24 protein-coding genes (1 of these 24 only partly in view) are annotated in these 44,852 nt (G+C 45.2%); 16 read left to right on the top strand and 8 right to left on the bottom strand.

From position 1 onward, the window contains the following. The 5 genes from ACSLGF_RS12375 to ACSLGF_RS12355 form a co-directional block, all read left to right on the top strand. Nucleotides 1–1,657, top strand: a 1,657-nt coding sequence (locus ACSLGF_RS12375) for a condensation domain-containing protein (protein ID WP_456005848.1), incomplete at its 5' end; no start/stop codon positions are given. A 45-nt stretch (nt 1,658–1,702) separates the two neighbouring features. Continuing rightward, nucleotides 1,703–5,536: a non-ribosomal peptide synthetase gene (locus ACSLGF_RS12370; protein WP_456005845.1), complete on the top strand. Its 3,834-nt coding sequence runs from the start codon at nt 1,703–1,705 to the stop codon at nt 5,534–5,536. 63 nt (nt 5,537–5,599) lie between these two features. After that, complete coding sequence (locus ACSLGF_RS12365) at nt 5,600–15,733, top strand: amino acid adenylation domain-containing protein (protein ID WP_456005842.1); 10,134 nt, start codon at nt 5,600–5,602, stop codon at nt 15,731–15,733. 13 nt (nt 15,734–15,746) lie between these two features. Then, nucleotides 15,747–23,945 (top strand): amino acid adenylation domain-containing protein, encoded by an 8,199-nt coding sequence (locus ACSLGF_RS12360; RefSeq protein WP_456005839.1) that lies wholly within the window; start codon nt 15,747–15,749, stop codon nt 23,943–23,945. 6 nt (nt 23,946–23,951) lie between these two features. Further along, nucleotides 23,952–24,692 (top strand): thioesterase II family protein, encoded by a 741-nt coding sequence (locus ACSLGF_RS12355; protein WP_099726081.1) that lies wholly within the window; start codon nt 23,952–23,954, stop codon nt 24,690–24,692. A 36-nt stretch (nt 24,693–24,728) separates the two neighbouring features. Here ACSLGF_RS12355 and ACSLGF_RS12350 read toward each other — a convergent pair whose 3' ends face one another. After that, complete coding sequence (locus ACSLGF_RS12350; RefSeq protein WP_456005837.1) at nt 24,729–25,670, bottom strand: DMT family transporter; 942 nt, start codon at nt 25,668–25,670, stop codon at nt 24,729–24,731. Nucleotides 25,671–25,773: 103 nt separating this feature from the next. Here ACSLGF_RS12350 and ACSLGF_RS12345 point away from each other — a divergent pair, with 103 nt between their 5' ends. Next, on the top strand, nt 25,774–27,111 hold the full coding sequence (locus ACSLGF_RS12345; RefSeq protein WP_456005834.1) for an aminotransferase-like domain-containing protein: 1,338 nt from the start codon (nt 25,774–25,776) through the stop codon (nt 27,109–27,111). On the opposite strand, the gene ACSLGF_RS12340 is transcribed toward ACSLGF_RS12345, so the two are convergent. The 5 genes from ACSLGF_RS12340 to tcyA form a co-directional block, all read right to left on the bottom strand. After that, entirely contained in the window at nt 27,108–27,800 is a 693-nt protein-coding gene (locus ACSLGF_RS12340) for a 4'-phosphopantetheinyl transferase family protein (protein WP_456005832.1), read from the bottom strand. The two genes, ACSLGF_RS12345 and ACSLGF_RS12340, sit on opposite strands and share 4 nt — an antisense overlap. Nucleotides 27,801–27,977: 177 nt before the next feature. Beyond that, complete coding sequence (locus ACSLGF_RS12335) at nt 27,978–28,622, bottom strand: YczE/YyaS/YitT family protein (RefSeq protein WP_456005829.1); 645 nt, start codon at nt 28,620–28,622, stop codon at nt 27,978–27,980. A gap of 144 nt (nt 28,623–28,766) precedes the next feature. Next, the gene (locus ACSLGF_RS12330) at nt 28,767–29,510 is read right to left on the bottom strand and encodes an amino acid ABC transporter ATP-binding protein (protein ID WP_456005826.1); all 744 of its coding nucleotides are present in this window, start codon (nt 29,508–29,510) and stop codon (nt 28,767–28,769) included. A gap of 12 nt (nt 29,511–29,522) precedes the next feature. Further along, nucleotides 29,523–30,215: an amino acid ABC transporter permease gene (locus ACSLGF_RS12325; RefSeq protein ID WP_456005857.1), complete on the bottom strand. Its 693-nt coding sequence runs from the start codon at nt 30,213–30,215 to the stop codon at nt 29,523–29,525. Beyond that, entirely contained in the window at nt 30,202–31,017 is an 816-nt protein-coding gene (tcyA, locus tag ACSLGF_RS12320; RefSeq protein ID WP_456005823.1) for a cystine ABC transporter substrate-binding lipoprotein TcyA, read from the bottom strand. Before tcyA ends, ACSLGF_RS12325 begins: the two co-directional genes overlap by 14 nt. 371 nt (nt 31,018–31,388) lie before the next feature. Here tcyA and ACSLGF_RS12315 point away from each other — a divergent pair, with 371 nt between their 5' ends. Beyond that, nucleotides 31,389–32,003: a dienelactone hydrolase family protein gene (locus ACSLGF_RS12315; RefSeq protein WP_456005820.1), complete on the top strand. Its 615-nt coding sequence runs from the start codon at nt 31,389–31,391 to the stop codon at nt 32,001–32,003. A gap of 334 nt (nt 32,004–32,337) precedes the next feature. Next, the gene (locus tag ACSLGF_RS12310) at nt 32,338–33,771 is read left to right on the top strand and encodes an amino acid permease (RefSeq protein WP_456005819.1); all 1,434 of its coding nucleotides are present in this window, start codon (nt 32,338–32,340) and stop codon (nt 33,769–33,771) included. A gap of 45 nt (nt 33,772–33,816) precedes the next feature. Here the strand turns inward: ACSLGF_RS12310 and ACSLGF_RS12305 are convergent, their stop codons facing one another. Next, complete coding sequence (locus ACSLGF_RS12305) at nt 33,817–35,310, bottom strand: peptide MFS transporter (protein ID WP_456005817.1); 1,494 nt, start codon at nt 35,308–35,310, stop codon at nt 33,817–33,819. A 262-nt stretch (nt 35,311–35,572) separates the two neighbouring features. Here ACSLGF_RS12305 and ACSLGF_RS12300 point away from each other — a divergent pair, with 262 nt between their 5' ends. From ACSLGF_RS12300 to ACSLGF_RS12265, 8 genes are all read left to right on the top strand, one after another. Beyond that, nucleotides 35,573–37,357 (top strand): right-handed parallel beta-helix repeat-containing protein, encoded by a 1,785-nt coding sequence (locus tag ACSLGF_RS12300; protein ID WP_456005815.1) that lies wholly within the window; start codon nt 35,573–35,575, stop codon nt 37,355–37,357. A 199-nt stretch (nt 37,358–37,556) separates the two neighbouring features. Then, the gene (locus tag ACSLGF_RS12295) at nt 37,557–38,882 is read left to right on the top strand and encodes an LLM class flavin-dependent oxidoreductase (protein ID WP_456005812.1); all 1,326 of its coding nucleotides are present in this window, start codon (nt 37,557–37,559) and stop codon (nt 38,880–38,882) included. Between the two features lie 17 nt (nt 38,883–38,899). Next, nucleotides 38,900–39,403 carry a GNAT family N-acetyltransferase gene (locus ACSLGF_RS12290; RefSeq protein ID WP_456005810.1) on the top strand — a complete coding sequence of 168 codons (504 nt, stop codon included), beginning with the start codon at nt 38,900–38,902 and terminating at the stop codon, nt 39,401–39,403. A gap of 22 nt (nt 39,404–39,425) precedes the next feature. Then, nucleotides 39,426–40,220, top strand: a complete 795-nt coding sequence (locus ACSLGF_RS12285; RefSeq protein ID WP_456005808.1) for a transporter substrate-binding domain-containing protein — start codon at nt 39,426–39,428, stop codon at nt 40,218–40,220. Nucleotides 40,221–40,244: 24 nt separating this feature from the next. Then, a complete protein-coding gene (locus tag ACSLGF_RS12280; RefSeq protein ID WP_099726059.1) occupies nt 40,245–40,919 on the top strand; it encodes an amino acid ABC transporter permease in 675 nt (224 codons plus the stop codon). Nucleotides 40,920–40,931: 12 nt separating this feature from the next. Further along, the gene (locus ACSLGF_RS12275; protein WP_456005806.1) at nt 40,932–41,678 is read left to right on the top strand and encodes an amino acid ABC transporter ATP-binding protein; all 747 of its coding nucleotides are present in this window, start codon (nt 40,932–40,934) and stop codon (nt 41,676–41,678) included. Nucleotides 41,679–41,712: 34 nt separating this feature from the next. Then, on the top strand, nt 41,713–42,870 hold the full coding sequence (locus ACSLGF_RS12270) for an amidohydrolase (protein ID WP_456005803.1): 1,158 nt from the start codon (nt 41,713–41,715) through the stop codon (nt 42,868–42,870). Then, a complete protein-coding gene (locus tag ACSLGF_RS12265) occupies nt 42,861–44,195 on the top strand; it encodes an MmgE/PrpD family protein (RefSeq protein WP_456005801.1) in 1,335 nt (444 codons plus the stop codon). The genes ACSLGF_RS12270 and ACSLGF_RS12265 overlap by 10 nt, the downstream gene beginning before the upstream one ends. Before the next feature lie 251 nt (nt 44,196–44,446). Here ACSLGF_RS12265 and ACSLGF_RS12260 read toward each other — a convergent pair whose 3' ends face one another. After that, nucleotides 44,447–44,852, bottom strand: partial view of an SMI1/KNR4 family protein gene (locus ACSLGF_RS12260; protein WP_456005798.1) — the 3' portion only. It continues 47 nt past the right edge of the window; the window shows 406 of its 453 coding nt (coding positions 48–453); its start codon lies off the right edge, out of view — the gene reads right to left on this strand; the stop codon is at nt 44,447–44,449.

Here is a 44,852-nt window from a genome sequence, read left to right as displayed (position 1 = left end):
CGAAGCCCCAAGAGACGAAGTCGAAACGCTTCTTTGTGCCATTTGGGCAGACGTGCTAGGCGTGAGCCAAGTCGGCATTCACGATCATTTCTTCTTCCTTGGCGGAGATTCGATTAAAGGCATTCAAATGGCGAGCAGGCTCACGCAAGAGGGCTGGAAGCTTGATATGAAGCTGCTATTCCAATATCCAACGATTGCGGAGCTCCGTCCATATATCGAAGAAGCTGGTCAAATGACAGCTGACCAATCACCTGTCGAAGGGGAAGTCATTTTGACGCCGATTCAGCGCTGGTTCTTTGAACGACACTTTAGCAGTCAGCATCATTGGAATCTCTCGATGATGCTTCATGCGCCAAAAGGGTTTGACTTGGCGATCACAGAACAAGTCATGCAAAAACTGCTTTCTCATCATGATGCACTGCGCATAGTGTACAAAGAGGAGCATGGTGACATTCTGCAATACAATCAGCGGGAGCTCATAGAACCGTTTACGATTATTTCTCGTGATGTCTCAAAAGAGCAGGACGTGGAAAAGGCCATTTCCACATATGCCAATGAGTATCAGCGTCAGCTGAACCTCCAAAAAGGTCCGCTCATGAAAGTGATTTGTTTCCATACAGAAAACGGTGATCATCTACTCATGGTGACCCATCATCTTGTCATTGACGGTGTCTCATGCCGAATTTTACTAGAGGACTTTATGTCTCTTTATCAGCAAGCAGAACAAGGACAAACACTGGTTCTGCCGCCAAAAACCCACTCCTTCAAAGAATGGGCAGAGGCGATTGAGCGCTACGCGCAGTCACAGCCATTAAAAAGCCAACATGAGTATTGGAAAGAGATTGACAGCATCCCATTTACCACTTTACCTGTTGATCATGAAGTGGAAGTAAGAAAAGTCGCTCAAACCAAAGCGGTCCAAATGCAGCTGACAGAAACAGAAACTGAGCATCTTTTGACCGATATTCACCTTCCGTACACAACAGAAATAAACGATGTTCTTCTGTGTGCTCTCGGTCTTGCCGTTCAGGAATGGACAGGTCAATCTCATGTACATGTGCAGCTTGAAGGTCATGGAAGAGAGGATATTTTATCAGGGTTAGATGTATCCCGTACGGTTGGCTGGTTTACGAGTATGTATCCAGTCGTTCTTGAAGCGAAGCCAGGTCAGACAATAGCTGATGCCATTAAAGGAACGAAAGAGATGCTGAGACGTGTGCCGAATAAAGGAATTGGCTACGGCATTTTAAAATACCTGACAGCTACGGAGCCGGCAGCACAACACATACATCCTGAAATCAGCTTGAACTATCTTGGACAGATTGATCAAGAAGTGACGACAGCACTCTTTAGGCCGTCAACCTATGATATGGGGCGCCAAGCAAGCCCAGATTCGGAAGCTGTTTATAAGCTGAACCTCAGTGGTCTTGTTCAACACAATCGATTCATTCTGTCGTGCTCCTATTGTGTAAGTGAATATGAAGAACAGACGATACAGCAGTTCATGGCATTGCTGAAGGGGAAAATCCAATCCATCATCACTCATTGCTTAGCGCGTCACGAGCGAGAGTTTACGCCAAGTGACTTCTCTGCTGCTGACCTTGAAATGGATGAAATGGATGATATCTTTGACATGCTTGAGGAGAAATTGACCTAACACCACTAGATCAGTCATGAAAAAGGGAAAGGAGGAATGAAATAGATGAGTCAATTTAAAAGGGATCAAGTTCAAGACATGTATTATCTGTCACCGATGCAAGAAGGAATGCTGTTTCATACCCTCCATCATCAAGAAAAGGGCTTTTATGTAGAGCAGATGGATATGAACGTCAAGGGCACACTGCGTCATGACTTGCTTGAAAAAAGCATGAATATCATCGTGGAACGGTACGATATTTTTCGTACCGTGTTCCTCCATGAAAAAGTGAAGCGCCCTGTCCAAGTTGTGTTGAAGAAACGTCCTTTTACACTTGATGTCGTGGACATGCAGGATCTTTCTGAAGACGAACAGCTTGTGCGTATTGAGGCTTTCAAACAAAAAGATCAACTGAGAGGCTTTGACCTCTCAAAGGATTCTCTCATGCGGGCATCCGTTTTCCAAACGGGCCCTGCTAGCTATCGCTGGATATGGAGCTATCACCATATCCTGCTAGATGGCTGGTGTTTTGGACTTGTCGTGCAGGAATTATTTGCGATTTACCATGCGCTTTTGCATGACCAACCTTACAAGCTAGAGCCGGTCAAACCATATAAAGAATATATTCAATGGCTGGAAAAACAAGATAAACAAGCGTCACTTCAATATTGGCAGCAATCATTAGCAGGATTTGATGGACAATCGACCTTTAAAGAACAACGAAAACAAACAAATGAGCATGAATTAGGCGAAATCGAATGGTCTATGAGCAAAGCAGAAACGGCTGCTTTATCAGAGCTAGCATTGCAGCAGAACGCCACGTTAAGCAGTGCGCTTCAATCGGTTTGGTCGATTCTGCTGAGCAGGTACCAGCGGTCAAATGATGTGCTGTTTGGAACGGTTGTGTCAGGACGTCCGGCAGATTTGGCTGGCGTTGACCGGATGGTTGGATTGTTCATCAATGTCATCCCAAGAAGAATTCAACTGACAGATCAAATGACATTTTGTTCTCTATTATCAGAAACACAGCAGCAGTCTCTTGCGGCCGAACCGCACCAATATATCCCGATTTATGATATTCAGGCAAAGACAGGTCAGCAGCAGCTCATTGATCACATTGTGGTGTTTGAGAATGTCCCAGCTGCAAAGAAGGACGAACAAGAGGCACTGCTAGGATTTACTGTGGAAGATATGAAGGTATATGAAAAATCGAACTATGATCTCAATTTGCTCGCATCGCCCGGAGAACAATTGCAATTGAAGCTGGCCTTTAACCAAAGAGCATTTGACCCTGCATTTGTCCACCGGTTAAAGGAGCAGCTGATTCTTTTGATAAAAGAGGCGATCAAGCATCCAGATCAATCGGTTCACACACTTACTCTCGTGACGAAGCAGGAAAAGCAGCTGATTCTTGAGGAATGGAATGCACCTGAGCTTGAGCATGATCAGCTCTATTTGTCTAAATGGTTTGAGCATAATGTCCGCAAACAGCCGAATGCGGTGGCTTTATCAGCGGGAGAGCACACGATGACATATGCGGAGCTAAATGAACAGGCCAATCGATTGGCAAGGCATTTACAAAAAAATGGGGCTGCACCTCAAACGGTCATCGCCATTTTAGCGGATCGCACGTCTGAACTCATTGTCAGCTTGCTTGCTGTCTTAAAAGCAGGCGCAACCTATGTGCCAATTGATCCTGATTATCCGGAAAGCCGCATTCAATATATGTTGAAAGACAGCAGGGCGACGCATCTTCTGACTCATTCAACCTTCATTAGTCAGGCGAAGGCACTCGCGTTTGATGGCACGTATCTTTTTGCAGATGATCAGGAAATTTCACTGATGAGCTCAGAGAATCTGCCGCTTGAAGCAGGTTTACATGATACGGCATACATCATGTATACATCTGGAACAACGGGACAGCCAAAAGGTATCATGACGACCCATTCCAATATTGCCCGTGTGGTCAAAAATACGAATTACTTAACCATTTCAGAAACAGATACATTGCTGTCGTTATCTAATAGTGTATTTGATGGCTTTACCTTTGATGTATATGGCGCGCTTTTAAACGGTGCGAAGCTTGTACTGCCGAAAAAAGAGACCATTTTAGACATGCGCGAGCTGACCGGGCTGATTAGAGAAGAAAGCATTTCTGTCATGTTTATTCCAACGGCTTTATTCCATCTTCTCGTTGATGAAGGGACAGACTGGATGCGCAGTGTGCGTAAGGTGCTGTTTGGAGGAGAGCGGGCATCGGTTCAGCATGTAAGGAAGGCCTTTGATGTGATGGGGAAAGGCAGACTGATCAATGTATACGGCCCGACCGAATCAACAGTCTTCGCCACCTATTATCCTGTAGATGAAGCCATACCGGCAGAGGCACGTTCTATTCCAATCGGGAAGCCGCTCAATCAGACGAGTGCTTATATATTGAGTCAGCAAGGACAGCTTCAGCCGATTGGAATGGTCGGAGAACTTTGTCTTAGCGGCAAAGGACTAGCGAAGGGGTATTTGAATCGTCCAGACCTGACAAAACAAGCCTTTATCGCGCATCCATTCGCTGCGGGTGAAAGGCTGTATCGCACGGGAGACTTAGCTTATTTTCGAGAAGACGGTCTGATTGAGTATGCAGGCAGAGTAGATGATCAGGTGAAAATTCGCGGACATCGAATTGAGCTGACAGAAATTGAAGCCCATCTTCTCGTGCATCCAGGTGTAAAACAAGCTGCACTCATAGCTGACCATGATGAAACAAATCATACAAGACTGCTCGCCTATATCACATGTGAGGATGAATGGAAGGAAAAGCTCGATGTGATCAAGTCTGGGCTGAAGGAGCGTCTTCCGGCTTATATGCTGCCTCATGAGCTGATCAGACTCGATAACCTGCCGCTCACGACAAATGGAAAGGTTGATAAGCGTCAGCTGCCAAAGCCTGAGGCGCCGCAAGGAAAGCGCCATGTGAAGCTGCCAGTAAATGAAGTAGAACAAAAGCTGCTCGTGATGTGGCGGGAAGTGCTTGAACGAGATGATATTAGCACGGATGACCATTTCTTTGAGCTTGGCGGACATTCATTAAAAGTGATGTCACTTTTGTCCAAAGTGTCTAAGGAATTCGAGGTCCAGGTGCCCATTCACCTGCTGTTTGAGACGCCAACGATTGAAGCGATCAGTCGTTATATTCAAAAGCAGGACCAGGAAGCCGCTGGCTATCTTGTATTCAATGAATCTCAATCGCCAACCGTCTTTGCTCTCCCGCCATTACCGGGCTATGGCTTTATCTATCAGGAAGCAGCAAAAACGCTCGATGATGTTCGTTTGATCGCCTTTGATTTTATAGAAGCTGATCACCGAATCACGAAATACGTTCAGCATATCCAGCATCTTCAGCCTGAAGGACCGCTGACTTTGATGGGGTACTCTGGCGGCTGCTATCTAGCCTTTGAGCTCGTTCAAGCGCTTGAACAAGCAGGGCGTACAGTCGAAAAGGTCATCATGATCGACTCCTATAAGAAAATTGGAGAAAGTGATTTAGAAGGACGATCCATTGATGATGATATAGAAGCGATTGTTCATCAGTCGAAGCAAAGTGAATTGGCTCATGCGGAGCTCGTCCAAGACGCGCTTGCTCAAAAGACGCGGGCTTACTATGAAACATTTGTTAAGGGGGTGAATCAAGGAGAGATACAGGCAAATATTGCTTTCATCCAATCTGAAGAACAAATGGCCATTCCGGACTGGATGGAAGGTTGGGAACATGCGACGACTGGTGCTTTTAGCCAATATCAAGGCTACGGTCAACACGCTGAAATGTTCAAGCATAAAGAATGTGCAGCTCAAAATGCACAGCTGATCAAAAGGATATTCAATCAAAAAAATAGAGAACCAGTCTTGTAAACTTTAGGTTAGGCAGGGGTGCAGTCTTGCAGCCCTGCCTGACAAAAAAGGAAAGGAACTCATATGAAACCATCAACCATTAACCAATCTAGTGTACATGAATCAATGGATGCGATTTTACAAGATGTAAAGACAACCATTTTACAAACCAACGAAATTGAACGCTTCGCTGTTTTTTCGCGTGAAAAAACCATTCGACCGCGGCCATATCACCTCTCTCATTTATTTCTCGACAATCACTTTGAGCAGGAGGCCGCAACTGAATCGATACACACGCAAACAGCTGCGCCTGCTTTAGCGGACATGCCGCCCGCCCTTTCCTATGGAGGGGATCTAGATGTCACAACAGGAGTACAGACCTTGCAGGACGTCTTAACAGAGGCAGCAAAAATGACAAATGGACTCACCTATATCGTGAATAGCGAGAACGAACTCAAGCAATCCTACGCGCAGTTAAAGGAAGACGCCGAGCGGGTTCTGACGGGTTTAAGAGAGCTGGGTCTAAAGGCAGGCGATCCTGTTTTCTTTCAATTTTCATCGAATCATGCGATGGTGACTGCCTTTTGGGCATGTGTGTTAGGCGGATTTGTTCCGACACTTGTATCGGCTGCTCCGACCTACCGGGAGATGAATGCCGCAGTGAAGAAGCTCCATCATGCATGGGAGCTGTTAGAGCATCCGCTCATTTTAACAGATGAATCACTGATCGAAGAGGTGCAAGGCTTAGCTTTACTGTGGCACACAGATCAATTACGTGTAGCAGCAGTCGAGCCGATGCTTTCTTTAGAAAGGGATACAGAGGCTCATCCTGCGGCGCCAGATGATTCCGTCTTTTTTATCTTAACGTCTGGAAGTACAGGGATGCCAAAATGCGTAGAGCATTCTCATAGAAGTGTGCTTGCGAATGTCAAAGGAACGGTGGCAGCCAATCAATTTACACAAGAGGATGTCTCGTTAGACTGGATGCCTTTAGACCATATTGGCGGCATCGTCATGTTCCACCTTGTCAATGTGTACACAGGCTGTGAGCAAATTCGGGCAAGAACAGATGATTTCATCGCTCAGCCGTTGCGCTGGCTTGACTGGATGGACCGCTACCGTGCAACGAAGACGTGGGCGCCTAACTTCGCGTTTGCGATGATCAATGATTATGAGAAAGAAATCTCTTCAGGGTCTTGGGACCTTTCTGCCATGACCTGCATGATCAATGGGGCAGAAGCAGTCGTACCGAAGACGATTCACCGGTTTTTACACCTGCTAGCTCCGCACGGCTTAAAGGGAGATGTCATCAGGCCGGCTTTCGGTATGTCTGAAATCTCATCAGCAGTTGTCTTCTCCTTTGCGATTGAGCGGGGAGATGAAAACAGCGGGGTACTGACCTTTGAAGAAACATCGCTGACAGAGCAGCTAAGACCAGCTGAGGCGCGTGAGACAGAAACTGTCAGCTTTACAGAGCTGGGAAGACCGATTCCAGGTATCACGATTCGCATCGTCAATCATCAGCAGGAGCTTCTTCCAGAAGATCACATTGGCAGCGTGCAAATCAAAGGGCTAACGACAATGAAGGGCTATTACAAGAATGATGAAGCGAATCAAGAAGTATTTCAAACGGATGGCTGGTTTCACACGGGAGATTTAGGTTTCCTGCACGAAGGAAGGCTGACGTTAACCGGTAGAGAAAAAGACATGATCATCATCAACGGGAAAAATTATCACAACTATGAAATTGAAGCCATTGCAGAGGAAGTGCCAGGAGTAGAAACGAGCTTTGTGGCTGCTTGCTCCGTTCGGATGGAGGCTTCTGCATCCGATGAACTGATTCTCTTTTTTACACCGAAGCTATATGAGCCTTCTTATATCATGAGGGCAAGCCAGCATATCAAATCCCATATTGCGACAAAAATGGGTCTGTCTGCATCGCACATTATTCCTGTCCAAAAGCATGCATTTCCGAAAACAAGCTCTGGCAAAATAGAAAGGGCGCAGCTCAAGACAAGATGGCAGGAAGGCGAATTCGATGAAATCATCAAGGAAATGGACATCAGACTAGAAAATGAACACACCTTGCCTGATTGGAGCTATCAAAAGGAGTGGACACCTGCTCCGCTTGATGCAGCTGAAAAGCAAATAACAGGGGACATTGTGATCTTTGCAGACGCATTAGGGCTGGCAGATCAATTGAGATCTCTTTCAAACAGCGAACAAACATGCATTACGGTTGAACCGGGTCAAGAATTCACACAACTCACTCACACTCACTTCATCATCCACCCGAATCGGCCGTCTGACTACGAACAACTCTTTGAGACGCTCCGTTCGTATGGCGTTTCGGTGAAACACATCATTCACCTTTGGAACTATACAAGCCAAGAAGACAAGCTTCATGTGGCCAAGGCGAAACAAGCACAGAAAACAGGCAGCATGAGTGCATTATTTTTAACAAAAGCGATTTCCGTCTATGAGGAACCTGTGGCGATCACCTTTGTCTCAGCCCATGCGGTGAATTTGCCGGAGGATCACACACATGATGTAGAAAAAGCAACGACAGCGGGACTGATGACAGCTGTTCAGCATGAATGGCCGTTTATCAAGGTGCAATGTCTTGATTTTTCTCTGACAGAATCGGCATCTAGTGATTCCCATGCATCAGCGATTATGGCAGAACTCACACATGACAAATACAGTCATGTTGCTGCTTATCGCGGGGATGTTCGTTATATTCCTCTTTTATCACCTCTTCATCTGGAAAAGGAACAGAAGATGAAGAAACCGCCATTTGAATCATCCGGGCTTTACGTGATGACAGGTGGGCTTGGCGGAATTGGGCGTATGCTCAGTGAACACCTGCTGAAGTCTGATCAAGCACACCTCGTGTTGCTTGGGAGAAAGGAGCGAGAGGCTTTATCTGCGGAGCAGCAAGACATATTGAATTCACTCGAGAAACAGGCGAAAGACCATGGTGGCACCGTTCTTTATGAAAAAGTGGATATCACTGATGCGAAAGAGGTTGAAGCCCTCATCTCCAGGCAGGAGGTGGCTCGAGGCAAAAGGCTGCATGGCATCATTCATTTCGCTGGCATGATTCAAGAAGAGCTGCTTGCTGACATGACGTCCGTTTCTTTACATGACATGTACGAAGCAAAGGTATATGGAACGATTGCGCTTCATGAAGCGGCTTCCAAACGTCCAAACGTCTTATTCCTTTCTAGCTCGTCAGCACGTACGTTAAAGGGCGGGATGACCGTTGGCGCCTATTGCGCTGCTAATGAGTTCGTTGAACAATTTGCTCATTATCAGAAGCTGACATCTACAGTGAAGCCGTATTGCTTTAGTTTCAGCATGTGGGATGAGATCGGAATGAGCGAAGGCTCCATGATCAAAGGCATTTTAAAAGAAAGAGGCTATCTCCCGATGTCAAAGCAGGCAGGCTTCCAAACGATGCTGGCATGTTTGATGACAGATGCTTCACTCATTTATACGGGATTAGATCGGTCGAAGAAAGAGATTCAGGAGATGGTGCATGCTGAGATACAAAAAGAGCAAGCCATTTATGTCTTTTTCAAAACCGATCAAACAAAGGCGATTGAAGAACGGCTGTATCATTCCATTCATACGTGTTTACAGTCTCGTCTATCTGGTGAATACTCCGTGCATCTCTATCCTGAGGAATGTTGGAAAGAAACAGAAGACGGGATGCCTGACGAAGCGCTTTTCAATGAATTAATAGAAGAAAGCGGACAGGATTCAGATGACAGAGCACCTCAAACAGAGACAGAGAAACTCTTGGCACACATCTGGTCAGAGCTGCTCGATGTCTCAAATATCAGCTGCGGTGATCATTTCTTTCTACTGGGAGGTCATTCGCTCAAGGCAACGCAAATGCTGTCTGCGGTAAGACAAAGAATGGGATTTGACGTGCCGCTCGCTGTTCTTTTTGAACATACGAGACTTGGGGAATTAGCGGACTGGATCGATTCACATGCCAAAGCGGATGAAGCGATTCCGATCAGAAAAATGGAAAAGGATCAGGAGATACCGATGTCCTACGCCCAGCAAAGACAATGGTTTCTCTATCAATTAGAGCCAGATCTGCCGTTTTACAATAATACGATTTCCTTTCGAATGAATGGACCTTTAGATGTGAAGGTGCTTCAGAGCAGTCTGCAGCATATGGTGCAAAGACATGAATCGCTCAGAACATCCTTTACAATGAGCGGAGATGAACCGGTACAGATCATTCATGAACATATGACCCTTCCAGAGCTTGAGGTGGTGGATCTTTCAGACATAGCTTCACAGGAAGAAAAAGAACAAAAAGCAGCTGAATGGGCGAAAAGAGAGGCGGGCACACCGTTTCAATTAGAAAATGAAGCGCTCTTTCGAGTGAAGCTGATTCGTCTTTCAGCTACAGATCATTTGCTGCTGATGTCCATTCACCACATCGTGTCAGATGGATGGTCGATCGGCATTGCCGCGAGAGAGCTATCCGAATGGTATACAGCGATGATCGAAGGGCGAGAGCCTCACCTGCCGCCACTGCCTATTCAATATGCCGATTATGCGCTATGGCAGAAGGAGTATTTGACAGGAGAGACACTGCATAAGCAGCTTTCTTATTGGAAGGAGCAATTTGCGGCACCTGTGGAAGACTTGGTATTGCCGTATGACCATCCGCGTCCTGCCGTTCAATCCTACAGAGGAAAAACGAAAAAATACCGCTTGTCGAAGTCGTTGTCTGAGCAGCTTTCTGCACTTTCCAAGAAAACAGACAGCACACTTTATATGACCTTACTTTCTGCTTTCTCTACGCTTTTACATCGATTGTCTTCACAGGATGAGTTTGTGATTGGGTCGGTCATTGCTGGAAGAAATCGGACTGAGATGGAGCATTTGATCGGATTTTTCGTGAATACATTGGCACTTCGGATCGACCATAGCGGGAATCCTGCTTTTACAGAGCTATTAGAGCGAGTGAAAGAGACAACAGTCGGCGCTTATGCGCATCAGGATGTGCCGTTTGAGATGGTGGTAGATGAACTGAACATTGTACGTGATGCCGGTAAGCAGCCTCTGTTTCAGGTCATGTTCGTTCTGCAAAACTTACCGCTGGAAGCATCTCCAATGGGGGAGGCGACATCGGTTTTAGCCATTGAAGATAACGATACAGCCAAATTCGATCTGTCCCTATTTGTTTTTGAAGGGGACGAGGGTCTTCAATTAAAACTTGAGTATGATGCGGACTTATTTTCTGAAGGCACGATGGATCGATTCCTCCGTTACTATGAGCATCTGCTTGAAAGTATTTGTGAAAATCCAGCGCAGCCGATCAGACAAATGAATTTCCTGCCAGAAAAAGAGAAGCATCAATTGCTCTATGAATGGAGCGGCAAAACGGATCAACCAGCAGGCTCACTTCTGATTACGGAACGATTTGAAGCGCAAGTGAAAAAGACACCTCATGCCGTTGCTCTCGAATCCCAGGGAGAGCAGTGGACGTATCGCGAGTTACAAGAGAAAGTCGATCGACTTGGCGCCTATTTGCAGCAACGAGGAGTCATCCCGCATGAACCCGTCGGTCTTCTTATCGACAGGTCGCCTGAAATGATTCTTGGAGTGCTGGCGATTGTGAAAGCAGGGGGCGCTTACGTGCCAATTGATCCTGAATATCCAGAATCACGTATTGATTATATGCTGAAGGATACAGGCATTCAGCTTTTGCTGACAAAAAACGAATGGCTGAAAAAGGTGTCGATCAGTCAAACCGAGCTCATTTGTCTTGACGAGGGGTATGAAGAATTTTTACCAGAAGCAGAAGTCATCCCGGCTGCTCTAAGCCCTGATGGACTCGCTTATATCAATTACACATCGGGATCGACTGGACAGCCAAAAGGGGTTCTGATCCCGCATCAAGCAGTCATCCGGCTTGTATGTGAAACAGACTATGTCACCCTTGATGAACATACGCGCATTTTACAAATCGCGAGCTTCTCTTTTGATGCCTTTACGTATGAAATATGGGGAGCACTTCTGAACGGGGGAAGGCTCATACTCACCGATCGAAATACGATTTTATCAATGGATACGCTGGCTGACACGCTGAAAGCTTACAAGATCACAACAGGGTTCCTGACTGTGCCGCTGTTCAATCGGTTAACAGAGGAACATCCAGAAGCCTTATCTGGATTCAACGCATTATTGGTCGGCGGTGATGCTTTGTCAGCCGCTCATATCCGTAAAGCACTGCCGTATTTGCCTGAAGGGCTTTTAAACGGCTATGGACCAACTGAGAATACGACGTTCTCCTGTGTGCATCACATTCGAGCATTGGACGAAGGTCAGGCGACGGTTCCAATCGGTCAGCCAATCACTTATTCACAAGCCTATGTATTAGATGACCAGCTGCAGCCAGTCCCGCAAGGCGTCATCGGTGAGATTTACGTTGGCGGAACAGGGCTTGCACTTGGTTACCTTGGAGATGAAGAAAAAACAACGCAATCATTTATCCCGCATCCTTTCCAAGAAGGAGCGCGTTTATATAAAACAGGCGATATGGGCCGCTGGCTGTCAAATGGCATCATCGACTGCCTTGGAAGAATTGATCATCAAGTGAAAATTCGCGGACACCGTGTTGAATGTGGAGAAATTGAAGCCGCCATGCTGAGCTTTGAGGACATCATAGAATGTGCTGTTATCCCGCATCAACACGAGAGTGGTCATAAACGCTTGATCGGTTATTTTGTCCAAAAAGGAGCATTGACCCAGCAAGCCATTCGCCAAGCATTAAAAGAAATGCTGCCAGATTATATGGTGCCAAGCCTATTGATGGAGCTGGATGAACTGCCGCTCACGCCAAACGGCAAGGTAGACCAAAAGCGTCTCCCGCCGCCAGAGTGGAGACAGGAAGAAGTGGAGAGGCCAATTGACAGGGCAGCCAGTGAGGAAGAACGAGTGTTAGAAAAAGTGTGGTCTCAGCTGCTTGGTGCTCCTTCTATCGGTGTACATGATAACTACTTTGAGCTTGGCGGAGATTCCATTATTGTCATACAAATGGTGGCACGCTTAGCACAGGAAGGCTACATCATCCAGCCGAGAGATGTGTTTGAAAAGCAGACCATTTCACAGCTTGCCCGTGCCATGAAAAAGGCAGATGTCTCAGTGTCTTATGATCAGTCACCTATTACAGGAGATGTTCGTCTGCTTCCGATCCAATCTTGGTTCTTTGAGCAATCGATGACAAACCAAGATTATTGGAATCTATCGGCACATTTCGAATTCAAGCAGTCCGTGCCGCTAAAGCAGTTGACACAGGTTCTCTCAAAGCTTGTGGATCATCACGATATGCTGAGAGCGGCATATACAAAAGAGGCAGATGGCACGTGGATCCAAACGATTCGTGAGCCCGGCATCACCCCTTGTGTTACATGCTTTGATTTGACGGATGTTTCTCAGGAGGAAGCGCTTGAACAAATCCGATTAGAGACAGGAGCTTGTCAAGGAACATTGTCATTAGAGCGAGGAGAAGTGATCAAGGCTATTCTTTTTCACACAAGTCATGATACGTCAGAGCTTTTCATCGCTGCCCACCATCTCGTCATGGATGGAATATCGTGGCGCATTATACAAGAAGATGTATTAAATGGACTGAAGCAGCTTGCTGCGGGGCAGGACATAGTACTTGCAAAGAAAACCGCCTCCTATGAGCAGTGGGCAGATGCACTATATGAATATGCACAAACAGATCAATTACAAGAGCAGGCCTCTTTTTGGCAAAAGATCACGGATCAAGAGGAAGAGGGTTCCCCTTTTCAAACGCCTGCGCTTTCTAATATAGAAGAACATGCAGAGATCCTGTCTGTTCAATTGACGAAGGAACAAACAGACATTTTACTAAGGCAGGCATCTCAAGCGTACCGAACAGAGGTAAACGATTTACTCTTATCAGGACTCACGCAAGCCGTTGGAAAGCCAATACTCATGACGTTAGAAGGGCATGGACGCGAGGATTTATTTGAACAGATGGATTTGTCACGGACAGTCGGCTGGTTTACGAGCTCTTATCCTATTTTTATTCCTTTTATCAAAACCGATGTTGAGAGACAAATCAAAGACGTCAAAGAAACCTTAAGAGCTGTGCCGCAAAAGGGGATCGGCTATGGCTTACTTCAATACATGACAGAATCTCGTTTACTCAAAACGGCAGCGCCGCAGATGAGCTTTAATTACCTTGGACAGTTAGATCAGACAGATGGCGAGGTAAAGCTTTATTTAGCAGATGAACGAAATGGGTATGTACACGATCCAAAAGCAGAAAGGCAGCATTTGATTGATGTGTACGGATACGTTGTCAATGGACAGCTTCAAATGAATTTTATGATCAATCGTGAGCTGCTCCAGCATGAAGATGTGCGCCTGTTACCTGAGCGTTTCAAAGAAAAAATGGAGGACATTCTGACGCATTGTATAGAGGCAAGAGGCGGCTTTACACCATCTGATTTCCCTATGGTTCAGCTCACGCAAAAGCAAATAGACGAGCTTCCAGACAATGTGGTGGATGTGTATCCACTGTCTCCAATGCAGCAAGGGATGCTGTTTCATGCACTGTTAGATCAAGCGTCACAAGCTTACTTTGGTCAGGTGCATATGACGCTCGAAGGCTTAACGGACGGCGAGGCCTATGAACAAGCATGGAATCTCCTTGTAGAACGTCATTCGATTTTGCGGACAAGATTCGCTTGGGAAGGGTTAAAGGAGCCTGTCCAGTTGATTCAATCAGAAGGAAGTATTCACCTCACTCAGCACGATGTGCGCCACCTGAGTGAAACGGATCAGAAGGAGATCATTGAACACTATTTAGTATCCGATCGTTCAAAGGATTTCGATTTAGAAGATATTGATAAACCGCTTATCCGTATTGCATTATTCCATTGTGAGAAGAGAAAATGTGCGTTTGTCTTTAGCTTTCATCATATTTTAATAGATGGCTGGAGCTTGTTCAGCTTTATAGAAGAATCCTTTGCGTTATATCGCTCACTTGTGGACGAACGGGAGATCAGCCTTCCTGCTGTACGTCCATATAAAGATTTTATTGAGTGGCTGCAAAAGCAGGATCAAGGGAAGGCGCATACGTTTTGGAAACATTATATGTCAGGGGTAGAGGAAGCAACACCGCTTCCTGGAGACGGCGAGCATGCTTCGGATCAAGGAGCAGGTATCACGCAGGTCAGCGTCAAACTGACGCCCCAGATGCAGCGGAAGCTGGAAGAGATGACAGGCACGCAGAAGGTCACGATGAGCACACTGATACAGTCAGCGTGGGGGCTGCTCCTGCACCTTCATTCAGGCTCAGAGGATGTCATATTTGGTGTGACAGTGTCTGGCCGGCCAGCGGACTTACCAGAGGTGGAAAGCATGACAGGGCTCTTTATTAACACATTGCCGCTCCGTTTGCCGATTGCACCAGACTGGACCATCGCCCGCCTGCTGGCACATACGCAGGAAACCGTTTTTCACATGCGAGAATTTGAGTATACGGTGCTGCCAGATATTCAGCAGATGACCGATATCCCAAGTGGAGAATCATTGTTTGACAGCATTGTCGTGTTTGAAAACTATCCGATTGAATCCATTGAGCCGTATGGCGTACGCATCTTAGACATCACAAGCCATGAAGAAACGAATTATGACTTAACCCTTGTGGCTGTCCCGGGAGATACGATGGAGCTTCGGATCACATACCGCTTAAATCAATATACAGAAAAGCAAATACAGACGCTGATGCAGCAGCTGATTCACACACTTGAAGCCATGACAGAACAAGTGGAGACACCGCTCTCTTCCTTCACGATCGTGACAAATGAAGAAAAAGAACGGATGATCAGCGATTGGGCGAGAAACGCACAAGTCAGCGTGCTGTATCCAGACCAAGAAGAGGTCTACTCAGGTGTGCATGATCCTTCCTGTGAAACGGAAATTTATGTCCTGAGTGAAGAGCATCAGCTCATGCCGATAGGCTTTCCTGGAGATATCTTTATCGGTGCAAAGGATATAAAAGCACTTTGTGGGGAGCTTGCTGATTGGATGAAGACGCATAAAATTCCGCATCCATTCAAACATCAAACAGGCGAATACCTCTATCCGACAGGGGATGTCGGCGTTTGGACTGAAAAAAGCAAGATTCAGATTTTGGATTGGATGTAGGAGGAGAAGAAGAATGCTAGTTAGTAGACGAAAAGGAAATGCAGCAAATCATATCGTCAGAATCAACGGAAAACGAATCGATCTCAAAGCAGTAGAACGCGTCATCATGCTTCACTTTCCACTAGAGGAATGTGTTTTGATCCCGAAGAAAAACCAAGAGGGCGGCCTATCGCTTGTGCTATTTGCACAGGCGAAGGACCCTTCGCTGACAAGGGAGGATCTGATGAACGGCCCGCTTCATCCTTATGAAGTGCCAGCCGCTCTCGTCTTATTACCTTCCTTGCCAAAGACAGAAAGTGGAGCAGTCGATACAGAGGCACTGCTTTCAATTGATGTACTAGATCAAGAGGAATTAAGAAAGATAGAAGAACGCACCGAAGACATAGATGGAGTAGAGGAAGCGGCTGCTTTCATTGAGAGTCAGACAGAAAGACAGACGCCCTATCATTTAGATGACTTATTTCCTGATAGACAGCGTACTCAAGGAAACGAATCGATCTCAAAGGATGAAGCCAGCCAAACAAAACAATCATCCGCCCATGAAAAACCGCCAGCACTTGTTTACGGCGGTGATGTCATCGAAAAACCAGGTACACCTGTCACATTGACAGAGGTGTTGATCCGTGCAGCCTTTATGTCACCTGACCGCGGGGTGACTTATATCAAGGAAGGCGGTCACGCGGTGAACCAAACCTACCCTGAACTACTAACAGGCGCTGAACGGGTCCTGTCTGGATTAAGGGCAGCAGGACTGACAAACGGTGATCAAGTGTTACTTCAATTGAAAGATCATCACGATTTTATCACGGTGTTCTGGGGCTGTATTCTCGGTGGAATCATTCCAACCCCAGTCTCTGTGCCGCCTGTGTATGATGAAATGAATCAAGGTGTGAACAAGCTGAAGGGCGTGTTTCAGCTGCAAAATGAACCTTTCATCATTACAAACGAAGCGAGTGCTGAGGACATTGCCGGGCTGCGAGAGACATTTGAATCAAAAGCGATTCCTATTTTAACAATCGAAACATTGCTGGCGTGTGAACCAGATGAACAGCATTATGAGCCGGAGCCGGATGAGCCTGTGCTTCAGCTGCTGTCTTCAGGAAGTACGGGTGTACCAAAATGTATCCGTCACAACCATCAAAGTATTTTGTCTAGAATCATCTCCTTTGAGCAGGCAAATGGTTTTACGTATGAGGATGTGTCGCTTAACTGGATGCCGCTTGACCATGTAGGAGGTATTGTCATGTTTCATGTACATGATGTTTACCTAGGCTGCCAGCAGATTAGTCCATCCATTGATCAATTTATCGAGCGGCCGATGGTGTGGCTTGATTGGGTAGAAACATACGGCGTCACCAGAACATGGGCACCAAACTTTGCTTTTGCCATGATGAATGAATATGAGGACGAGATTCGCAAGGGGAGCTGGGATCTCTCCACCCTGACCTATATCATGAATGCAGCTGAAGCGGTGGTTCCAAAAGTGACGCAGCGCTTCATGCACATCATGGGTCAGCACGGGTTAAGCCGCCATGCGATGGTGCCGGCTTACGGTATGTCAGAAACATCCTCAGCCATTGTTCAGTCAAAGGAATTCATGCGGCAGGGTGATCAGGATGGACAGCTGACCATCGACCAGACCTCGTTAACAAGTGAGATTCAATATGTAGCGCATGATCATCCGCACAAGATGACGTTTACAGAAGTAGGCGCGCCGATTCCATCTGTATGGATTCGGATTGTAGATGAGCATCACCAGGTGCTGCCAGAAGATCAGGTGGGGCGCTTGCAGGTGAAGAGCCCAACAATTATGATGGGCTACTATCAAAATGAGGAAGCCAATCAAGAAGTATTTGCGGAAAACGGCTGGTTTCACACAGGGGATTTAGGGTTTATCCATGAAGGGCGTCTTGTCCTTACAGGCCGGGAAAAGGACATCATCGTCATCAACGGAGCGAACTATTTGAATTATGAAATTGAAGCCGTTGTCGAAGAGATTGAAGGGGTTGAAGTCACCTTTGCCGCTGCGTACGGCATTTATAATCCGGAATCAAGCAACGATACGCTCGCCGTCTTTTTTGTCTCACAAAAGGATTCGATAGAGGATCAAATCATGATGATTCAGCAGATTAGAGAGGCGATCATTCGAAAAATTGGGATAGAGCCTGATCATATCATTCCGGTGAAAAAAGACCAATTTCCGAAAACAGAGAGTGGGAAAATTCAACGTGCCCAGTTAGGCGCGGCGCTTAAAGATGGAGTATTCCGCGACATTGAACGTGCACTTGATCTTGCCTCAGAAAATGATCAAACACTCCCAGATTGGTTTTTTAAACGCATATGGGCGAAGGAACATATCGGTCCGTCTCAGCCAGCTTCCACGGATCATATACTCGTTTTCGAGGATGAAAAAGGGCTTTACCAATCGCTTTACGCACAATTCGAACAAACGAATCAGCCCTATGTTTCTGTGAAGAAGGGGCATGAATTTTTACGCCTGTCAAAAGGAATGTATCAGATGAATCCGAGAATCAAGGGGGATTACGTCAGGCTCATTGCAGCGCTTGAAGCAGATGAATTAAAGACCGGCCGCATGCTCCATCTGTGGAATGTGTCGGAAAAAGAAGAGATCGTTGATCCTGCTCAGTTCAAAGTACTGCATGAAAGTACCAGCCAATCCATTTTGTATCTATATCAAGCGCTGAGACAAGAAAACCAAGAGCCGATCCGTCTCGCCGTTGTGACAAAAGGTGGTCAATTTGTGAACCCGCAAGACGATCTTCATGTTGAGAAAACGGCGCTGGTCGGTCTGTTAAAAACCATCCCGCAAGAATGGGAAGGGGCAGAGGTGTCTCATATTGATATTGAAGCGGAGAATGTGGATCAGGATGCCAAACGCATAGCTGAAGAACTGTCTGCGATTCATATGAAATCAGAGGTGGCTTACCGACAGGGACATCGTCTCGTACCAAAGCTAGAAAAAGTCGATATGATCGAAGCTCCTCAAACAGAAGGATTTTTAGAATATGAAGGTCTTTATTTGCTGACTGGAGGACTTGGCGGTATTGGGTTTGAGCTGTCTAAGCAGATGCTCCAATTTGGCTTAAAGCTCGTGTTAATTGGACGGACATCCCTTGAAGAAGACTTGGAAAAGGAAGAGGCGTTCTCACAGCTTAAAGATCTTGGAGACGTCATCTATGTACAAGCCGATGTGACCCATTTATCCGATGTCGAGCAGGCGATTTATGAAGCGGAAAAGCATTTTGGACAGTCGATCAGGGGCACGCTGCATTTAGCCGGAGCTGGCAATGTGTCTGAACATTTTCAGCATGCGGACAAGTATACACTGGCTCATACATCAGAAGAAGATTTCACAAAAGAACTATCCGGAAAAGCAGACGGAGCCTGGGTGCTGCAGGAAGCCTTCAAGCATGATCCGACAGTACCACTTGTCTTTTTTGGATCGGTGAATGGCTTTTTTGGCGGCACAACATTCGGGGCATACTCTGCGGCGAACAGTTTTTTAGATGGACTCGCGCACGCTCTCACCTTTCAAGAAGGGAGAAGAGCGATCTCTTTGAACTTCAGCATGTGGGATAATCTTGGTTTGTCTAAGGGACATACCGGGGCAGCACTAATCGTACGCAAGGGATTTCAAATGATTGGAAAGAAACAAGGTCTTCACTCATTATGTCTAGGTGTTCGGCTAAATGAAGCGCACCTATTTATCGGCTTGGACGGGGCGAATCCGGAGATCGCTGGGCATCTTCAACCAGCTCCATTGCCGCATTTTGAGAAAAAGCTTTATTATTCGGTTCACTCTGGCAAAGAAGTGAATCTTGATGATATCAAGGGCGTAACAGTGGGTGATTGGGAGATCAGACAAGTACCGGATATACCGAAAAAACAAGATGGCTCTATTGATCATGAAGCCCTCAAGCTGAATCATCACAAAAACGTACACCAGCTTGAAAAACAATTGCCAGAAACGAAGACAGAGCAAGTGCTTGCGGCTATATGGGAGGACATTTTAGAAGTAGATCGTGTGTACAAAGAGGATCAATTTTTTGACCTTGGCGGACATTCATTAAAGGCGACTCAAACGATTTCTCGAATCAATCATGAGTTTTCAATCAAGGCGCCATTAAAAATACTATTTGAAAGCAAACATCTGGCACATTTGGCGCAAATGGTCGAGGACATCAAAGGAACTCCAGTCGTTCAGGAAACTAAGATTCCAAAGCTGGAAAAGCAAACAACCTATGAGCTGTCACATGCCCAGCAGCGGATTTGGTTCTTATCCACATTAGAAAAGAGCCATCATTACAATATATTAGGTGCTTGGAAGCTGACAGGACGATTACACATTCAAGCTTTAACGAAAGCGATTGGTCACTTAACGAAGCGTCATGAGGCACTGCGCGCAACATTCAAATCACTTGGCGGCAAGCCGGTTCAACTCATTCGTGAAGACCTGCCGCCATCAGTGACAGTTGCGAATTTCTCATTATTTAATGAAAAAACAAGAGCGAGAAGACTGGAGCAGCTCATTCAGCAAGAAGCGAACCGCATCTATGATTTAGAAAGAGGCCCGCTTGCACAGTGGACAATTGTGGATATGGGCAGAGAGGAATATTATCTCCTGTGTGCGCAGCATCATATCATTTCAGATGCATGGTCGCTCAGCCTGCTGATTCAGGAACTAGAAGTGGTATATGACGCGCTGCTTGCAGAGAAAACACCTCAGCTCCCAGCGCTTGAGATTGAATGGACAGATTATGTTCATTGGGAAAATGAACAATTAAAGCACCATCAAGCTGACCAAACCTATTGGCTTGATACCTTACAAGGAGAGCTTCCGGTGTTAGAGCTGCCATTTGACCGCCCTCGTCCGCCGGTTCAAACATTCAACGGAGCTACAGAGCAAATCGTACTGGATAAACCGCTTGTCCGGCGCTTGCAGGCTTTGTCCAAGCAGCAGGGAACAACGCTCTTCATGACGATGCTGTCAGCGTATTACGTTCTGCTTCACAAGCTGTCAGGACAAACAGATGTCATCGTTGGTTCGCCTATCGCAGGACGCGATGCCGAACAATCAGAGAGGCTCGTTGGGATGTTTGTGAATACACTCGCGCTGAGACAGGACGTCTCAAAAGTGGATACATTTGCTGATTTAATGGAAAACGTGAAAGAGATGACGTTAAAAGCCTTTGAGCATCAGCATTATCCATTTGACAAGCTTGTCGATGACCTTTCAATTGATAGAGATTTAAGTCGATCACCTATTTTCCAAGTCGCCATGGGATATGTAACAGATTCGTTAGAGGTAAACTTAAAAGGGCTGACATCTGAACATGTAATGGTTCATCATACAGTATCTAAATTTGATCTGACTCTGCATGTATTTGAACAGGAAGACCAGCTGTCTATTCATGTGGAATACAATACGGATTTATTTGATCAAGAAACCATCCATCGTTATATGAATTATTATCTCCACCTGTTAGATGGCATGACGGCTCAGCCTGAACGCACTTTTGCTGATTTTTGCTTAATGGACAAAGCAGAACAGGATGCGATGATCATAGGCAAAAACCAAACCGATACGTCTTATCCAAAGTGTACGCTTCAAGAATTGTTTGAAGCACAGGTACAGCGTGATCCGCAGCGCATTGCTTTATCCTATATGGAGGAATACATGACGTATCAAGTCTTGAATGAGAAGGCGACAAAGCTTGCTGCATACTTGCAGTCAATAGGAATTGGACCAGGTTCACTTGTACCGATGCTCTTTGACCGTTCCTTTGAAATGATTGTCTCGGTACTAGGTATCGTCAAGTCTGGTGCTGCTTATGTTCCGATGTCACCTGAATATCCTGATGCACGAATTCGTCTGATCGTTCGTGATACGCAAAGTGATGTGATCTTAACCCAGTCTCATTTTGCAGAGCGTCTAGTAGATTTTACAGGTACAAAGATTGAAATGGACAAGCCATTACCAGAAACAGCCGCAGTGTATCAAAGAGAAAAATCGATCATAGGAGGAGACCAGCTGGCCTATGTCAACTACACATCAGGCTCAACTGGCACACCTAAAGGGGTGATGCTCCCCCATGCAGGAGTTGTCCGCTTAGTTAGAGAAACAAACTATATTGAACTAGGTTCAGATGATAAGATGCTTCAGCTGTCAAACTATGCATTTGATGCCTTTACATTTGAATTATGGGGAATGCTGCTGAATGGCGGTCAGCTGATTTTGATCCCAAAATATGCAGCGCTGAATATGGACGAATTAACTCGGTTGATCAAAACGCATCAAGTGACAGCCAACTGTCTGCCAACCGCATTATTCAATCGACTGGTGGAGCACGACCCAAAAAGTGTGGCAGGCTACCGCACATTACTCGTTGGCGGAGAAGCCATGTCTAGTGAGCATGCCCGAAAGGCATTGCCACATATGGAAGGTGTGCTCGTCAATGCTTACGGTCCAACAGAAAACACGACCTTAGCGACAACTCATCAAGTCACACACGTGCCAGAGGATGCAAGATCAGTTCCAATTGGGGTCCCAGTGGCGAACTCGACTGTTGTCATACTAGATGAATATTTCAAACCAGTACCAGCAGGCGTAAAGGGAGAAATCTATATCGGCGGAACAGGACTGGCTAAAGGGTATCTCCATGACCAAGAACGGACGCAGGAACGGTTTATTGACAATCCATTCCCGGCTTTAAAAGGAGACAAGCTGTATCGTTCAGGTGATCTAGGGAAATGGCGGTCAGATGGCAGCATAGAATATCTCGGCCGAAAAGACAATTTGGTGAAAATTAGAGGCTACCGGATTGAATGTGGAGAAATTGAGACAGCCCTGCTCAAGCATCCGCAAGTCAAAGAATGTACAGTCATCGCCAAAACGTATGGCAGTTCAAAACGGCTGGCGGCCTACCTTGTCACAGATGGGGAGAATCCTGTTCCGGGCTGGAAAGCATTTTTACAGGAAAGCCTGCCAAGCTATATGATTCCAAGTTACTTTATCGCACTGGATGCGATTCCAGTCACAACGAACGGGAAAGTCGATCAAAAAGCCCTGCCAGAACCGACGGAAACGGTCTCTTCTTCTCATGAAACCGGCAAACCGGCAACTGAAACGGAACAACTGATTGTCTCAGCTTTCATGGAAGTGCTTGGTGTGAAACGAGTAGGCGTGCATGACTCCTTCTTTGATTTAGGCGGAGATTCGATTATGAGTATCCAGGCTGTTGCCAAATTAAAAGAAAAAGGCGTTCGTGTTGATCCAAAATGGATTTTCATGCATCCAGCGCCAGCGCAGCTAGCCGCTTACTTGGACACATTGCCAGAGAACGGAGAGCAGGTAGAAAGAGCACCGAAGGACTATGTGATTGAGCTGAAAAAAGGCGATCCAGCTGAACCGAGTATTTTCTTTGCACCGCCCGCTGGTGGAACGGTGATGGGCTATATCGATGTCGCCAAGCTCATGACGCATCAAGGAGCCGTTTACGCTTTGCAGTCTCCTGGCTTATATGAGGATGAAGAACCACAATTCCTTCATTACACAGAGCTTGTCACCATTTTTATCGAAGCCATTGAGAGCTTCTATCGACCAGGAATTGACTACCTAGCAGGGCATTCAATGGGCGGCCATCTTGCTTACGGAATGAACCAGCGGCTCTGCCATGCAGGAAAAGCGCCGAAAGGACTGATCATTTTAGATACGGTTCCAGTGCTACGAGATGAGGCAGATCAAGCACTCCATGCCGATATGAACGAAGAAGAAGTGAAAATGCTTGCGCTCGTCCTTGGAATGGGAAATCTTGTCGGAATCCAGCCAGAAGCTTTACAAGGATTGAGCTTCCAAGAAGTGAAGCAGAAAATACTCAAAGAGGCAGAAAAGGATGAAGTGGTCCATCAATTTATGAATGATCACTATTTAGATAAATACTTGCAAATGCAGACGCATAATACGATCATGTCACAAGCCATTGAATTAGAAAAAGAACCGTTCCCTGTGCCGTTTTATATTGTACAAAGCAGTGATCACGCCACAGATTTCCAGAAGAAGTTTGCAGACTGGGAGGCTTATACGAAAGAGACATGCACCTATTATCAAATCAAAGGCGACCATGTCACCATGATGAAGAGGCCGCAGGCTGACGAACTTGCACGGATTCTTCAAACTATCATAAAGGGGTAAGAACGTATGAATCAGTTATTTAAAACCTTTGAAAAAAAATCAGACCTCATTCAGCTTATTTGTTTTCCTTTTGCAGGCGGATATTCCGCCTCTTACCGTCCACTCTTTGAACAGCTGAAGGGCATTGCCGAAGTGACAGCAGCAGAGCCCCCGGGCCATGGGACCAATCTCATGCCGCTTGAATCAAGCATTGATCGGCTCGCTGAGTTGTACAAAGAAGGATTGACAGGCAAATTGAACCGTCCATTTATCTTATTCGGACATTCAATGGGAGGACTTGTGGTGTACAGACTGACCCAGCTGCTAGAAAAGGAAGGGATATATCCTGCAGCAGTGGTGATCTCAGCCATTCAGCCGCCGCAAACAAAAAGGCAGATTCTGACCCATTTATCCAATGAAGCATTTGTTCAGCATATTGCCGAAATGGGCGGGATTCCAAAGGAATTATTAGAGAACAAGCCAATGATGGATTACTTTACACCATCATTACGTGCAGACTATCAAGCACTAGAAACCTTCCAGCATACAGACAAATCCATCATCGAAGCACCCGTTTATTTATTCAACGGAAAGCAAGATGAGAAATGTATGCAAGATGCAAGCGGCTGGCTAAAATGGGCAAAAACCATCGAGCGCACCAATTTCGACGGAGGTCACATGTATATCAACACACACCTCGAGCATTTCGCAGAACAGATGAGACATGTCATTGAACATGCAACAAATCAACAATTGATCAGACATTAAAAAGAAAGCGACCCTTGTTTGAGGGGCCGCTTTCTTTTATGAATTCTGCTTCTTCACCACATTCCCGCCAATCACCCCGCCAATGACCAACACAGCCCCGATGATATGAACCATATCAATCGTTTCATGTAAAATGAGAACCCCGGCGCCTATTGTGATAAACGCAGATAGATTGTTAAAGGTGCTGACCTTTGCAGCTTCAAGCTGAGAGAGTGCGTAGTTAGATAAATATGCAGTGAGAAGTGATGAGAAAATGCCTAAAAAGAGCATAGACCATACAAAAGATGGATGTGTAAATGGACTGAAAAATTGCGTCATTGTATGGTGTACCGAGTGTCTAATGAGCGCTGCTGCATTGAAAAAGACAAATCCAAAGAATGTCATCATGAAGGTGAGTTCAATCACATGGAACCGCCGTGTAATCACCCGGGCAAATACACTGTAAGCACTGGATGACAAGGCAGAAAGTAAAATCAGCACATAGCCGATCATGTGTGAATGTTTCACATCAATTCCCTTCATCACAAAGAGGAGCATCACCCCGCACACAGAAAGAATGGTAAAGAGCACCTGTATCCATGTGGCACGTTCCTTTAAAAACCACGCTGCCAGCACCATCGTCAGAATGGGAATCGTCGCCTGAATGATGCCAGCCTCTGACGAAGACATATACATTAGCCCCCACACTTGAAATGCAAAAAACAAGACAGGATAAAGCAAGGAAAACGGTACAAGGTAGAAGAGATCACGCCATTGAAAGGATAAACGGTATTTCTTTCGTAAAAATGGATACAGCAAAAGAGCGGCTGCAAAAGAAACTGTAAAGCGGTGTGCCAATAAATCAATCGCATGCGCTGAATCTAATGCGATTTTGACAAATAAGAATGAAAAACCAATGATACAAGCGTATGCTATCGCGGCAAAGTACGCTTTTTGTTTTGAAATGTCCACAACGTTTCTCCTTACAAGAGCATGCATGCTTCAGTTGAATAGACCGGTTCTGTTTTTCTATCGTAAACGGATTATCTTAGGTGTACAATAAGAGTTCATGATATCTGTACCAGTACAAGGGGGAAATGGTGTGAGGAAATATGATCAGCTTGTTTTGAGCTTAAAAGAGAGAATCGAGTGCGGTGAGTACAGGGCTGGTATGAAAATCCCTTCAATTCGCCACTTAGCAGCTCAATATGCTGTGAGTAAAAGCACGGTCATCAAAGCGCTAGACACATTGGAACGTGAACACCTGTTTTATTCTGTGGAAAGAAGCGGCTATTTTGTCGTGAAAACGAATCAGTCTTTGGGCAAGCAGGACAGCACACGGATTGATTTCGCTTCATCGGCGCCTGATCCTGTTGTGTTTCCATATGTCGATTTCCAGCACTGCATCAACCAAGCGATCGATTTGTATCAAAATGATCTATTTATTTACGGTACAGCCAACGGATTACCGTCCCTGCTGCCAGTCATTTCAAAGCGATTGATGGATTATCAGGTATTTGCAAATCCAGAACAGATCGTTATGACCTCTGGTATTCAGCTGGCTTTATCGATTTTAAGCACCATCCCGTTTCCGAATGGAAAACAGACCATATTAGTCGAACAGCCTGGCTATCACCTATACCTCAAATATTTAGAGAAAAATCAATTGCCCGTGCGCGGGATTCAGCGGACTGAAAAAGGACTAGATCTTCAGGAATTGGAGCGCATCTTTCGAGAAGAGGAGATTCGCTTTTTCTATACGATGCCAAGATTTCAAAATCCGCTTGGAACGAGTCTATCGAAACAAGAAAAAATAGCGATTGCAGCCCTTGCTGAGACATATGATGTCTACATCGTTGAAGATGATTATGTAGCTGATTTAGAATTCGATACAAAAAGAGACCCGATCTATTCTTACGATCAGGCGGGAAAGGTCATTTATTTAAAAAGCTTCTCAAAAATCATCTTTCCAGGACTTCGAACAGGAGCTGTCGTCTTACCTGAAGAACTGATTGGACCTTTTAGTGAACACAAACGGCTCATTGATATCGACAGCTCGATGCTGTCTCAGGCAGCCTTAGAAATTTATTTGAAAAGCGGGATGTTTGAGCGGCATAGAGAAAGGATGCGGACAACCTATCGAAACCGATCCAAACAGCTGGTGACATGTTTAAAAAACGACCAAGGCACCTATCAGCTGGGGGAAGAGGACCCAGCTACCCATACACACCTTCTTGTCGATCGGTCCATTCCGATGAATCAGCTCATTCATCAGCTGAAAAAGGCAACTGTTTACGTTCAGCCAATAGACCGCCATTACATCTCTACTTTTCAGAAAGCCCCCATTCTTCCACTGAACATCTGGCACGTGAAAGAAGAGCAATTAACACGCGGAGTCGATTTGTTACAGACGGCACTTCAGCAAATCGCACGTTATTAAAGGCGGGACAGCACCTCGTTGCAAGTGAGTGTCTCGACACTCTCAGCCGCAGCAGGTTTTCTTGTGCACACGGCCATTTGATAAGCAGGATCAAGTGAGTATGTTTGGACAAAGCAAGGGGCTTCATGATCAGGTAATGTCAAAGAAGCCTGTCCATCTGCTGACAGACGGGCTGTAAAGGACGAAAGACCATAGGATAAGCCCTTTCCAGTCAGCTTGATAAAGGCCTCCTTCATTGACCATAGATGAAAGAAGTAGGCTTCCTGTCGTTCCGCCGGTTGTGAAAGTAAATCCTGATATTCATCAGCTGAAAAAAACCGCTTGGCAATCGCTAGATCAATGGGCTTCATCTCCTCAATATCGATGCCAACGGGTGCATCATCTACTGCGCAAACCACCCAATCGCCAGAGTGAGAAAGGTTAAAATGAAAGGAAGGGATTTGCCGGACGACAGGCTTGCCATTTTCCTCTGTTTCAAACACAATTTGATCTATAGGAATGGCGTACATATCATGGATGATTTGACGAATCAACACTTCACCTAACAGCGTTCTTCTTGCATCGATCAGAAAACGAAAGTGCTCAGCCGCAGCGCGCTTTTCAGGTGACACCAAGGGCTTCAGCCGATCGATTTGTTTTCGTGCTTCTATGTCATGTAAGTGTTGTAATTGGATAGTGAAAATCTTCATAACGAACCTCAATTTTTTACATTGATTGTACCATTTGAGGGAGCCATGCAAAAGGAAAACAGGAATCATCGTGAAAAAAGCTGCATGAGGACTCTTCTCCTGTTTGAGATATGGAAATATTCAGTTTATTGAGTGTAGCACAAGAAAAGCCATTCTCATCAGTAGAATGGCTTTTTCCTATCGGGTAAGGGTTTGAACGGGTTTTTCTGCCGTTTTTGTAATAAGCAGCTGCAAAAGCCGTGTGGATTGCGGCAAGGAGAAACGGAGTACGAGTCCTGTAAAGATGGCGGTCAGAATTGTTCCAATTCCGATCGGTCCGCCAAGCATCCATGCAAATAGAAGCACTGTTAGCTCAATTCCATTTCGGACCCATTGCACGTTCAAGCCTGTTTTTGCTGAGATGAGCAGCATTAATGAATCTCTTGGCCCGGCGCCAAGATTGGCTGAAACATAAATGCCGACACCGTAACCAGAAACAACAACGCCCGTAATAAACACATATAAAGCGGGTAAATACCCATGTGGTGCAGGTAATACCGCATTAAAGAAATCAATAAACACGCCAATCAGCACCATGTTCAGTAAAGCGCCGATCTTTGGAAATGATTTCGTGAAAACAGATGTCAGTGTCACAATCAGTGCACCAATAATGATGGACCATTGTCCAATCGTGAGTCCAAAGTGCTGAAACAGTCCGTAATGAAAAGCGTCCCAAGGACCAATTCCGAGGATCTTTCCTTTCACTGTCAGCGATAGTCCAAAAGCAAGTACAATCAACCCAACAAAATAAAAAAACCAACGTAAAAGATGTTCCCGCTTCAAAAGCATTCCCTTCTTTCTTAAACACTCGATTTCCATCGTAACATACTCACACGCCCCTTTAAATGGCTTTGCTCAATTGTAATCGCTTACTTTTGAAAAGATGAAAAAAGGCCGCTCTCATCACGTGAGAACAGCCTTTTTTCATCATACCGGATTCAAAATCCGGTTTAAGAATTGCTTTGTTCGTTCTTCCTTCGGTCGTTTGAAAATTTCTTCCGGAGGACCTTGTTCGACAATGACGCCGCCATCAATAAAAATCACCTCGTCTGCCACTTCTTGGGCAAACTTGATTTCATGTGTGACAACCGCCATGGTCCAGCCTTCTTTCGCTAAATCCTTCATGACCTTTAACACTTCCCCGACAAGCTCAGGATCAAGCGCAGAGGTTGGTTCATCAAAAAGCATGAGCTCTGGCTGAATGGCAAGTGCACGGGCAATGCCGACACGCTGCTTTTGACCGCCTGACAGCTGGAAGGGATACAGATCTTTTTTATCTTCAAGGCCAACCTTTTGAAGGAGCTGGATGGCTTCTTTTCGTACCGTTTCCTTCGTCCGGCGCTGCACTTGAACAGGACCTTCCATCACGTTCTCAAGCACGGTGCGGTGTGGAAACAGGTGATAATCCTGAAACACCATGCCCGACTTACGGCGAAGCTTCAGCAGGTCAGCTGGTTTATTCTTTTTCGAAAAATCAATCGAGAAATCATCGAAGGTAAAGGAGCCGCCATTTGGTGTTTCAAGTGCATTCAAACAGCGAAGCATCGTTGTTTTTCCTGAACCTGATGGACCAAGGATGGCCACAACCTGTCCTTTGTTGATCGTAAAATCAATCGACTTTAGAATCTCATTTTCACCAAAGGATTTCTTTAAGCCTTTGACTGTTAACATGTTGTTCCCTCCTTACCTTGCGACATATCGATCAAGTCGTTTTTCAATTTGGTGCTGAACGAGCGATAGAATGAAGCAGAATACCCAATAGATGAGGGCTGCTTCCATATAAATGAACAAAATTTGATCCAAGTTCGCCGCAGCAATTTCCTGTGACTTACGGAAAAGCTCTGCCACAAGGATTTGGGATGCAAGGGACGTATCCTTCACTAAGCTAATAAATGAATTAGACAGCGGCGGAATCGATACACGCACCGCCTGCGGTAAAATGACACGGACGAGCGTTTTGCGATGCGTCATCCCGATGGAATAACCAGCTTCCCATTGTCCTTTTGGAACAGAAAGGACGGATGCACGGATAATTTCCGAGGCATACGCACCTACGTTTAATGAAAAAGCAATAATGGCACTTGGATATGGATCTAGTGTGATATTAAATGCCGGAAAGAAATAGAAAATAATAAACAATTGCACAAAAAGCGGCGTTCCACGAACGGCCGATACATAAATGGAGAAAATCCATCTGAGCGCTTTGATCTTAGACATTCTTGCAAGAGCTGTTACAAGCGCGATAAAAAGACCAATCACAAAGGCAATGATGGCCAAGGGAATTGTATAATAAATTCCCTGCATCACCATTGGCCAAAAAGATTGCTGAAGAAGATCCCAAGGAATGACGACTCCTAGGGTATTATTTTGTAACATCTTCACCAAACCATTTCTTAGAAATCTTCGCGAGAGTACCGTCTTTCTTCATTTCTTTTAATGCGCCATTCACTTTGTCAACGACTTCGCCGCTGCCTTTTCTGAAGGCAAAATAGGTTTCTTGAGGATCTCCTGTTTCAAATGCAACTTTTAGGTTTTTGTTACCGCTTGTTTTCAAGTAGTTCAATACAGCCAATTTGTCATTGAACGTCAGATCAGCACGTCCTTGCTGAATCAATTGAATGGATTGTGCAAGACCTTCAACGCCTTCAATCTTAGCGCCAGCATCTGTAGCAAGCTTATTGTAGTTACTTGTTAATGATTGTGCTGCTTTTTTGCCTTTTACATCAGATAGTTTTTTGATGTCGTTGTTATCTGATTTTGTCACAACAATGGCTTGAGACGTTGTGTATTTATCAGAGAACTCATATTGATTTTCACGGTTAGTTTTACCAACTTGGTTCGCTACCACGTCAAAACGCTTTGAATTCAGTCCAGCAAACATGCTGTCCCATTGTGTTTCTTTGAATTCAGGTTTTAAGTCAAGACGTTTTGCTACTTCTGTGATGACCTCTACATCATAGCCAGTTAATTGATCTGTCTTTTTGTCATGGAATGTGAAAGGAGCATAAGTACCCTCTGTACCGATCGTTAATACACCTTTATCCTGAATGGATTTCCAAAGGTCTCCTGATTCCTTAGACCCAGATTGTTTATTCGCGTTGTCGTTTGCACCTGATCCACATGCCGTGATCAATGCAACACAAGCGCCTAAAATAATGGCAAAGAACATTTTTTTCATTTTATTCCCCACTTTTCTTGTTGGTATTTACAACATCTGATCTTACAGAGAAGCAACCTAAAAGTAAAGCATTTGAAATTATCTTGAGCGAATCTCACCAACTTTATGCCCGCAAATGGTCGAACGGACAACCGATAGAACTATACCAAATCAAAAGATGAATACAACGAAACATGAACGCAAACTCAAGCGATCATTAAGATCATTCGAGTGGTGAGAATGTTAGATAGACTATTTAATGGGAAAATATGCTATGATCATCACATCGAAAGAGTTAAGGCGATGTTTGACATTAGATTCATTTGACTTTTAATAAAATAAAGGAAACGATCCTCCAGTGAACAAAAGTAATAAAAGGGAAGTGTGATCATTTGCAAACATCAAAACAAAAACCCGTCATGATCTTAATACACGAAATATACGGAATAAATGATCATATGAAGAGGATGATCCATCATTTTGAAAAAGCTGGTTTTGAGGTCTACTGTCCTCATTTATTGGGACAGGTCAAACACTTCCCTTATGCCAGTGAGAATGAGGCTTACGGCTACTTTATGAATAAAGTTGGTTTTGATGAATCGGTAGAGAGCGTACTGAATGTAGCAAAAGAGTTGAAAACAAAAAATCCAGAGATCAACATATTTCTACTAGGTTTTAGTGTGGGGGCAACAATTGCCTGGCGATGCAGCCAATATGATCAGTTGTTTACCGGAGTCATTGGATTTTATGGTTCAAGGATCAGAGATTACGTCGATATTACGCCTGCCTGCAAAACGCTGTTATTTTTCCCAGAGGTCGAAGCATCCTTTAACCCTCGGGAGGTTGCGAGTGTTTTGGAGAAAAAGGATGAGCTTTGCGTGACAATAGTAGAGGGAAAGCATGGATTTGCCAATCCATATTCTGCGGCTTTTCACGCTGAATCGAAAAATCGTTGCTTTCAGGAAATAGATGATTTTATCAAAGCAGGTCTGCTGAAAGAAGTATGACTTGTGGATGTTTAAACAGTGGTGTCTTATAGTGATCATAAGAAATGTCTGAAATGAGACTCGAAAAGAGCGAAATGAAACCAGTGTGTAAAGATAAAGTTGCACGCTGGTTTTTTTGTGAAAACATTTTGGATAAATGGCAACCTATCAAATGCTCAGACCCACCGCCCATTTGTGCGAACATTACTAAAATAAAGACTTTGTGACAGTGACCATAGAAGGAAGCATATTTATTATAAAAGATGTATAATTAGTAGGTTGTTTTAAAAATGGAATGAATCACATGGAGACATGTTTTGATAACAGAGCATCTTAGAAGAAGGAGGGCATCATTGTGGATGTTGGACAAAATCAGCCTGAACAATTAAAAAGGGCGATGACCTCCCGCCATTTATTTATGATTTCACTTGGCGGTGTCATTGGGACAGGCTTTTTCTTAGGAACGGGCTATACGATTGGACAAGCAGGTCCAGTCGGAGCCGTTCTTTCCTATGTTGTGGGCGGATTGATTATGTATTTAACCATGCTGTGTCTTGGAGAGCTGTCAGTTGCACTTCCTGTGTCAGGTTCGTTTCATACGTACGCGACCAAATTTGTCAGTCCTGCGGCTGGCTTTGCTGTTGGCTGGATTTATTGGCTCGGCTGGGCGGCAACCGTCGCACTTGAATTCTTATCAGCAGGACAGCTGATGAGGCGCTGGCTTCCGCAAGTGGATGTGTGGATCTGGTGTTTCATATTTGGGCTGTGTCTTTTCTTATTAAATGCCCGATCTGCGAAAGCGTTCGGGGAGTCGGAATTTTTCTTTTCAACCATTAAGATTGTCGCTATCTTATTATTTATTGGTGTAGGCGGAGCTGCAATGTTTGGTTTCATTCAAACAACTAGCGGGGAATCTGCTCCTTACTTCAGTCATTTTGTGAGTGATGGGCTGTTTCCAAATGGATTGCTCGCCGTTGTGGTCACGATGATCACGGTGAATTTTTCGTTTCAAGGGACAGAGCTGATTGGGATTGCGGCAGGTGAGAGTGAAAACCCTGAGAAAACTGTACCTCGCTCAATTCACCAGACGGTTTGGCGTACACTCGTCTTTTTCGTTTTATCTGTTTTCGTATTAGCGGGTATGGTGCCTTGGAAGGAAGCTGGTGTGCTGGAAAGCCCATTTGTCACCGTGTTTGAGAGAACGGGGATTCCTTATGCGGCAGACATCATGAACTTTGTTATTATCATCGCTTTATTATCTGTTGCAAACTCTGGCTTGTATGCTTCAACGAGAATGCTGTATTCCTTATCGAAGGAAGGAATGGCAGGAAAGGCGTTCAGACGAGTGAATCGGCGCGGTATTCCGATGAATGCCTTACTGCTTACCTTCCTGTTTACAGGGATTTCGCTATTATCTGGGTTCTTTGCAGAGAAAACCGTCTTTGTCTGGATTGTTTCCATTGCCGGAATGAGTGCCCAGGCTGGCTGGATCACAATTACATTATCACAGCTGCTTTTCCGCAGGAGATATTTGAAAGCAGGCGGAAAGCTGGAAAATTTGAAATTTAAAACACCCCTTTATCCGGTTCTGCCGATCATTGCGATCACGATGAATACGATCGTATTGGTCAGCCTTGCCTTTGATCCGGAGCAGCGTATCGGGTTATATGTCGGCGTACCACTCATGATCATTGGATATGTCGTCTATCACCGCTATGTGAAGAAACATCAAGTGAAAAGCGAACCGCTCAAACTGCAAATTCGTGGAGATGATGAGATTCGGTTTTAAACCATAAAAAAGAAGCCCACCCAGTCGGGGGGCTTCTTTTTTGATTTAATGAACGCCTTTCATCGCTTTCTTAATCACGGGTGAAAGCATCAGCATGACACCACATAAAATGATGGCGATGAGGCCGATGATACCGAAATAAACGGTTTCTGGCACTTTATCAAACAGTTTGACCACTTGCGCATTGATTGCCTGTGCCATCGCATTTGAAAGGAACCAAAGGCTCATCGTTTGTGCTGAGAAGGCAGCAGGTGCAAGCTTGGTTGTCGCTGACAGACCAACTGGTGACAAGCAGAGCTCTCCGATCACGACAAGGAAGAAGCTCAGAACGAGCCATAATGGGCTTACAAGTGTGTTTGGACCAGACATGTATGCAGGAATGATCATGATGATGAAGGATAACCCTGCAAACAGAAGGCCAAGTGAGAACTTAATCGGGGTAGACGGCTGTTTCTTACCGAGTCTGACCCATAACCAAGCAAATACTGGGGACAGCAGCACAATAAAGATCGGGTTCAATGATTGGAACCAAGAAGAGGCTAGTGTCATCCCAAAGAAATTCAAGTTTGTTCGTTGATCCGCATATGTGGCTAAAATGTTTGAGCCTTGTTCTTGAATGGCCCAGAACATCACCGCAGCTAGGAACAATGGAATATAAGCGAGTACCCTGGATTGCTCCACGGCGCTCGTCTTTTTACTGAAATACATCACAATAAAATAAACAATCGGAATGAGGACGCCAAGGACACTGACAAACCAAGTGAATAGATTAATGGTAAGCGTGCCTGTTTGGATGCCAATGACAGCAAAAACAGCGAGCACAACCACGATCAATGTGCCGAAAATTTTGATGTTCTTGCGTTCAGCGGCTGATAGCGGATTTGTGACATAGGTGCCAGCAAGACCAAGATTCGGCTTTTTCGTGATCACAAACGTAATGAGTCCAACAAGCATACCAACGGCAGCGAGTGAGAAACCAAGATGGAAATTCACTTTTTGACCGAGTGTTCCGACAATTAATGGCGCAATAAAACCACCCATGTTGATTCCCATGTAGAAAATACTAAACCCAGAATCCCTGCGAGAGTCCGTTTTTGTATACAGGTCACCGACAATGTTTGAAACGTTAGGCTTCAGGAGACCTGTCCCAATAATAATCAGCCCCATACTAATAAAGAGCGCTGTTGCTCCGCTTGGCAGAGCCAAAATAACATGACCAAGCATAATGAAGACCCCGCCATAAAAGACCGTACTGGACGAACCGAATACCCGGTCGGCGAGCCATCCACCAATCACTCCTGACATATAGACAAGGGCACCGTAGACAGACATGATCGAATTGGCTGTCGTCTGGTCAAAGCCAAGACCGCCTTTTGTCACCTCTGTGTACATATAATAAATAAGCAGTGCACGCATGCCATAATAAGAAAAACGCTCCCAAAATTCAGTGAAAAACAGTGTATAAAGTCCTTTAGGATGTCCAAAAAAACCTTTTTGAGGCACACTTTTAACAATTTTATCGTGGTCAATTGTAGACATGGCATAGATCCTTTCTTAAAAAAGAGATATGAGAAAAATGATATTCTTGTATAGTTCTTGTGTCAATATAAAACTATTCTAAAACAGGAAAATGTTAGATCAATAGGCGTAAAGACTTAAAATTATCAAAAATTCATTCAAGTGAAAATTATCGGAAAGTGATTCCGGAAGAATTTATATAAAATTTGAAGTATTGTACAGGCAAACCTTTCCCGCATGCATAGGATGATGAGAGGACATGTGTGAAAAGGAGGGGTTTTGGTTGGGGGAATTAAATGAATCTGATCTGAAAAAACCCGTTGTCAATGTACTAGATTTTGGTGTGATTGCTGACGGGAAAACGGACTGTACAGCCAAGCTCAATGAATGCTTAGAATGGACGAAAGCACAAGGCTACTCCCACGTCTGGCTTCCGAGCGGCACGTATGTAATCGATGCGGTGTACAGAGGTGATCCATTTTTTCCTTTCCGAGGTGCAGGCATACGGGTGCCAAGTCATATATGTATTGAGATGGCATCAGACGCTGTGATAAAGGTAAAACCAAACGATTCGTGGGGATATGCAGCCTTTTATATAGGAAAGGTTCAGCATGTGACCATCCGGGGCGGGCGGATTGAAGGGGATCGTCATGAGCATGTGTACAAGTCACTCCCCGCTGAAAGAAAAACACATGAGTGGGGCTTTGGCGTATGTATTGAAGGCGCCTCCCATGTGAATGTGAATCATGTGCAGATAAAGAATTGTACTGGAGACGGCATCATTGTCAGTCCCCATGGTTTATTGACACAGGCTGAGTCGTACTCGCCTGCTGCATCTATTCACATTTCTGGCTGCACGATCACAGACTCGAGACGAAACAATATATCGATTACAGGCTGTGATGGTGTCATTGTCGAGGACTGTCTGCTGGAAAGAGCAGGAGTAAACGGGGTCGAGCCGAGAATGGGGATTGATATTGAAGGTTACGGAGAAAGTGCGATCAATATGGAAGAACCGCTGAATATTCAGATTCGAAACAATATTGTCAGAGGTGGTGCAGCAAGCTCCATTTATAACTTCAACGGCTATGGTGTGATCATTGAAGGTAATCATACAGATAGCAGTATTTCCTATGGCTTCGCCACCGAAACAATCATTGCAAACAATTTGATCCGTGCAGTGGGAGGGGGCGTAACAAAAGCTGGGATTACGAGCTTAGGTGTCTCGCTTGGTCAAACAGAAAACAATGTGATCATTATTGGCAATATGATTGAGGGGTTTGAAAAAGGCATTGACGTGAGGGGCGACAGCGTTCACATCACAGGCAATAAGATCAGTCTTTTTGAAGATGCGGCAGTGTCCGTTTACATGGCGAATCGCATTCTAATAGAAGGAAATCATATTGAATCAGGGACGAATACACGCCTGAGAAGCACATCCCTGCGTATCTATCAATCGGATAGCGTCGTCTTTTCAAACAATACGATCTACTCTGTCATCGATGCGGCGATGGTGAGAGGAACAAATATCCTGATCCAGCACAATCAATTCAAAGAATTCAGCAGAGGGATATGGGTACAGGAGGGAGAAGCTGGGATCAACGGCAATCACTTTATTCAAGAAGGGCAAACGCAGCTCACGTCTTCGTATACGATCAGTGTTACAGGAAATGCAAAGGCTTTCATATGGCAGAATCGCTTTAAGCACTACCAAAACTACGCTGTATACAGCAGCACGACGGGGCCTTTAGAGATTAAAGATAATTCCTTTGAAGAAACATCCTTATATGTAGTGATTTATATTAAAAATGGCTCACCACAGATTGGAGATAACCGCTTTTATTTAAATCGTTCGATCGGCCAGCCGACGGCGATCTTTATTGATCAAGCCGCTTCGGCACGTGTGCTGCGGAATAATATCATCAATCTATCTCCTCAAAAGGCGATTGCTATTCGCACAGCGTCTTCTACTCATTCTGTTATCGCCCATAACATGCTGGAGCGCAGTCAATTGATGACACATACGACGGACCAGCTCATCGGAAATATTGAAATTGATACACCGTAACGGCTTGTAAAATCCCTTATTTTGGAGGTTTAGAAGGCGGTTGACAACCAGGTAAAAAGGGCATATAGTAATAATTATTTTTCATTTTTCGCAACATTTGCCCTTTTTTTATTGATAAAACCGATTAATTCAATCAGAAAAATGTATCTTATGAGGACTTCAGTTTGATACAGCAGGATATAGAAAGGATGAAGAACAAGTGTCTCAGCCGAAAAGGAAGCTCAAGCTAGGCGTATTCATCGCAGGAACTGGACATCATGTCGCCTCGTGGAGACATCCGAATGCAGTACCAGATGCAGCTATGAATCTTGATTACTTTAAACAATTAGCAAAAAAAGCAGAGGAAGGAAAGCTGGATTTGCTCTTTTTAGCCGACAGCTTATCTATTAATCAAACCTCTCATCCGAACGTATTAACGAGATTTGAACCGCTCACACTGCTTTCGTCCATTGCAGAGTCTACCTCTACAATTGGTTTAGCAGCAACAGCATCCACTACATACAGTGAGCCATTCCATATTGCGAGACAATTTGCCTCACTTGATCATTTATCAGGCGGCAGAGCAGCATGGAATGTTGTCACCTCCTCTATTGAAGAAACAGCGGAAAATTTTAGCGGAGAAGAGCATTTAGCGCATCACAAACGATATGAGCGAGCAGAAGAATTCGTAGAGGTCGTCAAAGGTCTTTGGGATTCTTGGGAAGAGGACGCGCTTGTGAGAAACCAAGAAACGGGAGAATTCTTCGAGTCTAGTAAGCTTCATGAGCTACAGCACAAGGGTGAGTTCTTCTCTGTACGGGGCCCGCTCAACGTATCACGTACGCCGCAAGGACAGCCGGTGATCATTCAAGCAGGGTCTTCCAAAGATGGTCAAAAGCTTGCAGCTAAAACAGCTGAGCTTATTTTCACTGCCCAAAACGATCTCGATAAGGCGAAGGAATTTTATCAAAGCTTGAAAGGGAAAGTAGAGGCTGCTGGACGTGCTAGAGAGGACGTCAGCATCATGCCGGGCATCTTCCCAATCATTGCCGATACAGAGGAAGCAGCAAAAGCGAAGTATGAAGAATTACAAGAGCTGATTGTTCCTGAGATTGGTCTAAGCATTTTGCAAAACTACTTAGGTGGTATTGATCTTTCCCAGTATCCATTAGACGGCCCGCTTCCAGAGATTGATCCAAGCACGTCAAATGCGGTGAAAAGCCGCTTTGATCTTGTGATGAATATGGCGAGAACCGGCAACCTGACCATTCGCCAGCTCTACCAATCTGTTGCTGGCTCTCGCGGTCATCATATTTTCATTGGAACACCGGAGCAGCTAGCAGATGTCATGGAAACATGGCTCACTGAGGAAGCAGCAGATGGCTTTAACATCATGCCGCCATTATTGCCAGAAGGGCTTGATGTATTCGTAGATCGCGTCGTCCCGATCCTTCAGGAAAGAGGCTTATTTAAAACAGAATACACAGGACAAACCTTACGAGAAAATCTCGGATTAACGCAGCCAAAAAATCGTTATACGACATAAGGATGAGGTGACTAACGTTGGGATACACTTTTCGTCTGGCAACAGAGGCAGATACAGAAGCACTGCTTGAACTGACAACAAGAGCCTATGAGCCGATTCGTGAGCTCGGCATCCAGTTCCAGGCAGCACATGCAGATTTTGCTCTCGTTCAGCAAAATGTACAAAAGAATCTTTGCTATGTCATGGAAGAAAACGGGGAGATTTTATCCACCTTATCACTCCGTATGCCTTGGGGAGAGCAGCCAGGACCGTTCGGCGTCCCGCACATCTGGTGGTTTGCCTCAGAACCAGCCGCTAAAAAAGGCACAGGTTCTGCCTTGCTGGAATGGGTTGAAGCCGAAGTGCTAAGGGATACACTGAAGGTACCATATGTGTCTCTCGGTACAGCAGATAAGCATCCGTGGCTCATGGATATGTATGAGCGAAAAGGCTACGTCAGAGCAGGTGAAAAGGATTTAGGCAAGGGCCATATCACGGTTTATTTTAAAAAAGAATTAAGATCAGATATTACACAACCATAAGAGGAAAGAAGGGTTTACGAACATGAAAAACAAAAAGTGGCTGGTCGTTCTATTTGCGGCAATGCTTGCGGTTTTAGCAGCTTGCGGCGGCAACAATCAAAGTGAAGGCAAAGACGAAAAAGTGTTAAAAGTAGGCGCTACAGGACAAAGCTATCCGTTTGCCTATAAAGACAATGGCAAGCTTGTTGGCTTCGATGTTGAAGTCACAGAAGCGATTGCGAAAAAGCTGGGCTACAAACTAGACTGGCAGCTGAGTGAATTCAGCGGACTCATGGGGCAGCTGACATCTGGCAAGCTGGATACAGTGTCAAACCAAGTAGCGATCACAGATGAGCGTAAACAAACGTTTAACTTTACAGATACGTACGCTTACGCAGGAACACAAATCATCGTGAAAAAGGACAACAATGACATCAAAGGTCTTGACGACTTAAAGGGAAAAACAGTGGCGGCGGTTCTTGGCTCAAACCATGCCAAAAACCTAGAGAGCAAAGACCCAGATAAGAAAATCAATATCAAAACATATGAAACGCAAGACGGCGTATTAAATGAAGTGGCAAATGGCCGCGTGGATGCTTACGTCAACGGACGCAGTGTATTACTTGCTCAGATTGAAAAAACAGGTCTTCCACTGAAGATCGTAGGCAACCCCATTGTGTATGAAGAAGTGGGCTATCCATTTGCCAAAGATGAAAAGCATGACAAGCTAAGAGAAGAATTTAACAAAGCCATCAAAGAATTAAGAGAAGACGGGACACTTAAGAAATTGTCTGAGAAATATTTCAAAGACGATGTCACAGTGCCAATTAAAAAATAAAGACAGCGGCGGTGAACAGCAGACATGAATAACATTGATTGGCAGTATATGGTGACGGTTTTTCCGACCTTGATTCAATACTTGCCGATAACGATCTTCATGGCGATTGTCTCCATGGTATTTGCCATTATCATTGGTGTGGTATTCGCTCTCATTACAAAAAACCGGATACCTGTCCTATACCAATTTGCCAAGCTGTATATTTCTTTCTTCAGAGCGGTTCCAACCTTGGTTCAGCTCTTTCTCATTTATTTTGGTCTTCCGCAGTTATTCCCTGCGATGACCTCAATGGATGCCTTAACAGCGGTCATTATCGGATTAAGTATTAAAAACTCAGCGTACTTAGCAGAAATTTTCAGAGCGGCACTCAATTCTGTTGATGAAGGACAGCTTGAGGCTTGTTTATCTGTCGGCATGACAAGATGGCAGTCTTACGTCAGAATTATTTTCCCGCAGGCAGTCAGAAATGCGATTCCAGCGACGGGAAATACCTTTATCGGTCTTTTAAAAGAAACCTCTCTTGCCTTTACCATCGGGGTGGCAGAAATGTTTGCACAAGGGAAGATGATTGCATCGGCGAACTATAAATATTTTGAAACCTACTTAGCTGTTGGAATTGTGTACTGGGTGCTGACCATCATTTATAGCTTCCTGCAAGACCTATTTGAACGAAAAATCAGCAAACCTTACCGGAATTAAGGAGGTGTGGACATGATCAAGCTCACCAATTTGAAGAAATCATTCGGCGACCTTGTCGTCTTAGACGGAATCAATCTCGATGTACAAAAAGGGCAGGTTGTGGCCATTATCGGACCTTCTGGCTCCGGTAAATCAACCTTGCTGCGCTGCTTAAATTTATTAGAAACGCCAGATGAAGGCACGATTGAAATTGGCGATGCGAAGCTGAATGCGTCCAAATATACACGTAAAGAAGCACATCACCTCCGTCAACAAACGGCCATGGTGTTTCAAAGCTATAATTTATTCAAAAACAAAACAGCACTACAAAACATTACAGAATCACTGCTTGTGACGAAAAAAATGACGAAACAGCAGGCGAATGAGATCGGCATGGAGCTATTAAAGCAGGTGGGGCTAGAACAAAAAGCTGACAGCTATCCGGTCACGTTATCTGGCGGACAGCAGCAGCGGATTGGCATTACCCGTGCATTAGCAGTCGATCCTCACGCCATTTTACTGGATGAACCGACGTCAGCACTAGATCCAGAGCTGGTATCAGGCGTGCTTCAAGTCATTAAATCCATTGCGATTCAAGAAACGACTATGATCATCGTCACACATGAAATGGCGTTTGCAAGAGAAGTGGCAGACCATGTGATTTTTATGGCGGATGGTCATATTATTGAGCAGGGGACACCAACAGAACTATTTGATAAAACGAAGAATGAACGAACAAAACGATTTATCCAAAAAGAAGCAGCGGCTGAAGAAGCATAAGCTGCTTTTTACTCTTTAGAGGGGTGAGTGACTAGTGAAATCAATCGAAAATGAAGCCTTAAACAAACGTTTAATCAACATTCGCCGAGCGCTTCATGAACATCCAGAATTGTCATTTGAAGAATATGATACGACAAAGAAACTGCGCCGCTGGTTAGAAGAGGAAGGAATCACTGTACTTGATGTCCCGGCACTTCAAACAGGGGTTGTCTGTGAAATCAAAGGGGAACAAGAGGGATCAACGATTGCTCTTAGAGCGGATATTGATGCCCTGCCGATTGAAGAAGCATCTGGCGAACCATTTTCTTCAAAGGTACCGGGCAAAATGCATGCATGCGGTCATGATTTCCATACGGCTTCGATTTTTGGTGCGGCCGTTTTATTAAACGAGCGTAAACACGAGATCAAGGGAACGGTTCGCATTTTGTTCCAACCGGCTGAGGAAGTCGCTCAAGGGGCAAAACACGTCATAGAGGCAGGTGTTTTAGATGGGGTTGATGCAATTTTCGGTATGCACAACAAACCTGACCTGCCAGTTGGCACCATCGGCATCAGAGAAAAAGCATTAATGGCAAGTGTTGATCGATTTGAAATCGATATTAAAGGAACAGGCGGTCACGCAGGGATTCCGAATCACACGGTGGACCCGATTGCCATCAGCGGGCAGATCACAAGCGCTCTCCAGCAAATTGTCAGCCGCCGCATCAGCTCTTTGGATCATGCGGTTGTCAGCATTACACGTATTCAAGGCGGCACATCATGGAATGTGATACCTGACCGTGTCGAAATGGAAGGAACCGTCCGGACGTTTGAGCCAGAAGTGAGAGCGATGATTCCAGATCTCATGAAACAAATCGTAAGCGGGATTGCGGAAGGGTTTGGCGCAAAGGCAGAAGTGAGATGGCATCCATATTTGCCTTCTGTGATGAATGATGAGCGCCTGACAAAGGTTGTAGAAGAAACGGCTGGTGCGCTTGATCTCACAGTAGTTCAGGCAGAGCAGTCACCAGGTGGAGAAGACTTTGCCCTTTATCAAGAGAGAATTCCAGGCTTTTTTGTATGGATGGGGACAAGCGGCACAGAGGAGTGGCATCACCCTGCCTTTACGTTAAATGAAGACGCACTTCCAGTTGCCGCTGCCTTCTTTGCCGAGCTTGCGGTTCGGGCATTGGAGTCACGATCATGGAACTAACGAAACAGCTGGCAGAGGCTGTGCTTTTAGCTGATCCGCTGCAAGATCAGCGGGCCGTACAAATGGCCAAAAACGGTCTATTAGACGCTGCGGCAGCAGCGCTTGCTGCGAAAGAGGATGAAGGGATTCAGAAGCTGTTGCAGCTTGTTGAACAAGAAGGCGGAGCAGCGCAGATTCCGGTCATTGGACAAGGGAAGAAGGTCAGCCGTCAATCAGCAGCGATGCTAAACGGCTATCTCATCCATGCCCTTGATTATGATGATGTGCATTCAGATGTGAGAGGACATCCGAGTGCGGTCATCGTCCCGGCTTTGCTTTCGCAGCTGACAGACGGCAAAGGATACGGCGAACGATTTTTAGCCGCCTACATAACAGGTGTCGAAGTGATGGCAAGGCTTGGAGAATCCATCGGCAAGGCGCATTATGAGCGGGGCTGGCATAATACAGGAACACTTGGCGCCATTGCGGGAGTATGTGCCATTGGTTATTTGAAACATGTCTCGCGGGAAGAGCTGACGAAAGCGATCGGCTTTGCTGGTGCGCAATCAGCAGGAATACGGAAGCAATTTGGCACTGATATGAAACCATTACAAGCTGGCATAGCCGCTAAAACAGCCGTGTGGTCAATGGATTTAGCTTGTACAGGTTTTGGTGGGAGTGATTCAGTTCTTGATGGGGAAAACGGATTCTTTTCACTCTATGGAGATCAGGAGCTAGCGGAAAGACGCTTGCTAGAGGGCTATGGCACTACGTGGCGTATTGCTTCGCCGGGATTATGGTTCAAAGTTTATCCATTCTGTTCAGCCGCACACCATGCAGCAGATGCTATACGGTCATTGATGAAGGATCAGATTTCCATACAGGATCAGATTGAACAGGTCGACGTCATTTTTCCGCCTGGCGGAGATGCGGCGCTCACGGAGCGGACGCCTTTGACTGGAGAAGAAGGACGATTCAGTGTCGAGTACGTCATCGCACTTGCGGTGTTTGGACACACTTTATCACTGGATGCCTTTATGAAAAAAACCATTTCACCCGAGATGCGGACATGGATGAAACGGGTGAGCAGAGGATATGATCAAACAATAGACCCCCATCCAGACGCTGTCCCAAAAGGACGCTTTACCATTGTGAAGCTCTCCTTATCTGACGGCACCACCATCAGCAGGCGGGTCGATATTCCGCGGGGAGCACCCGGACACGCATTATCAATAGAAGACATCATGCAAAAGTTAAGCAGTGTGATAGACGCATCACATGCACAGCGGATTTTACAGGCAATTGAAGAGGGAAACGGCTCTTCTTATTTGCAGCTACTGGCTTAGTAAGGAAAAGGCTCATCAATCGAGATGAGCCTTCAGCGTGTAGACAAACCTCGCATTCTTTGTCAGGTCTGCGTGCCGGTGCTCACGAATCTCAAATTCGCTCCGCTCCGGTACTCGTCCTTCCTAGACTGCAAAGGTTTTCAATCACGCTGACAAGAAGACAAAGGGCTAAAATAAAGATCATTTTAGCCCTTTGTCAACAATATGAGGGCTCATCAATCGAGATGAGCCTTTTTTAATGGATTCAATTATTATTCTGCAAAAGAGTCAATGCCTTCTATGATTTCGCAAAGAAGATATTCAAAGAAGTGGTCTTTGGCGTAAATGGTATTATTCTCATATGGAGACCAATTAAGCACCGGGCACTCACCATCTTTCATTTGGTTTGTGTCTAGTACCATCATATAAGGACCGTGATTCACTATGACCACATAGCCTTCAGGAAGACCTTGTTCTTGAAAAGTACGAGTGGCCTCAATGACAGGTGATTCTTCAATTTCACCAGGTGAACCGCCCTCAATATGAATCCCTAAAATCCCGCCAGTTCCAAACTGTTTGATATACCATTTATAACTATCGGGAAGCGTGACATTTAATTCTTTTTCAATATAGGAGACTTCTTCATCAGTCAAAGAACCATAAATGACACTGTCCTCA

The organism is Bacillus sp. A015 (genome assembly GCF_053851875.1).
Note: the sequence above shows the minus strand (reverse complement) of the source record. Positions and strands in the feature narration are given on the sequence as shown.

What these genes read in the sequence shown, in the direction of transcription:
- ACSLGF_RS12370 (WP_456005845.1), top strand. Translation starts at nt 1,703, where the DNA reads ATGAGTCAATTTAAAAGGGATCAAGTTCAAGACATGTATTATCTGTCA.
- ACSLGF_RS12365 (WP_456005842.1), top strand. Translation starts at nt 5,600, where the DNA reads ATGAAACCATCAACCATTAACCAATCTAGTGTACATGAATCAATGGAT.
- ACSLGF_RS12360 (WP_456005839.1), top strand. Translation starts at nt 15,747, where the DNA reads ATGCTAGTTAGTAGACGAAAAGGAAATGCAGCAAATCATATCGTCAGA.
- ACSLGF_RS12355 (WP_099726081.1), top strand. Translation starts at nt 23,952, where the DNA reads ATGAATCAGTTATTTAAAACCTTTGAAAAAAAATCAGACCTCATTCAG.
- ACSLGF_RS12350 (WP_456005837.1), bottom strand. Translation starts at nt 25,670, where the DNA reads ATGCATGCTCTTGTAAGGAGAAACGTTGTGGACATTTCAAAACAAAAA.
- ACSLGF_RS12340 (WP_456005832.1), bottom strand. Translation starts at nt 27,800, where the DNA reads ATGAAGATTTTCACTATCCAATTACAACACTTACATGACATAGAAGCA.
- ACSLGF_RS12330 (WP_456005826.1), bottom strand. Translation starts at nt 29,510, where the DNA reads ATGTTAACAGTCAAAGGCTTAAAGAAATCCTTTGGTGAAAATGAGATT.
- ACSLGF_RS12325 (WP_456005857.1), bottom strand. Translation starts at nt 30,215, where the DNA reads ATGTTACAAAATAATACCCTAGGAGTCGTCATTCCTTGGGATCTTCTT.
- tcyA (WP_456005823.1), bottom strand. Translation starts at nt 31,017, where the DNA reads ATGAAAAAAATGTTCTTTGCCATTATTTTAGGCGCTTGTGTTGCATTG.
- ACSLGF_RS12305 (WP_456005817.1), bottom strand. Translation starts at nt 35,310, where the DNA reads ATGTCTACAATTGACCACGATAAAATTGTTAAAAGTGTGCCTCAAAAA.
- ACSLGF_RS12285 (WP_456005808.1), top strand. Translation starts at nt 39,426, where the DNA reads ATGAAAAACAAAAAGTGGCTGGTCGTTCTATTTGCGGCAATGCTTGCG.
- ACSLGF_RS12280 (WP_099726059.1), top strand. Translation starts at nt 40,245, where the DNA reads ATGAATAACATTGATTGGCAGTATATGGTGACGGTTTTTCCGACCTTG.
- ACSLGF_RS12275 (WP_456005806.1), top strand. Translation starts at nt 40,932, where the DNA reads ATGATCAAGCTCACCAATTTGAAGAAATCATTCGGCGACCTTGTCGTC.
- ACSLGF_RS12265 (WP_456005801.1), top strand. Translation starts at nt 42,861, where the DNA reads ATGGAACTAACGAAACAGCTGGCAGAGGCTGTGCTTTTAGCTGATCCG.